Below are 57,671 nucleotides of genomic sequence, written 5' to 3' on the forward strand. Positions count from 1 at the left end.
GGCTACGCATCGTCGCCTTGGTGAGCCGTTACCTCACCAACTAGCTAATGCGCCGCGGGTCCATCTTGCAGCGGATTACTCCTTTAATTAAAATATCATGCGATATCTTAATATTATGCGGTATTAATCTTCCTTTCGGAAGGCTATCCCCCTCTGCAAGGCAGGTTACCCACGTGTTACTCACCCGTCCGCCGCTGGGAACCGAAGTTCCCCGCTCGACTTGCATGTGTTAGGCACGCCGCCAGCGTTCGTCCTGAGCCAGGATCAAACTCTCAATTTAAAAGTTTGAATTCTTAAGCTCATTCGCTTACTTTAATTAAATAAAAGAATTGCTGGTTTTTACCTTGTTATATATCTGTTTAATTTTCAAAGACCAATTTGTTTTGCCGTCGTCTGACAGCTTTTATATCTTATCATGTCACTTAATATTTGTCAACATAATAAAATTATTTTTTACGACGCTCTTTAGCGACGACATTTATAATTCTAGCAAATATTATTAGTTAGTTTTATTAATTATATACCATGAAAACTAAAATAATTATAAATATCTCTAGGTTTCTATTTAATTCTTCATATTTCGCATAATGACACACTAGGAATAGTTTATATGGCTCTAAACATAAAAATGCGGAAAGAACTTTATACACTGTTCTTCCCGCATACTTTTTTACTAATGAACTTTAATCCCCGAATGATATTCCTATACTTCTTGCAACTCTAACAATATCGCCATTTGGATCCACATTCTTTGTCTTACCAATTACATTTTCTAGTGCTTCGTGTGATATTTCATTACCCTTTAGACAAACCATATTTCCAAACTTTCCTTCATTAATTAAGTCTATAGCTGCAACACCGTATCTTGTTGATAATAATCTGTCAAAGGTGGAGGCATTACCACCTCTTTGCAAATGGCCTAGTACTGTGCTTCTGATTTCGTGATCTTTTACTACTCTTTCCAAATCAAAAGCCAGCTTATTTGCTATGCCTCCCAATCTAATTGGGTCTGGACTGTCTTCTACAATTTTGCTTATAACAACCTCTCCGTCTTTAGATTTTGCTCCTTCTGCTACCACGATAATGCTGAATACCTTACCTTGTTTCTTTCTATCATTTATCTTATCTACTATTTTATTTAAATCATATGGAATTTCTGGTATTAAAATTACATCTGCTGAACCAGATATTCCTGACTCTAATGCAATCCATCCTGCATTTCTTCCCATAACTTCTAGTATCATAATTCTATGATGTGATTCTGCTGTGGTATGTAGTCTATCTAGTGCCTCTGTTGCTACTCCAACAGCAGTATTAAACCCAAAGGTAACATCTGTAGAAGCTAAATCATTATCTATTGTTTTAGGTACTCCGATAACCTTTACTCCTTTTCTTGCAAAGTCCCTAGCACTAGTAAGTGTTCCATCTCCACCTATTACAACTAATACATCAACTCCAGCATTTTTTAAATTTTCCACGGCAACGTCTGAAACGTCTTTTTTTACCATTTTTCCATCTTCTTCAATAGAGTAGTCAAAAAGGTTATCTTTATTTGAACTATATAATATAGTTCCTCCTCTATGCAATATGCCTGATACAGTATCAAGATTTAAAGGTATATAGTCATTATTATAAAGGCCTCTATATCCAAATTTATATCCTATAACTTCATATCCATATTTTAAAATAGCTGTTCTAGTTGCTGCTCTTAGTACTGCATTTAATCCAGGGCAATCTCCGCCTCCTGTTAACAATGCAATTTTCTTTATTTTATCTGCCATTTACCAATACCTCCAAAACTTTTTAAATTTATTATACAATTTTAAATTCTAAATTTAAACATAATCCTACATAATTTGCATTTGTTCTAAATTTGAGTATCATTATCTAAATATGTCAAATAATTAATCTAAATAATTGTATTAGTATAACATAAATGTATACTATAATAGGTAATGATAAGACTGAACTAATCTATTCTGAACATATTCTTTTAAATTTATAAAAATATGAATATAAGCAGCAATTAATTTAATTTTAGTATTCACATTGATAACTAAAAAATACATAAAAAAACTCAGGAATAAATCCTGAGCAATAAATCATTATTATTAGATTATTATTTAGTTACCACAATTACTTTAAGAGCGGCTAGAACTAAAAGAACTATTCCGAGTAGTATTCTATAAATCGCAAAAACTCTCATAGGTTTTTTATTTAAGAAATTAATAAACTTTTCTACTACTAATAGCGCAACTAAAAAAGCAACTATGAAACCTAGGATTAGAGCTATGATTTCAATTGATGTCATTGTAGGCCTGTCCTTAATAAGATCTAAGCCACTTGCTGCTATCATTGTTGGTATAGCAAGAAAAAATGAAAATTCAGCTGCTACTGGAGTTGATAGGCCACTAATCCAGCCACCCATTATTGTGGAAGCAGAACGTGACATTCCTGGCCATAAAGAGAGACATTGGAATAAACCTATTTTTAAAGATTGCATTGGTCTAACATCATCTATGTCTCTTGTTTTATTATTTTTCCTATATTTGTTTTCAATAAAGAATAATAATAATCCTCCGACTATCATAGCTATTGCTACAGTTAAAGTATTAAATAGATATTTGTCTATCTTTTTCTTAAATACTAAACCGATAACAGCAGCAGGTATAAAAGCAATAGCAATATTAAACCAAAGTTTAAATCCTGATTTGTTTACGTTAAATAGGTTTCCAGGTTTTAAAGATTCAGAAATCTTTCTCCAATATAGAACAACAATTGCTAAAATTGCTCCTAATTGAATTACTACTTCAAAAAAGTTGGCAAAATCTCCTGTAAAGTTTATAAAGTGGCCTATTATAATCATATGCCCTGTAGAAGATATTGGGAGAAATTCAGTAATACCTTCTACTATGGCAATAATAATAGTCTTAAATAAAAAAATTATATTAGACATTTCATCACTCTCACTTTCAATATGTATTATTGCACAAGTTTTATTATACTATATATTTGCTTGTATTAGAATGAGAAATTAAAAATTTAACATTTATATAATAAAGGAATTTAACAATACTTATTGCATTGCTAAATTCCTACAATTTACTGTTTGTCTAAGGCAATTTCATAGATTATCTCATCATTGCATTCTGCCATTGGCCCAGCATTAATTATTTCCTCAGGAACATCTTTAAATTTACTAAAGTTCTTCCTAAAGTTATAAGCTAATTCTCTAGCTTTAATATCATATTGATCCTTATCCTTCCAAGTGCTTCTTGGGTTTAAAATTTCCTTCGGTACATTTGGAATTTCATTTGGCACTAAAACTTTAAAAACTTGATTTAACTGATATTCTACACTTTTTAGAGTTCCATTTAAAGCTGCATTTACCATCGCTCTGGTATAAGATAATTTAATTCTTTCGCCTTTGCCATACCCACCGCCTGACCAGCCTGTGTTTATAAGATATACTTCTGCATTATATTTTTCAATTTTTTCGCCTAAAAGTTTGGCATAAACTGAAGGATTCATAAGCATAAAAGGCTCTCCAAAACATGCAGAAAAGGTTGCTTTTGGTTCTGTAATTCCTCTTTCAGTGCCTGCAAGCTTACTTGTATATCCTGATATAAAATGATACATAGCAGCTTCCTTTGAAAGTTTAGAGATTGGAGGAAGAACTCCAAAGGCATCAGCAGTTAAAAATATTATAGTATTAGGATGTCCTCCAAGTCCACTAGGTTCAATATTTTCAATATAATTGATAGGATAAGCTGCTCTAGTATTTTCTGTTAGTCTATCGCTATCATAATCTGGTGTTTTATCATCATTCAGTACAACATTTTCTAATATAGTACCAAACTTAATTGCTTGGTAAATTTCTTTTTCTTTTTCTTTTGATAACTTTATGGTCTTAGCATAGCAGCCGCCTTCAAAATTAAATACTCCATCATTGCACCAGCCATGCTCATCATCTCCAATTAACCTTCTATCTGGATCCGCTGATAAAGTTGTTTTACCAGTACCAGATAAACCAAAAAAGATTGCAGTATCTCCATCTTTTCCTATATTTGCTGAGCAGTGCATAGGAAATACACCCTTTAGCGGTAATAAATAATTCATTAAGGAGAACATTGATTTTTTAATTTCTCCAGAATATTGTGTTCCGCCTATTAAGATTATCTTCTTTTGAAAATTTATTATTATAAACGCCTCTGAATTAATTCCATCTGTTTTTCCATTTGCTTTAAAATCAGGAGCTGCAACAACTGTGAAATCTTCCTCAAAACCTTGTAATTCACCTTTATTGGGTCTAATAAAAAGCTGATTGGCAAATAGAGCTTGAGAAGCATATTCACTAATAACCCTTACAGATATTCTATAATTTTCATGAGCTCCGACAAAGCCTTCAAATATATATAAATTCTTATCAATTAAATGATTAATTACTTTAGTATATAAGCTGTCAAAAATTTCTTCTTCTATTGGGATATTTACCTCTCCCCAATTGATACTTTCATTTATACTTTGCTGCTTAACAATAAACCTATCCTTTGGAGATCTTCCAGTATATTTTCCAGTTTCAACAACAAAGGCCCCAGTTTCTGAAAGTACGCCTTCTTTGTTATCAAGTGCATGCTGAACTAAGTCTGAAACAGGTAAGTTTCTATAAATATTTTTTTTAGTTTCTAACCCTAAATAATCAAGAAACATTATAAGGTCCCCCCGTTTTATATTATTATGTATAATTACAATTTAATTATTGCATAGAAGCGATAGTTTTGCAAGAAATAATTTATGTTCAGGAGGTTTTGATTTGATTTGAAGATATTTCATTCAATTTTCAGAAAATGGCATCCATATGAGTTGTCACTTTTTATGAATAAGTAATAACTTATATGGATGCCACTCAAGATAAAATATTATAATATTACATTTCTTAAAATTTCCTTTTTTACTTTTTCTACATCTGGAACATATGCTTTAAGTATCTTTAAGTTCCCGATTATTTCATAGTCTCCAAGACTCGCTGGAATTAATATACTTTCTCCTAAATCAATGGTCTCTTTTCCACCTTTATATAGAATTTCACCATTACCTTCTACTACTAAATATATATAAAATCTTTCAGGATCACTAACTTCTTTAGTACTTGAGGTAATGTCATATAATTCTAGAGAAAAATTTTCACATAGGCAATAATAAATTATACTATAGCCATCATATTTAACCTCTAAACCCCTGTTTTTTTCTCCCAATAAATTTAAGTTTACAACATCCATAGCTTTATCTATATGAAGTTCTCTTCCTCTATTGTAATCATAAACTCTATAGGTAGTATCGCTATTTTGCTGTATTTCAGCTATAATAATTCCTTCTCCAATGGCATGTATGAGGCCACTTTTTACAAAATAAACTTCACCTTTTTTTACTGGAATTATATTCATGTATTCATCAAATTTTCCCGTTTCCATTGCTTTTCTAAATTGTTCTTTAGTACAGTTTTTTGTTCCAAGTACTAAAGTAGCACCTTTAGAAGCTTCAACTATATACCATGCTTCTGTCTTACCCATCTCTCCTTCAGCTTTCCTAGCATAATCATCACTTGGATGAACTTGAACAGAAAGCTTGTCTCTAGCATTAATAAGTTTCAAAAGTAATGGAAACCATGACTTAGAAATCCTGCTGCCAATAATTTCTTCACCTTTTGCCTCTATAAGTTCACTGAGCTTTATACCCTTAAATTCACCATTTGAAATAATACTAGTACCATGAGGGTGGCAGGCAACATCCCAGCTTTCTCCAATATCACCTTCCGGAAGGTTATTTCTGAAATTACTAAAGTCTCTTCCTCCCCAAATCTTGTTAAAATATATATTCTCAAATTTTAAAGGCCCCAATTTAATTCACCTCGTGTAATACTTTATACTTTATTGTACTATGGAATTTAATTTTTGGCAAAACTATGTAAAGAATTAAATTTATAATTATATAATTATGAATTGTTGAAGAAGAATATTTATGTTAATATAATGCTGTTGAAATTAATTATTCATTTTTATATTTATTCGAAGCAATTTATTCATATTTTCTCGGAGGTAATTTAAATGCTTAAACTTATAAAAGAATATGCTTTAATAATTCTTGGAAGTGCTATTTTATCTATAGCCGTATCTGCATTCTTGGTTCCTTCAAAAATAGGTATAGGCGGAGTTACGGGTATTGCAATGGTTATAAATCATTTCTTCGGCCTTAAAATTGGTATTCTCACCATCGTAATGAACATTCCTTTATTTATCTTTGGCTTTAGATTGGTAGGAAGCAAATTTGCGGTAAGAAGTGGTTTTGTAGTTATTCTTTCATCCTTACTTATTGACTATTTTAATTCTGCCTTTCAGTTCAAGCCTATTGATGATATGCTTCTATCAGCAATATTTTCAGGTGTCCTTTTAGGTGTTTCAGTATATTTAATTTTTATGTCCTTTTCTTCTACTGGAGGATTAGATATTTTAGCAAAAATTATCCAAAATAAGTTTAAAGGCCTTCAGCTTTCAAACATTTTGCTGGTTCAAGATATACTGGTTTACTGTTTAATAGCTTATGCTTATGGACCACGTTCTGTTATGTATGCACTGATAGCTAGTTTTATAAGAACTAAGACACTAGATGCTATTCAAGAGGGTATAGCTTCCTCTAGGCAATGTATTATAATATGTGAAAATTCCAAACAGATAATAAACGACATAAATACCAGACTTGTTAGAGGAGTTACTGTTTTAGATGCAGTAGGCGGTTATTCTAATGATAAAAAGAAATTTATTTATGTAGTAATCCAAAGAAACCAGCTAAACGCATTAAAAACAATAGTTAAAGCAATTGAACCTTCAGCCTTTATAGCAGTTTCTCCTGTAAATGATATACTAGGTAATTATAAACAATCCCTAACTATGCAATAAAAAAGGTGGAGTAAACTCCACCTTTTTTTATTTAATAAAATAATACTAAATCAGGTACCTTAAGGGTTTTGTTGGATCCATTTTTGTATTGATCTAATAAATCTTTAGTCTTTTTATAATTTTCCTTTATAGTATCAGCAGTGTACTTATCAGTTGTACTATTAATGCCTTCTACTGCTTTCCTTAAATTGTACTCACCCTTATCTAGATTTTGATCAACGGATATATAGTAACAGCCTGCGTTATTCAATGTTAGAATATCCTCTTGGTCTGACCCGTAAGCGTACCTTATCTCTTTAATTCCATCTGCAGGTTTTCCATTTAAAAGATAGATAGTTCCAAGGGTCCTATGATACTTGGCTACACTATCATTTATTGAAATGCACTGCTTTAATAAATTAATGGCATCATCTATTTTATTATTAGATATATCTATTTGGGCCATATTGTATTTTATCTCAGGTTCTTCTGGATTAATTAGCTGTGCATAGTCGAAATATTCCATTGCCTTAGTGGTATCTTTTGTAGTATACCAATAGAAATTCGCTACTGTTAACATAATATTATAATTGTAAGGTTCTTTAAATATTGCTGTTCTAAAGTATGGCTCAGCTTCTTCATTTTTACCTTCTGCCTTCAGTATTTCAGGCATTAAGAAGCCATAATTATCTGTATAGGCCTTATTTTTAATTATTGATTCCCTGCAGTATTTTTCAGCATTAACTAGGTCCTTTTTATTTAAGTAATACCAGCTTGCTGTATGAAGAACTCTGTAATCACCTTTATTATCATCAATTACATTTTTTATAAGTTCATCAGCTTTATCATTTTGTTTTAAACCTTGAAGTACAGATGCTTCTATAAGCTTTACTTCAATTTTTCCTACGTCTTCATTTTTCAAATCCTGCAGTATTTTATCAGCCTGATCTGCTGTTGAATCACTTAATGAGTATATTTTAGCCAGCCACATTTTATAAGCTAAATCATTTAGATTCTTCTCTGAAAGAGTGGTAACATTTTCAAGCAATGTATCCTTATTATATACGGATACCTGCGCTAAAATATCATATATTTTATATTCGTCCTTATCAATAATCCATGCAGCTCTTAGCTCTTTATATCCTTGATCCCATTGACCATCTAACATTAGCATTCTAGCATATTCAGCAGTATCTACAGATGATTTATAATCAAGGGGATAATTAGCTAATAGATTTTTGGCTTTATCCTTTTCATTATTAGCCTTGTATACTGTAAACATAGTTTTAATTAATCTTTTATCTTTTGGAAATTGTTTTAACGCCTCTTCACCTTGAGCTAAGGCTGTTTTATAGTCTTTATTCATAAATTCTGTAAAGACTATATAATTAAGTACTTCAGGATTCTTACTTCCAAGTTTTAGAGCATCCTCCATAGATTTTTTAGAGTTTTCTAAGTCACCCTTAATGGAATATATTTCTGAAATCTTGGCATCCCAAAGTCCTTCACCTTGATTCTTGTCTTTATTTTTAATGTTTTTGTATTCCTCTATTGCCTTATCGTATTCTTTATTGTAATAATATTCTTCTGCTTTATTTTCTGAAATAACATATCTCTGACTTACAGGAACTAAATCATTATAAGCTTGGTTAACTGAAAAAGCTAAGGCTGCTATTAAAAATATACCTGCTAGAGAAAATAATATATATGCTCTTTTATTTTCTTTAAACTTCACTTTAAAATTTACTAAGCTTCTTTTAATATTTTCTTTTGAAAGACTATTTCTTATATTTTTAGAAACCTTAATGATGTTTTCTTTAGTAAAAGCTTTTCTCACTTTATTTAATACTGTTTTAATATTCTCTTTAGTAACTACATTTCTTACTCTATTAAATGCTGCTTTTATCTTCTCTTTAGTAAATGCATTTCTTACTTTATTAAATGCTGTTTTTATCTTCTCTTTAGTAAATGCATTTCTTACTTTATTGAATGCTGTTTTTATCTTCTCTTTAGTAAATGCATTTCTTACTTTATTGAATGCTGTTTTTATCTTCTCCTTAGTAAATGCTTTTTTTACTTTATCTATTCTTATATTTATTTTTTCATTTGTGAAAATCTTTCTTATTTTCATTAAGCCTGCTTTTAACTTTTCTGAAATATTTGAAAGCTTGTCCTTATTGAATATATCTTTAATTTTTTTCAAATTCATTACTCCACCTCTTTTTTAAGATGATATATAGCTATTCTAACAAAATAATCTACAAAATACCACTATAACTGTTTAGAAAATAATTCTATTTCTATTTATTATATATAATATCTTATGTTAAAATAAAGAAGGTAAATATAAAACCTGTAAAATTCAAGGGGTGGAGGGTTTAATTTTGAAGATTAACTATAAAAAAATTATTTTTATTGTTTTGCCGCTAATCTCAATATTTTTACTATCCTTAATAATCGGTTACAATTATAAATACAAAAAAAATATCGTAAAGCAGGATACCACTATAAATCAAACGGATAATAAAATTGAGGAAACAGCTCCTGCAGTTTCAGTTCCTGCTATAAGCGAAGTGACTTTAAGTAGTGTAGGAGATTGCACCATTGGATCAGATAATAAATTTTCTTATGACGGCTCATTAATGCAGGTTTTTAGAAATAACAATAATGATTATTCTTATTTTTTTAAAAATGTGTCAGATATTTTTAAGAATGATGACATAACAACAGCTAATCTTGAGACAACCTTTACAAATGCAGATGTTAAGGCTGAAAAAGAATTTACCTTTAAAGCTCCACCTGACTACGCCAAAGTATTAACTAGTGCCTCAATTGAAGGCGTTAATATTGCAAATAATCATATTAGAGATTATTTAGCTAAAGGAGTTTCTGATACTAAACAATCACTTAAAGCTGAGGGAATTAATTATTTCGGTGAAGGAGAAAAGTGGATAACAGAAGTTAAAGGAATTAAATTTGGTTTTCTAGGCTATACAGGTTTTTACTATGATAATAATTTTTTAAAAAGCTTAAAGAAAGACATACAAGATTTAAAGAATGAAGGCTGTTTAGTTATAATTAATTTTCATTGGGGTGAAGAAGGCTCAAATAATCCAAATAATACTCAGAGGTACTTGGCTCATTATTCTATAGATAATGGTGCTGACCTAATAATTGGTCATCATCCTCATGTAATTCAAGGCTTGGAATTTTATAAGGATAAACCCATAGCATACAGCTTAGGAAATTTTTGCTTTGGCGGAAATAAAAACCCTAGTGATAAGGATACCTTCATATTACAAAGTAATTTTAAATTTGAAAACAACAAATTAATTTCCTATGGTATTCGAGTAATACCCTGCAGCATTTCTTCTGTAAGCTATAAAAATGATTATTGCCCTACTTTGCTTACAGGAAATAAAAAAGATGCTTTTTTAAAAAGAATAAATAGCTATTCCTTTAATTTAAATTTTAAACTTAGTGATAATTTTCATGATATTACTGTCAATAATTAATTTATAGTATATAATTAACTAGGTTACAAAAGTCTAAGGTGGTGTTCAAAATAAATATTAAAGCATTAATTACCATAATTACAGCAAAAGTAATAATTAAACTTTCAAAAGTACTATTCAAAGGCGGTACAAATTTCCCGGGAAAAGTTGCTTTAAAACTAGATAAAAATATTTTATCTAGTGTTTCTAAAAATTATGAGGTGATTCTAATAACAGGTACTAATGGGAAAACAACTACCACCAGCATGGTTTATAATATTTTAAGAGAAAGTAATAAGAAGGTAATTACAAATAATACCGGAGCAAATATGCTTCCCGGAATTGTAGCCTGTTTTGTTGAAAATTACAGCTTTAAAAAAGCAAATACGGTACAATATGCAGTGATTGAAGCCGATGAAGCAAACGTGCCCCTGGTAACTCAGTATGTTACCCCTAAAATAATTACAATTACTAATTTATTTCGAGATCAAATGGACAGATATGGAGAGGTTTATACTACTCTTAAGAAAATTCTTGATGGTATAGTTAAGGTTCCAGATACAACCTTAGTATTAAATGGAGATGAATCTTTACTTGGGGATTTAGACGTTCAAAATAAAAGTATTTATTACGGTTTTAAGTCATATAAAGACGATAATAAAGAAATAGATATTAATGCAGATGCAAAGTTTTGTAAAAAATGTAAGGCTCCTTATAGATATGACTTCATAACCTATAACCACTTAGGAAGCTTTTATTGCTCTAATTGCGGCTACAAACGTCCTGACCTTTCTTACTATGTAGATTCTGTAATTGAGCAAACTTCGAAAGGATCTTTGGTATTAATTAATGATGAAGAATACGAAATAAATCAACCAGGTACTTATAATATTTATAATGCTCTTTGTGCTTATTCTATTGCAAGGACCCTTGGAGTAGAAGTTTCTATTATTCAGAAGGCACTTAGGAACACTGTCTCAAGCTTTGGAAGACAAGAAGCTTTAACTATTAAGGATAAAGAAGTAAAAATAATTTTAGTTAAAAACCCTGCAGGGTTTGATGAAGCATTGAAAACCATTAGCCTTGATAAAAACAATGTTAGTGCAGCTTTTCTTCTTAATGATAATTATGCAGATGGCAGGGATGTATCCTGGATTTGGGATGTTAATTTCGAGGATTTAAGCAAACTTGAATTAAGTAAAATAATGATATCCGGCATCAGAATATATGATATGGCAATAAGATTAAAGGTAGCAGGTCTATCTAAAGAAAGCTTTGTCTTATGTGAGTCATATGACAAGTTGTTAGACGAATTAACAGTTTGTAATACTTCAACTATTTATGTTTTAGCAACCTATACAGCAATGATTAGCTTTAGAAAGTATCTTCACGGTAAGGGTTATATAAAGAATCTATGGTAAATATATGATTGAAGGTGATTTAATGGAATTAAATATATGTCATTTATACCCTGACCTCTTGAATGTTTATGGAGATTTGGGAAATATTTTGATTTTAAAATACAGAGCAGAGCAAAGAGGGATTAAGGTAAACATTAGTAATGTGTCAATTGGAGATCCCTTTGAATCAGAAAAGTATGATATCGTCTTTTTTGGTGGAGGTCAAGATTATGAACAGTCCATTGTATCAAAAGACTTGATTGAAGTTAAAAAGCATGAATTAACCAAATACATAGAGGATAATAAGGTGTTTTTATGTGTTTGCGGTGGGTATCAACTTCTTGGTAAGTATTATACTACCCCAGATGGTGAAAAGCTTGAAGGTCTAAATGTATTAGATATTTATACAGAAGGCGGCGAAAAACGCTTTATCGGAAATACAGTAATACAGAATGAAGATACTAATGAAATATATGTAGGTTTTGAAAATCATTCAGGTAGAACATATATCGGAAACCTTAAGCCACTTGGAAAGACAATAGTTGGATATGGAAATAATGGCGAAGATGGATATGAGGGCTGCATATATAAAAATACCTATTGTACCTATTTTCACGGCTCTATTCTTTCTAAAAATCCAGAACTTGCTGACAGGTTATTAAAAGCTGCTCTTACTAATAAATATTCCAATGTGGATTTGTCCACTTTAGATGACAGCTATGAACATGCTGCAAAAGAATTTATTCTAAATAGAGAAAAGAAAATGTAATTCATTACATTTTCTTTTCTAAAGATATAGACAAATTGAAATATTTTATTGATTCCTTAATCTGTGTAAGTTTATAGTACATATATCCCATTTCTATAAATCTTTTCTGAATATCCTGCTTACTTCCAAATTTTAAAAGGGCATCTAATGACAAGTTCATATACATTTCTGCAGAAATAGAGTTCCCCTGTCTTTGAAGAATTCTGGATTTTAAATAATATGCCTTTTCAATAAAATGAGCTTCATTTAAACTTATGGCATAATTTAATGCATCATCACAGATAGCCTGCGCAGCATCTAATATATTGTTATTAAAAAGTTCATCTACTGTTAGCAACATAAATCTAACAAGCTTTTTTTTATTATTTTTAGGATAAATAGATAGTGCATTATTAATATATTCAAGTGCCTTGTGTTTTGAATTTACTTCGAATAAGGTAGAAGCATAGTTATAAATGGCCATTGCTTTATTTTCGATGTTAGTTCCGTATAATTCATAGGATTTTTCCTCGAATTCCTTGAATTTTCCTTTATCCATACTTAAGGAAAGTATAGCTAACATTTGAAAAACCTCTGCCTTACTAATATCACCTTCCAAGTAATCAACCAATTCCTCAAGTCTAACTGCAACTTCATAGGATCTTTCATGGTTTCCAAGCATAATAAAACACGCTGCCTCATTATAGGTAGCCCTTGCTAATATATTTAACTTTTCCTTTTCTCTAGCTAGCATTTTTATATTATTATAATAAGCCGCAGCTTGAGAAAACTCTCTTGTAGTATATAAATACTTTGCCATATCCATATTATATATTAAATAATTTTCATCATCGTGGGATTTTTGGCAATAGTCATAATACTTTGAAGTTAAAGATTGAAGTTTTTGAAACTCACTTATATTAAGATAACTTATAAACATCATATGAATAAGCTCTATACATAAGTCAAAGTAATTATATTTCTCTGCAAAGCCCAAGTAATATATAATACTCTGTTCTAATATTTTAGAGTTTTTTTCAGTTGCTAGTGCAGCTATACCCTGAGAAATCTGATCCCTAATACCTTGATAAAGATAATCCTTGTCTAGATTCAGTTTCTTTGAAATAATATCTATTATCCAAGCTTCTGGTTCCATTTTGTCATTTTCTATACAGCTCATTTTTGAAACGGATATTTTATCCTCGCATAAATCTTTCAAAGTATAGCCTTTATATATTCTAGCTCGTTTAATTTTTTCTCCAGTAGATAGTATTTCCAACTTGTTTCACCCCAATTGTAGTTACTTTCTTTTAGTCCATACCTTTAAATACTCCTAAACTTTTAAAGGCTTCTACACCCTCTAATAAGTATTCTTCAGCCTTTTTTTCTTGTCCATATTCAATATAGAACTTTCCAATAATGAAGGCTATTTCACCACGTTCCTTAATAAATCCATTGTAGTTTACATATTCCAAAGCATCCTTAAGGGTATTTTCAGCATTAATTAATTTCCCTTCTAAAATATCCAGCCTAAATTTTAGAAGATACCATTCTATTTTTATTTTTCCATTTAGGCTTTCAATTTTGCTATATATTTCCTGCAATAATTGTTTAGCGTTATTAATATCCTTAAGGTAAATATAATTCTTACAAATATTAATCAAGGTTTCCACCAATCTTGCATCTTTGTTCCTCTCTCTTATTTCCTTTGACTTATTAAGATGCTCAAAGGAAGCCTTAAAATTATCAAATTCAGAAAAGAGTTTTCCTAAGTTATTTTCTATTTCTGATAAATAAGACACATCGTTTAGCCCTGCAAGTATCTTTTTTGCTTTATCGGAGTACTTAATTGCATTTTCCAAATCTCCAGAATTACTATATGCCTTTGATTTATTTAAAAGAGCTATTGCGTAATCTTTCTTAGCATCCATTTGTATGAATTTGTCCTGAGATAGCATTGCATATTTTGAAGCATCATCTCTAGCATCCAATTTATTATATGTAAAAGCTATGTAATAATAAATCTCTCCTAATATGAAATCATCTGCAATATTATTGTCCATAAAAATTTTCTCAGCTTGTCTAAAATGACCTAATGCAGAAGCATAGGATTTAACACCCAAACTGATTTTACCCAGTTTTAAAAAAGTGCTAATAATATTATCAAAAGAATTATATTTGATAAAAATTATATTTGCAGTTAGAAAGAATTTTTGTGCTGCAGAAATTTCACCCTTTTTCAAATTAACTAATCCGCTTAAATAAAGAATCCTGGCTTCCATAAATTCTAGATTATATTTTTTTGTAAATTGCAGTGTATCCTCTAAATAAGCTTCAGCTGAAGTGAAATCCTCATTAGAAATATATGCCTCAATCATATTCTCAAAATATTTACAAATTTTTTCTGCTTGGCTTTCCTCAGACTCCATTAAGTAGTCTATAGAAGTATTTAAGGTACTTGCTAAATACTCTAACAAATCCATACTTGGATTTGACTTTCCTGACTCTACAAGGCTTATTTGTCCAGGTGTAATTCTATCCCCGGCTAAATCCTTTAAAGTCATATTAAGTTCTTTTCTTCTTCTTCTTATTTTTTCACCAAGAGATAATATTTCCATAAGCACTCTTCCTTTAACTATTACAAATACAAAATTTTAATTATATTAAACAAATTTTAGAACTTTATTATAATTATAACATAATTTATGAATTAACGCCAAATTTTTTATTTAATTTTCTAAATAGTAAAAAAAAACTCAGGATAAAATTAAATCCTGAATTTTGTAAAAAAATAAATATTTATCTCATTTTTTTTACTAAATCGTCATAAATATCGCCAACCATACCAACCATCATGTCTCCAGATTTTCTTAATCTTCTTCTTGTATGCTTATTAAGCTGAGGAGATATGAGCATTCCAGCAGCCGTACCTATAATTGCTCCGGCAGTTATACCTCTAATAAATCCCATATTCATAACACTCCTTTCAGATTATTAGTATTAGAATATGCAATTTTATTTTTATTAAACATTTTTATTATCTTGTGTAATAATATTTTCTGAATTATCTCCTGCAATTTTGCTTAAGTAATCTTTTACTTTTTTATCTTTTACCATTATTGTTTTATTATTTAGCCATGTTTTGACTACTCCAGTTGAATTTAGTCCTGCAGCATATTTTGCTAGTTCATCAACAATTTCATTATTTAAATCACCAGTATGGCTATCAACTTTTACAAAAATTATATTGATGTCATTTCTTATTTTAATATTGTTTATTGTTTCATAATAATTTTTTGAGGATTCCTCTTTCCTTTCCCAGGTACCAACAGCATGATGATATATTCCTTCATAATCGTGAAAAATAACTATATCCTTTTCACGGTTACATGCAGCATATTCCACTGCGCGAACTGAGGCTTTTAGTTCTCCTGCTATTTGTCTTAAAGCCCTTTCGCTATCATCAATTGCTGAACCTGCTTCAACATACTCTATTACGTCTTTCTTTGAAATTATAAGCCCATAGGAATATCTGCCTGTAGCTTCATTATAACTTCCATCTACATAGGCATGTGCGCATTCTAATGGATAACTATCTAATCCTTTTTTTAATAATTTATTGTCATCCCTTAGATAATTTTCAGCTTTTTCGGTGCTTTCAAAGCTTTTATATTTAGCTCCCTTTACTCCATTTACGTAACCTAAACACTCATTCCAAGTATTTACGATTATATTCTCTACTTTTATATTATTAATAGAATCAAAACCTTCTTTTATTGCATAAACTTTTTTACTCATTATATACACCTAACCTCATAACACTATTAAATATTCAAATATTTTGAGCCACATTTTCCGGATTTTCTTCCTTTTTATTAACTACACATAGTTTTTTCACTGTTTCAACTAATTTCCCCACGTTTTGACTACCCACCATCTTAGAAATAAAGGTTACCCCTTCACTTACAATTTTTATTACATCATTTTTACCTGTCCAATTTGATAATATGACTTCCTCTGGAACTTCATTAATAATTTTATTCATTGCAAATAACACAATAGCTACATCGTCAATCTTCCCTATAAGAGGTATAAAATCAGGAATTATATCAATTGGAGATGCGATATAGGCAAGCAGCCCTCCCACCAGCATTTTTGTTTTAGTGTTTACTCTTTTATCTCTAAAAAGCCTCCAAAGCAGTGCCGCGATGTCCGGTATTATCATAGCATACTCTATTATATCTTTAAATTTATCTGGTACCTTATCCTCAATATTTACTCTTAACTTTGTATATCTATCTGAAATTTTTATCTTCTTATCTTCATCCTTATCTTTCTTAGCTTTAAAATTTGGCATTTCTTTATCAGGTTCATATTTAACATTATTGGCTTCAATTTCTAAATTGTTATCAATTACACTAATTGCTTTAAGCTCCAAATTTACATATGGAATTAATTTGACTATCATATTTAAATCAACAATTAGATTATCACCTTGTGCAAGGACACCATATTCTGCTAAATCCTTTAAAAAAGTTTTTAAGGCAAAGTTTTTTATAGATTTTAACACTCCAAGTTTATATATTTTAAATTTAAAAATTTTTATATATATAATGTTATCTTTAATATTACCAAAACCTACTGAAGCCTGGAAAGGAATTTCTACTCCTTTTTTATAACTTCCACTTATAGTAATTATTTCATCTAATTTTACTTCTTTTATGATTAAGCCTTCAACATTTACATATTCTTCTATAATATTTAATATATCCTCTGGAGTTACTTTTATTTTTACATTTGATAACTTCATATCTCTTCCCCCTGTTTACTTTAGATATATAACATAATTAAAGTATATAGTAAAAAACGATTTATGCAACAAACATTTTGTGGTTTACATAATTTGCTTTAGCAAATTTTATGATTTTCATTAGACATAACAAAGTAAATCACTATAATAAAATTATATGGCACAGCAAAATAAGGCCATAATAAAATCCCATAATGCTTATATTTCTGAAACTTTATTAACCATTTAATATAGTAAACACTAAAAGGAGGATATTATGAACAGCAAAAAGAAGAAGTACATTTATATCCCAATGATAACAGCTTTAATTTCTATAATATTGCTATTAATTTTTAATTTAGATAGTAAAACAGGTTCCACAAAACTTTATGTTGATTTTTTAAAGGATATCTCTAATAAAAGTGTATCAACTGTATATGTTACAAATTCACCAAAGATAACTGTTAAACTAACTAATGGACAGATATATCAAACAGATAATCCTAGAACAAATAATTTTAAAGAAGAACTTTTAAAACAAGGTGTTCAAGTATCAGAAACTTCAAATTACTCACCTAAGGATTTAATACCTGCAGTTTTATTTAGTCTTTCACTGGCAGCTATGGCTGGTATAACTTTGAAAACTTCTAGCTTTAGTACAAGAAAATTTAGAGGTGTTGATTCTCTAGACGCCAATGCTGTCTTAAACACTTCTTATAATTTTCATTCTGTTGCTGGTAATGAAGAAGCAAAAGAAAGTGTACGTGACATTGTAGATTTCTTAAAAAATCCTGAAAAGTACACTGCCTATGGTGCCAGAATGCCAAGAGGAGTAATTTTATATGGAGAACCAGGAACTGGTAAGACTTTACTTGCAAAGGCGGTTGCTGGTGAGGCAAATGTGCCATTCTATGCTATGTCTGGCTCAGATTTTGTCCAGGTATATGTAGGGGTAGGTGCCAGCAGAATTAGACAACTTTTTAAAAAAGCTAAAAGCCATGGCAAAGCAGTTATATTTATAGATGAAATAGATGCTATTGGCAAAAAAAGAGATGGCTCAAAAGGCGGAGGTTCAGATGAAAGAGATCAAACCTTAAATTCTCTATTAACAGAAATGTCAGGTTTTAATGAAAAGGATGGAATAGTTGTTATTGCAGCAACTAATAGATTGGATATGCTTGATTCAGCACTGCTAAGACCAGGAAGATTTGATAGACATGTTGAAATAACCCTTCCAGATATAGCAGCAAGAGAAAAAATACTTGCCTTACATTTAAAAAATAAGCCCTCAAAAAATATTGATATTCATGATTGGGCACAGAAAACTTCTTATTTTTCAGGAGCAAAACTTGAAAGTTTAGTAAACGAAGCTGCTATTCTTGCTGCTAAGGGAGATAGTAAATATATAGAAAATATTCATATGGATAAAGCATATTCAATTGTTTTGGCGGGTTATGAAAAAGTAGATAGAGATTATATAAAGGAAAAAGACAGAAAAATAACAGCTTATCACGAAGCTGGACATGCTTTGCTTACTTTAAAGGTTCTACCAAAAGATAAACTTTCTAAGGTCACTATAATACCAACAAGTAAGGGAGCAGGAGGTTATACCTTAAGTATACCAGAGGATAAACTTTATCAAAATAAGGACTATTTAAAAAGAAGAATAATGGTATTATTAGCTGGACGAGCTGCAGAGGAAATAGTATTTGGAAAAGATTATATTACCACTGGTGCTTACAATGACTTTCAGCAGACTACAAGAATGGTTTCCAGCATGGTAACTCAATATGGTATGGGTGAAACTATTGGTCTGTTAAATCTTGAAGAATTATCAAATTTAAATTACACGAATACAGAGGCAGTAGTAAATGAATGTAAATCTACAATTAATTCTCTATATGAAGAAGTTAAATCCATAATACTAGACAATAAAGAGCTTCTTGAAAAAATAACCGAAAGCTTATTAGAGAAAGAAACCTTGCTTTCAGAAGATATAACCGAGCTTTTAACTGCATAAAGCAGAATGTGTCCGAGGCTAAATTTTATTTTGCCTCGGACACATTTCTTTGTTTTATCATACTGAGCAGCAGGGTTACTATGACTCCACCTGTTAGCCCTCCTAAATGCGCATAATTATCTATATTTGGCAAAGTAAAGCCTATAAATAAATTTATAGCTATTACTGAAGCCACACTTCTTAAAAATTCTTTCCCTGAAACATTTCTTACCTTAATGGCAAAGATTAAGGCAGCACCTAAAAGTCCGAAAATTGCACCTGAGGCCCCAATTGAAACACTATCAGAAAAAAGATAGCTAAATATTGATCCTGTAATTCCGCTGACAAAGTAAATTATTGAATATTTGACTTTACCAAAAACTTTTTCTATTAAAGGTCCAATAGAATACAAGGAATACATATTTAAAGCTACATGAAGTAATCCTCCATGTAAAAACATAGAAGTAATAAATCTATAATATTCACCTTGTGAAATGAGTTCATTATATTTTGCTCCCATTTTAATTAGAACATTGATGTCACTATCAATTAAATTCTGTGAAAGGAATGCTGTAACAAGATATACCAAGACATTAATACCAATGAGTATATAAGTAATGTAAGGCATAGAAGATTTTCTTGGAACTTCTTTTTGAATACTATTAGTCACATTTAAAAGTTCCTGTACTACTTCTTCAGAGCTTAAACCACTCCCTGATATTTTTCTATTATAAAGATCAAGTACAAGTTCTGCCTTTTGATTATTATCAAACGTATATAAAGCTTCTTCCTTTGTGTCCTTGATTAATATTCTGATAAGTTCAATATTAGGGCAATTTAGCAAAGCTTTCAAAGCTGTAGTCATATTAGAATAATCTATTTCATTTACTGGATTTACAAAGACAATAACACGTTTTTCATTAATATCTAATGCTTTAACAAGGGCCCAATTCGTATTAAGTCCGTAGTCATTTAACTCTATTATTCCATATGAATAATACCTATTAAAGCCCTGAATTATATTATTTACAAAAGTATCTTCCATAATTTTCTCCTATATTTCTTTTTATTTCAAAAACTATTTGCTATAATTATACCATCAACATATTTATAGGTGATAAAATGAACAAAAAATATTTACACAAGCCTTTAATAATCATTTATAATTTAATAGCATTTTCAATTTTAATATTATCGATTTATAAATTCAATTCCAATAATATTACCCTATACTTAACAGATTACCTTTTCATTGCAATTTTAATTATTTCTTTTATACTTGTAAGCAAGTATTCAATAACACTGAAATCAACAACTTTGAATTTTAATGATTTTATCATTATTGTCTGTTACATGGTTTTTAATATTTACTTAACTGTAATTTTTATAACTATATGCTACTTAATACTATTTATTATTGATTTTAAAAGTAATCGCAAATTAAATTTATTAAATGAAAATATATATGTAATAAATAATTCTATGGTAATAATAGCAGTTTTTATTTCTAGCATTTTACTTAGCTTCTTTGACAAAATCTACTATCTAAAATATTACGAAACCACTACCGTAATTTTATTTAGTTTCATTCTTTTATCTGTAAATTATATTTTATATTGCTTAGAATTATCTTTTCAAAAAAGCAGTTTAGTTGTTATAACCTTGGAAAATGGTTTGTATTTAATATTATTAAATTTTTTATTAAGTACAGTTTTAGCTTCTGCAGCTGTATTCCTTTGTAATTTATATGATTATATTCCAATTGTTGTAATGACAGTTTTTATTATATTTATTAGTTATTCCCTTAATAAGATAGATAAACTTAAAATTAATAATGATAATCTTAGAAATATTAATAGCTGTACAAGTTTTTTAATTTCTAATGCAGATTTCAAGGTAAAGCTTCAGCATGTAATTAGAACAATTGATGCTATTATACCCTTTATATATTGTGGTATATATTTTACTAGAGAAACCTATAATAATTTATATCCAATGGCTTATAAATGTAATATCCTAGTTGAAACTGAGGATTTGAAATTTTTATCTTCAGCAGATAATATTATGTTTAATAATATAATTGGAGGTTCAATTGTTTATAAAGAAGGTGCCTTTTTTAGCAGTAGTATAAATATTGTAAATAATTATTCCAATGAAATTAAATATTTAATAGCAGTACCAATTAAAACTTCTGATGCAGTAGTTGGTTTTGTTTTAATATGTTTAGATAGATATTTAGAATTAGATGGAGAATTGGAACTTTTATCTTCTATTGTTTCAAACCTTGGTATTGTAAATTACTATATCAATGAATCCTTAAAAAATAATATAATTTCCTACAAAGACCACGACGGCATATTAAAATACATTAATTTTAATATAAAATCCAAAATTTTTTTCACCCTAGCTCTTATAGAAATTATAAATTATAAGGAAATAATTCAAAGCTATAATAGAGATTTTTATGATTCTTTTAAGATTGAAATTGAAAGAGTCATTTTAACAGTTTTGTCATCTAATGATATTATTCTAAGTTTTGAAAAAGAAGAAATTTATATTGTATTTAATCTATTAGATAGTAAGAATTCAGATTACAAACTTAATGAGCTGTCTGAGCTTTTGAAAAACTTTACTTTTAAGGACATACATATAAATATTAAAATCAAGTTTTCCACCTCAGAATACCCCATGGATGGAATAAGCGGAGATGAAATACTTGATATTGCATATAGGAAACTTCACTATTAAACAAGGAAATGTCTTAAATACATATAGCATGGAAAATAGCTACAATATTTAAAATATTGTAGCTAAATTTCATGTTATTATTTTATGTCACTTATTATAATAAATCAATATTTAAGATACAATAGATTCTATTACAACACTAGGATGATCAATCAAATTTACTTCATAGAATTGTATAGGTGATCTTGTGATACTGTCATATAGAACCCGAATCACTGGTCTATCAGGAAAGTTCTTGTTTTGACGAATAACATATCCCTCAATAGTATTTGAAAGCCTTACACAACAACCAAGTGGGTAAATTGCAAAAGTTTCTTTAAAAGTCTGTACGTAGGAAATGTCAAAGGCAGTTCCACTACCAGCAAGTATAAGTTCGTAAGCTTCATTTGGACTAAATTTCTTTCTGTACACTCTATCATTACTAACAGCATCATATACATCACAAATACAAACTATTTTCCCGTATTTTGATATTTCATTATTTTTCAGATTAAAAGGATATCCACTTCCGTCAATTCTCTCGTGATGTTGGATTACTGCCTTAATGACATTATCATTAATCCGTACATTTTTTCTTAATATTTCTCCACCATAAAGCGGATGTTTTTTAATTTCAACAAATTCCTCTTCTGTTAAAGGACCCTGTTTTCTTATTATCCTATCTGAAATCTGCAGTTTCCCAATATCGTGAAGAATAGCCCCTACTGCAAGATCCTTTAATTCATTTTCATTAAGTCCAGCTGAAATTCCTAAAAAAGAAGCCATAATACATGTATCTAAGGAATGAATAAATGTATAGTTATCATAGGTTTGTATATCATACAGGCTTTTATTTACATCACCCATGCTAATAATATAATCTACTAGCTCTTCTACCATGTTGAGGGATTCTTTGACATGCTGCTTATTACAGCTATGTATATTTTTTATTATTTTAGACATATTTTTCATAGTATGTTGTTTAAGTTCAGTTAGTTTCTCATCTTCAATCAAAACGTCATCTAGTCTTTCATCTTGAATATATATAAAATAAACTCCAAGTTCTTTTAATTTTAATATATATCTCCTATTAAGCTTAATCCCTTCTCTGAGTAGAATCTTCCCGTCATTTGTGAGTATATTTTTGCCTAATACCTCGTCTTCATTTACCTTATCTATAAATTCAAGCCTCATACTTCACCTCAAAGATATTTTAATTACTAAAGTATATTATACTATTTATTATTTCAAATTTCAGCATATTTTTCATAAATATCACAAAAACAAAAAAACAGAAGTCAAATCATAATAATTTCTCTCCTGTTTTCATATATTTCTAAGAATGCTTTATTTGTATTCTTCTTCTTTTCCTTCAATAGCTTTAAAGACACTTAACATTTGTGAATCTATTAGATTACAAGCCTTATTAATAATTTCCTGCATTACTAAATGATCTTCACTAAAATTAAATTTTAAAAGCCAGGTAGGATTATACTCATCATCTACTTGTTCAAAACTAAAACCTTCATTTATAAATTCTTCTTCACTAAATAAGTCATAAATTGCTGTATATTCCCATTCTTCTACATCTTTCGCAGTATCAAAAAACATATTCACCTTATCTTCTTGGTAAAAGAATTTAGTAACATATTGGGCACCATCAGAAACCTCATAACTTCCTAATTCCTTAACTAAAAAATTAGTATCTTTATCCCTTTCCATTAAAACCAACGATGAAAAATCCAAATTGCTCATCCTTTCGCATTAAAATATCTACCATATATAATAACACAATTTTATATATTTAATCTATGTAATTATATTTAACTCATATATCTTAATATTTTTTTAATTTTTCTTTACATATAAGTTATAATTAGTTATTATGTAATTAGTAATAATTGGTATTAAAGGGGTTTATTATGAAAAGACTCTTTACTTTATTTATAGTAATTATTATTGTATTAGGCTCAATAGTAATTAGATATAACTATAATATTAGTAGAAATAGGGATGTTACCTATACTGCTAAACAATATATTACAACAGGAGTATTCAACAAACGCAAATTGTATCAAATTAATGATACGAAGTTAAGTTTCTCAGATGGGAACATGGCAGTTGTGACTATCTCAGGCCTGAAAGATAAGAGCCCCCATGATTTTGTTAAGTATGAAATAATCTTAGAAAAAAGGTCTAATGGCGCTTGGAAGGTAACAAAAGTATATCCCTAAAACAGCTAAAATTAAAAGAAATATATAATATGTTTCATTAACAATAACTTTGAAACATATTTTTTTTATTAAATTTCTTGAAAATAAATTTATATTTAGTTTTTATAAATAATGATTTCCATTGCAAATAATTTGCATTTAGTTATAATATATATAGAAAGTTTTTGGCAATAATTCAGATATAATATATTTTACAAAGGAGTTTCTATGATATATATTAACAATTTATTTTTCTCATATAACCCTGCCCCACCATATTTAATTAATAATATTAATCTACATATTGGAACTGGAGAATATGTTTCTATAGTAGGTGAAAATGGTTCAGCTAAGAGCACCTTGCTAAAGCTTATTTTAGGTCTATTAAAGCCAACCGCTGGGGAAATAAAATTGAATACTAAAACCATAGGTTATGTACCTCAAAGAATGGAAAGTTATAATGCAGAATTTCCAATTACTGTACAAGAAATGTTGCGCTGTCATCTAAAGGTTTTAAAACTTAGCGACAAAAAATTAATAAATGAATCCTTAAAGAAGGTAAATATGCTTTCTTTTAAAAACTCATTAATAGGAAATTTGTCAGGAGGTCAGCAGCAGAAAATATTTATTGCACGGGCAATAATGACTTCACCTAAGTTGATTATTTTAGACGAGCCTTCTACTGGAATAGATATAAAAAGTCAAAAGGAAATATACAACATCCTTAAAGAATTAAATCGCGATTCAAATATAACAATTTTATCTGTTGAACATAATTTAAAGGCAGCCTTGGAAAATTCAACTCATATTTACAGAATGGAAAAAGGTGAAGGAACACTATTTAATGTTAAAGACTATGTAAACAACTTTGTTTTATAATTGGAGGGAAAAATGCTAGAATATACCTTTATGAAAAATGCTCTCTCTGCTGGGGCTTTAATCTCAATTCTTTGTCCTACTGTTGGAGTATTCTTAGTTCTAAGAAGATATTCAATGATGGGTGATACTTTATCACATTCATCCTTTGCAGGTATTGCTATTGGACTTATATTTGGTTTTAATCCACTTGTAAGTGCTTTTATCTTTACTTCAATATGTGGCATATTAATTGAAGTATTACGATCATACTATAAAAAATATGCTGAGCTTGTTATGTCTATAGTTTTAACTTTTAGTTTAGGTATTGCAATAATACTTATAAGTACTGGCAAAGCTGGTGCAAATGTAAATACATATTTGTTTGGTAGTATTCTTACAGTATCCTTAGAGGACTTGTTTACAATTACTGTTTTAAGTATATTTTCAATTGCATTATTTATTTTTCTATATTATAAGCTTTTGTATATAACCTTCGATGAAGAAGGGGCTTTTACTTCAGGAGTAAATGTAAAACTTATAAACTACCTTTTCACTTTAATAGTTGGTGCTACAATAGCAGTATCTATACGTATAATGGGCATATTAGTAATATCTTCAATGATTGTGCTGCCAGTTGCAACAGCACTGCAGCTTCGAAAAAGCTTTAAATTTACTCTATTATATTCAATATTATTTGGTTTCTTAGATATTATACTTGGTCTTGTTTCTTCCTATTATATAAATAGTGCTCCAGGAGGTACTATAGCCTTAACCTCAGTAATTATTCTAGTTATTGTGTTAATTATTAAAGGAATAAGATTTAAATAATAAATTAATTAAAAAGCAGCCCTTATAACTTATTTTGTATATAAGTTATGAGGGCTGCTTTTATTTATCATGATTTTTACAAGAATCACAGATTCCTTTAATTTTCAATTCATGTTCCATTAAAGTAAAACCTGTTTTACTTTTAATAATCTCTTCAATTTGAACCATTGGACATTCAATTTGAACTTCTTTATGACATAAACTGCATTCTAGTGTGTGCTTATGAATATCTTTTTTTAGCTTATAATTATATTTTCCTTCACCTAAATTTATCTTATCAACAATATGATTATTTTCTAAAATCTCCATATTTCTATAAACAGTTGATAAATCAATAATTATTCCGTTTTTTAAGCACAACTCATATATATAATCCACGCTGACAGCGTTCTCATTGTTTAATAAAATATTAAGTATAGCCAATCTTGACTTCGTTACCTTTATACCATGATCTTTTAGTGTACTTTCAAGTTTCATTTCGATACAACACCTTGCTTTCAAGAGTATAAAACTATTATAACACACTAAAATATAAGTTTCTTGGATTTCTAAAAGAAAATCATCTTAATACCAAATAAAATAAGAATAACTCCCCCAAGGTAATCAGCATACTTTCCAACAACATTTATTTTTTTTAAATATCGAGAGAGGAAAAATGCAACTAGTGACATAATCAAAGTTACAAACCCAATTACAATAGTATCACTTAACATTGCCAATATATTATTAATATTACTTAATGCTGTAAATCCTATAACCATTGCATCAATACTAACAGATATTCCAAGTACAAAATACATGCTTGGCTTTATGAGCGGGCATTCGCCCTTATTTTCAATTCCTTCCTTAATCATCATACCTCCAACTAAGGCTATTACAATTCCTCCGATAAGCTGTGGTACAGAAGCTATGTATTTATTAAATAAAAAACCTGTATAGGCACCAATTAATGAAAATAAAAATTGAAAAAAAGCAAAGGATGCAGCAAATAAAAATTTATGGTTACGCTTAACCTGATTATTTAAGCCTATGCATATAGCTACACCAAAGGCATCCAAAGATAACGCCAGTGCAATTGATAGTAGTATATAGAACTTCATTGATGTACCTCCTACATAAATGCTAAATTGGCAATATTATTATTTTACTTTAAATTATATAAATTGTCTAATAGTATTTATGACACTTAGGAAAAAATAAAAGAGTAGAATCTTATTTCCACTCTTTGTAAGCCTATATTTTAAATATTGCTTTTAATAAAAATATTGTGATTCCAGATAATATTGCTGATATTGGTATTGTAATAACCCAAGCCCAAACTATATTCTTTGCAACAGTCCATTTAACAGATGAGAGTCTTTTTGACGCTCCAACACCCATTATAGAAGTTGAAATTATATGTGTAGTACTTACAGGCGCCTTCATTAGTGAAGCTGTGAATATAACTGCAGCTGCACCAGTTTCAGCAGCAAAACCATTTACAGGAGCAAGTTTTGCCATATTCTGTCCCATTGTTTTAATAATTTTCCAGCCTCCAATAGATGTTCCAAGTGCCATTGCTAATGCACAAGCAATCTTTACCCAAGTAGGAATATTAAACTTAGTCATATAACCAGCACTTACAAGAGACATTGTGATAATACCCATAGATTTTTGAGCATCATTCATACCATGATTTAATGCCATAGCTGCAGCTGAAAAAATTTGAGCCTTAGAAAACACCTTTGTAACAGTTGCAGGTCTTACCTTTCTTAATATCCACTGCAAGGCAATCATAATTATATAACCAGCTATAAAACCTATAACAGGTGATAAAAATAGCCATAATACTACCTTGTCCCAAAGATCATACCAGTTTATAACGTTAAAGGACATCGAATTATATACTACTGCTGATCCTATTAATCCACCTATTAAGGCATGAGAGGAGCTGCTAGGTATTCCAAAATACCAGGTAATTAAATTCCAAATAATAGCTCCAATTAGTGCTGCAATAACAACCTCAGGAATAACCTTATCAGGATGTACAATACCTGAACCAATTGTTTTAGCAACCTCTGAACTTAAAAACGCACCTACAAAGTTTAATACTGCGGACATTAATATAGCCTGTCTAGGAGTTAACACCCTAGTTGATACAGAAGTAGCTATAGCGTTAGCAGTATCATGAAAACCATTAATAAAGTCAAAGCATAAAGCTAAAATAACTACTATAATGGTTACAATTAAAATACTACTAAGCATTCTTCATTACAACTCCTTCAACTGTATTGGCAACATCCTCACAAGCATCTAGAGTTTGTTCTATATAATCAAATATTTCTCTCCATTTTATAACATGTAAAGCTGGAATTTGCTCATTAAATAAAGCAGCAATTGCTTTTCTGAATACTCTGTCCCCTTCGTCTTCTATTCTATTTATTTCAATTATTTTTTCTGTTAACTTCTTGCTCTTTTTCATATTTCTTAATTCTTCCATTAAACTAATAAGTTCTCTGCATTGGTTTTCAATCATTTCTGCTAGAATTACTGCACTTTGTTCAATTGTACCAACGTTAAACATAATAAATCTATGTGCAGTTGCTTCAATAGCATCCATAATATCATCCATTTGTTTTGCAATAGCATAAATATCTTCTCTGTCAAATGGTGTTATAAAGGTATTATTAAGTTCCTGCAATATATCATGAACTTGCTTATCGCCTTTATGCTCCATTTCTTCAATGTTTTTAACTTTATTTTCTACGTCAGTATAATTCTTAATTAAATCAACTAACATAATTGAAGCCTCATGAATTGTCTTTGCTGAATCAATAAATAAATCGTAAAACTTGTCCTCTCTTGGAGTTAATCTTGACATTTAAAAGTCCTCCCCTTTTCCCTAAAAACATTTATTTTAATAATTTGTTAACATTTTAATGCCAAAATGATTATAACATAATTTTAAAGCAAATAAAACACAAGATAATATTGCTTAACACAAACTTAACAAAACACAAAATTAGACAAAAATCGCAGAATATTAGTTAGAGTTTATAATATTCTGATACAAATTTTCAATCTTTACGGTATCACTATTTGTACTCCATGATTAATAATTTGAAACTCAGCTTCTTTACCTCTAATAATTTCCCCATCTATATTAAAGGCTAAGTCTTCTTTGCTTATTATATGTACAGCTTTTCCATTTTTAAAATTTACCTCTTTAATAGTTTCATGGGTACCATTTATTACTTTAGGGAATAACCCCAAGATCTTTAATCTTCCAACTCTTTTTATTAAGCAAACATCAAAAAAACCATCCTTTAAATTTGCCTTAGGAGCAACATTAATTCCCCCGCCATAATATCTTCCATTAGCAACTGCTACTAAAAGTGAGTTTAATCTAAGACTTGTATTATCTATTTTAATGTTTAAGTCATAATTTTTATATTTAAGTACTGTAAGTAATAATCCTAAAATATAAGCTAACCTACCATTAATTAAGGGTAGTTTCTTAAACTTATTTGAATTATAAGCAACTTCCGCATCAAATCCCACTGAAGCGATATTTAAAAAATATCTATCATTAACTTTACCTAAATCAATTCTTTCTTCTTTGCCATTAATAGTTTTAATCAATATATCTTCCATAGATATTTTCTTATTATACTTGAAAATACTTTTTATAAAATCGTTTCCTGTTCCGCTGGGTATAACAGCTAAACTGCTATTTGTATTTACTATACCATTAAGCACTTCATTTAATGTTCCATCTCCACCTACAGAATATACTCTATAATCTTCTTCATTACTATATTTTTCTGCAATTTCAGCGGCGTGCCCAATATATTTTGTTATCTCAATGACGAATTCTTCATTTCTTGCTTTAAATACTTTTTCAATTATTGGAATAAGCTTTAGTGTCTTTCCCTTGCCTGCAATGGGATTTATAATAAAAAGATGTTTCATACAGCACCTCATTCGCAATCATTTGTATACCAAATATTTTATACTATGCTTTTAATGTAGTACATATAAATATTAATGAACATAGGCAAACCAATTGTAGGATACGTAAAATATGCCAGCAGTAATCACAGCTGGCATAAATGAATTAAATATTTACTTCTTTGTGCACTCATAATAAGTGGAGCATATCAAAGCACGCTAAAGTCTCTTAAGTAGGTTTTAAGCTGATTTAATTTTATTCCCCATAACTCTTTCAAAAGCCTTAAGAGCAGTTTCCAATTGTTCTTTTGTATGTGTTGGGGTATAACTTGTTCGAAGCAGTGCACGCCCCTTTTCAACCCCAGGTGAAACAACTGGATTAACATATACGCCTTCATTAAGAAGTTTAATTGTAGTTACGAAAGTTTCATAATCCTCACCGATTATTACTGGAATTATAGGGGTCTGAGTATCTCCGATAGAAAGTCCCAAAGCTTCAAAACCTTCTCTCATAAATTTAGCATTATCCCATAGTTTTTTGATCCTTTCTGGTTCATTTTCCAGGATATTCAAGGATTCCATTGCCGCAGCTGCATTAGATGGTGGAATAGAAGCACTAAAAATAAATGGTCTTGAGTTATGTTTTACATATTGAATAACATCTGATTTAGCAGCAATAAATCCACCTAAACTTGCTAGGGATTTACTAAAAGTACTCATAATAATATCAACTTCATCTTCCAGGCCAAAATATTCAGCTGTACCTCTGCCATGTTCACCAAGAACGCCAAAGCCATGTGCATCGTCAACCATAACTCTTGCTCCATATAGTTTTGCAAGTCTAACGATTTCGGGAAGGTTTGCTATGTCTCCTTCCATACTATATACACCATCAACAACAATTAATCTTCCATTATTATCAGGGATATTTTTAAGCAATCTTTCTAAATCGTCCATATCATTGTGCTTAAATTTAAGCATCTTAGCAAAACTTAATCTACAGCCATCAACTATACTTGCATGATTTTGTTTATCACTTAATATGTAATCATTTCTACCTGCAATTGCAGATAATACTCCTAAGTTCGTCTGGAAACCTGTGCTATATACTAAAGCCTCTTCTTTATTCACAAATTTCGCAAGCCTTTTTTCAAGTTCTATGTGTAAATTTAAGGTTCCATTTAAGAATCTAGAACCAGAACATCCTACACCAAATTTCTCAACGGCCTCAATAGCAGCCTTCTTTACTCTAGGATCAGAGGTTAGTCCCAAGTAATTGTTTGAGCCTATCATAATAACTCTTTTTCCACTCATTATTACTTCAGTATCCTGTCCAGAATCAAGAGCATGAAAATATGGATATATCCCAGCTTTCATTGCTTCCTTTGCATCTGTATAATTAAAGCATTTTTCGAAAATATCTAACATTATGTAATTTCTCTCCCTTCATTAAAACAAAAAAATTAATTATAATAAGTCCAGCTAAAAATTATATATCTATATATTAACATATAAATTTATAAATAAATATATTTTTCTAAGAATTTATAAATTTTTCCATTTATTACAATTGTACATTGCATACTTCCCTTCTAAATTGTATAATATAAAATAAACATGATACTCTAAAGAAATAGGAGTGAGATAAATGGATATTCATAATTCTAAAGTTGTCTTAATTACTGGCGCTTCATCAGGTATAGGACAAGCTATTGCATTAACACTTATGGACAAAGGTTATAAAGTCTATGGAACTTCTCGTAATGCATCTGATGAATCAAATGTAAAAGCTAAAGAAGGCACAGGTTTTTTAAAAATGATTTCTTTAGATGTATGTTCTGAGGACTCAATAAAAAAAGCAGTTGATTACATTCTTAAGCGAGAAATAACCATTGATATTTTAATAAATAATGCAGGTAATGGTATTGCAGGCTCAGTTGAGGATACAACCACCGAAGAAGCATATTACCAGTTTGATACAAATTTCTTTGGAGTTCATCGAATGTGCAGAGCTGTGCTTCCTATAATGAGAGAACAGCAAAATGGCTTAATTATTAATATAAGCTCAGTTGCAGGACTTATTTCAATTCCATATCAATCTATGTACAGTGCAAGCAAATATGCCATAGAAGCCCTTACTGAAGCCTTAAGAATTGAGGTTAAGCCTTTTGGAATAAAAGTGTCCATGATAGAACCAGGAGACACTAAAACTGGTTTTACAGCAAAGAGGCTCTATGCAAAAGCCTCAACTAACTCAGTATATTCAGAAAAATTTATGAAGGCCATTAAGACTATGGAACATGATGAGCAAAGTGGTCCTTCTCCAAAGTTATTGGTAGACGCAGCATTAAAAATAATAAATTCTAAAAATCCTCCTGTTAGAATTGTAGGCGGTTTTTCCTATAAAGTTCTTTATTTATTAAAAAGACTACTTCCAGCAAGGCTTGTTGAGTTTGTTGTGAGTAAAATATATTAATATTGTAATTGTAACAATATTTATATTAAATTTTATTTATTAATTTAAGGTTAGGAAAGTCTTAAAATTATATTAAAAAAATTAATAAACCTTAACAAAATGAAAGTTTAATGAAAATATATAAAATATGTGGAATGAGCTTATGCTCATTCCACATATTTTATATAATGCAGCTATTTTTTACATGAATTTATATATTATTTATCTTTGTTCCTTAATTAGACCTTTTCTATAAGCTTCTAAAAGCATTTCTAAGTCTTTTATTTGAAGTCTTAATTCTTCACCTATATCTGTGTCGCCAACTCTTTTTCTTTCTACTTCTTGTTCTAGAACTACAGTTGTTGAAAGTATATCCTTTTCTTCTTCTATAGCCTTATTAGTAGACTCAAAGGGTTCATGTGATACTAATAGAAGTCCATAGGAATTATAGATTAAGGTATAGCCTGCGATACCTGTCTGGCCTTGATAAGCTTTTGAAAAACCTCCATCTATTACAAGCAGCTTTCCATTAGCTTTAATTGGACTTTCTCCATTTTTACTTTTTACTGGTACATGACCATTAATAATATGTGAATAATACTGATTAAGCCCGAATTCTTCGAAAATCAAATTGCATACTTTCTCATCATCCCTATACCTGTAATAAGAATTCTTAACTTCCTCATGTGAAGCCTTATCGTCAATAAAATATCTTTCAAAGGTTGTCATCTTATTCTTACCAAATAGAGGGGAATCAGGACCCGTCCAGAGATACCATATTATATCCATTCCATATAATTTTTCTTCAGGGTTATTCTTATAAAAGTATCCTTCCCTTGCAAGTATCTCGAATCTATCTAAAAGAGTTTTACCACTATACTGCTTGCCACTTGCCCCAATACTTACTTTTTTTAAAGTACCATCTTTATTTAGCGGTATAGAACCATGATATAATAAGTTAGAATTATATTTTAAATACATACTTCCCTTTGCAAAAAGAAAGCTAATATGCTTTTGCAGTTTTTCACTATTTAGAAATGATGACCTTAGTTTCCATATTAACTCCTTTTCCTCAGGGGTTAATTTATAAGGGTCTTTGGTATCTATAGTTGGGAAATTCGTATCATTTAACTTATATATCTTCCCATTAATATCTATAGTTCCTTCACCAAAGTTGATTTTATTTAATAGTAGTCTATCCTGCATTCCAAAGTAAGGTCTTCTATTTATGATTTCTCCTTCAAGCTTAAATTGTATTATAGCAATAGCCTTATGCATCTGTGCAATAAGCTTTAAATCCTTTTCACTATATACTTTACTGCTTTCAATTTTAGGCATAAAATTTTTACACTCATCGTTTTTATAAAATTCTATAGCAAAGGTAGCCAGAGGTAATAGATTAATCCCATAGCCATCTTCAATTGTATCTAAATTTGCATACCTTGCACATATCCTTAAAACTGTGGCTATGCAAGTATCACTTCCTGCAGCCGCACCCATCCATAATATATCATGATTGCCCCATTGGATATCTACTGAGTGATAATCCATAAGGGTATCCATTATTATATCCGCTCCTGGGCCTCTGTCAAATATATCTCCCACTATATGAAGCCTGTCAACTACAAGTCTTTGTATAAGCTTAGATAATGCAACTATAAATTCATCTGCTCTGCCGATTCTAATTATAGTTTTAATTATTTCATTGTAATATTCTTCTTTATCTATTATATCAGGCAGTTCGTGAAGAAGTTCTTCAATAATATATGAAAAATCCTTAGGCAGTGCCTTTCTCACTTTAGATCTAGTGTACTTTGAAGATACATGTCTGCATATTTCAATTAATCTATATAAGGTAATTTTATACCAATCATCTATATTTTTCTCATCCTTTAACATTAATTCAAGCTTTTGCTCCGGATAATAAATAAGAGTTGCTAGGCTTTTTATATCACTTTGTCTTAAGGAATTTCCAAATATATCATTAATCTTTCTCTTTATTACTCCAGAAGCATTTTTTAGCACATGTATAAATGGCTCATATTCACCATGTATATCAGTTAAGAAGTGTTCTGTACCTTTAGGTAAATTTAAAATAGCTTGCAAATTAATGATTTCTGTACAAGCTTCAGCAATTGTTGGATACTGTTTAGATAATAGCTTTAAATATTTAATATCAGTCTCAAGGCCCTCAGTTAAGCTTTCGTCTGTATAAACCATAGCCATAAAATCCCCCTAATATTTGTATATATTTCACAATATAATATGTATATAGTCACAATTAATATACTTTCATAAATATATAATATATCACATTAATAATTTTAACAACATATTTATATATGCAAAATTCACTTTATTTCGCTAAAGAATACGTAATATTTATTTGATGATTATTTTTTTATAGGTATTATTTAATTTTCTTTATAAAAAATTGTCTTATATACCATACTAAAAATAAATCTATGAAATAATGTTAGTTTTAAAAATTTCTTTAAATGTTATAATAATAAGTGAATTTCCTAGTTTAGAGGTGTAGTATGAAGATTATTTTAACTGAAGAAGTTAGTTATATTTTAGATACCTTAAATAAAAATAACAGAGAAGCTTTCATTGTAGGTGGCTGCGTACGGGACAGTCTGTTAAAAAGAGAGCTTAAAGATTGGGATATTACTACTAGTGCCTTGCCAGATGAAATAATAGAACTTTTTCCAGAGACAATTCCAACTGGAATAAAACACGGTACAGTAACAGTAGTCATAAATAAACATAATTATGAGGTTACAACTTATAGAATAGACGGTGAGTATTCAGATAATAGGCATCCTGATAAAGTAACTTTTACACCCTCTTTAAAAGAAGACTTAAGCAGAAGAGATTTTACTATAAATTCTATGGCATATAATAAAATTAATAATTTAGTTGATTTATTTAATGGATCAATAGATTTAAGTAGAAATCTTATACGCTGCGTTGGAGATCCAGATAAGCGATTTAAAGAAGATGCACTTAGAATGCTTAGGGCAGTTAGATTTGCCTGTGAGCTTAAGTTTAACATCCATAAGCCCACTTTCATAGCTATTATTAATAATGCCTATCTATTAAATTCAGTCAGTAAAGAGAGAATAAGAGTCGAATTTTGCAAAATATTGCTAAGTGATTTTCCAAGCAGGGGCTTAAGGATGCTTGAAAAAACTGATTTGTTAGCTTACATTATTCCTGAATTAAAAGAAAGTGTGGGCTTTGATCAAAAAAATCCCCATCATGATAAGAATGTTTTTGATCATATTTTATCTGTAGTAGACAACTCTCCTCAAGAGCTTGAAGTGCGTTTAAGTGCGCTACTGCACGATATAGGTAAACCTAGGACCTTTTCTACTGACAAAAAAGGTATTGGTCATTTCTATGGACATAATATTGTTGGCGCCAAAATGGCTGAGCAAATATTAAAAAGACTTAGATTTGATAATATTACTATTAAAAAGGTTTCAATTTTAATAACAGAACATATGTCTATTTATGCCAATATGAAAAATCGCAGTCTAAAAAAATTTATAAATAGAGTTGGCGCTGAGAATCTAGATAGTCTTTTTAAACTTCAAATGGCAGATAGAGAAGGACATAAAGCTGATGCCGATTATAGTCCAATACTTAAACGAAAAGAAGCAATAGACGAAATACTTAATAATGGAGAAGCATATAATATTGGAATGCTTAAAATAAATGGTGATGATCTTATAAAGCTTGGATTTAAACCTGGTAAGGAAATAGGCATTGTTTTAGAAGAACTTTTGAATAAAGTAATGGAAAGACCTGAAATGAATAATAGAGCTAAACTAATTGAACTAGCAAAAAATAAAAAAGCTTAAGCAGATTCTGCTTAAGCTTAGATTCTATTTTCTTATTTTCTTAAGTGTCATAACTACTGGAACTGTTATTATAACTGCCACAATAGCTTCTGGAATACCATTAGTTAAGGCAATTCCATATATAACTTTTGATACAGTTGCTGTTGTTACCTTCAAAACCTTAGCAGCATGATCTGCATAGAGAAGATTGACCATAACTAATACTCCAACAGTATTAGTTAATGTACCAATTAAAGCAGCAGCTCCAACTTTAATAATTTCTTTTTTACTAAACATATACTTATATGTATAGTAAGCAACAATTCCTATTAAGATTCTAGGCAGCACTGAAACCAATGGATTTTGAAAAGCAAAGAATAGAGCACTTGAAGGTGCTACATAGTTTTGAATAAGACTAAACACACCAAAAAGTAAACCTATCATTGCACCAACTATTGGACCTTCTAGTACCGCACCAATAATTACAGGTATATGAAGTATTGTGGCTTTAGCCATAGGCAGTGGTATAAATCCATAGCCAGTTGCTCCAAGCACAATTGAAATAGCTGACAGCATTCCAATCATGGTAAGCTGTCTAGTACCAAATTTCCTGTTGGTACTTGCTGTTGACACATTATTATTCATTTTTACCCCTCCGTTCTTACTCCCCTTAAGGATATAAGTCGAATTTTAATAATATTTTTAGTTCAGTTTCTTTCGAATACCGACTATCTGTATTGTAACACTTTTATTCACTAATTTCTACAAGTTCTCAAACAAAATTAGTCCATAGAACTTCATTGACTTTACAATTTATTACTATTATCATTACATTAAAAGCCTTCTTATTTTATAAGCACAATAAGTAAAGCGAAGGGCTAAATATTTTATAATTGTGTAATTCAGAATTAGGAATTGGAAAGGAAAAGGGGGATATTATGTTTTATAAGTTATCAAAAGATCATCATACTTTCACTCTTTCAAAGGATAATGCTCCTTATTTAAGAGTTAACTCAGGAGATACAATTGAAATCGTAACACTAGATTGCTTCTCCGGCCAGTTAAAAACTTCCTCTGATACATTAGAAGAAATGGATTGGACAAGAATGAATCCTGCAACAGGACCTATATTTATTAATAATGCTAAACCCGGTGATACCTTAAAAGTTACAATTAATAGTATAGATGTCTCAGGTCAAGGAGTTATGTCTGCAGGTAAAAGTTTAGGGCCTCTCGGTGATTATCTCGATGAAATAACCACAAAAATAATTCCCATATCAGATAATACAGCTTTATTTGATGAGGTTTTACATTTTCCTGTGAATCCAATGATAGGAGTTATTGGTGTTGCACCTGCTGGGGACAGCATTAATACAGGAACCCCTGGAGCTTTTGGCGGAAATATGGATAATGCCATGATAACAGCTGGAGCTTTTCTTTACTTACCAGTATTTGTAGAGGGTGCACTTTTTTCACTGGGTGATCTGCATGCAGCAATGGGTGATGGTGAAATTGGTGAAACCGGAATTGAAATTGGGGGTACAGTTTCAGTTAAACTTGAAATTATTAAAGATTTAAACCTTAATAATCCAGTAGTTATAAATGATGAATTTTTTACGACTATTGCATCGGCAGTAACTTTAGATGAAGCTGTAAATACATCAGCTATTGATATGCTCATTCTATTATCAGAAAGATTAAATTTAAATAAAAATACAATTGCAATGCTTATGAGTGCTGTTGGGAGTTCAGAAGTTTGTCAGGTTGTAGATCCTTTAAAAACTGCTAGATTTGTAATGCCAATAAAAATGTTAAATAAATATGCTTTTAAATTTTAAAGAATATGAAAATTAATGGCATCCACATAAGTAATAACTTATGCGGATGCCATTTTAATATTATTTAATATTTGAGGACTTAAGAATTCCAAGCTTCGCGAGAGCTTCTATGGAATTTTCTTCTTTGCTAATTATAAGTCTTTCTTTAATACAGTTATCGCCTTTTGATAAATTGAATATATAAGGAGCTACTTCTTTTAAAACTATTCTGCCTGAATAATTTACTAAGTTCATTATGGCTTCATCAGCAGTTAATTCTATTTTTCCCTTAAGTTTTTCAAATATAGCATGCCCCTTTTCAATATGGTTATCTTTTAATAATCCTTTTGCAATAGAGGATTTTAAAGCTAAAATTGTAATTAAAGATAATTTATTATCATATGAATTTTCATTTTCTTCAATTGAATTAAATATAAATCTAACTGATTTTGATAATAAATTTGCATACATAGTTATATCATCCTTACCCATAGTAAAAGCTAGTAATACCATGGCTGTAGTTTCAAGCCTATTATGCATATTATCTTTATCTTCGTCACAAAAGCTTCCATCGGCAAATTGATTTTTAGCTAGGGTCCTTAAAATTGTTGGTCTTGGATATTTATAATCCAATATTGCATTATCACCTTTTTCCTTAATTTCGTCAGTTGATGGCATTCCAGTTTGCTTATAAATAAAAGTTGGAACATCAAGGAAATTACCTCTAGAAATATTTTTGCTTATTTCTTCTGATATCTTTAAAGGTACAATATGAGTTAATGGCATCCCTAGTACTGGCTCTTCAATAATTTCAAGCATCATAAATGAAGTTTCAGGGCTAATAATTCCAAATTCCTTGGAAATTTCGATCACCTTGTTTTTCATTAATTCCAAAGTGTCTCCTCTTTCAGTTTTCATTCTTTCCTCAATGGAATCAATTCTTTTTCTACTCCATATCTTTTGTATAAGATCCACATTCTCATTTAAGTCAAGTGTATCTAAATCTATGGTTTTAACATAATCTTTATTATCCACTTTCCCTTTTATAGTTATTTTACCTTCTATTTCACCTGCTACCTTTGCAAAAATTGATAGTGGTTCTCTGTCATAAAAATAATCTATAGATCTTGGGTATGTTCTTTCCACTTTCATACTTCCCCAATTAATTTCCTGAACATCTACTTGAGGATTTTCAATTCTGCTGAACTGTTTTAAAATCATATCTTCAATTCTTTCGCCTTCGTAAATAAATTCTGCTTTGCCATAACCAAGCTGAGCTAGCTTATTAATAACATAGCTGTTTGCTACAGTATCAATTCCGAAGGTAAATATTCTATTATCACCAATATTTTCTTTAACATAATGCAGAACTTGTTCTTCATTTTCTATAATATCATCTGTAAAAAGCAATATAGTACTATAGCCTGCAGCACTTTCCTCAGCTAAGGCATATTTTAAAGCCTCAAATATTGAAGCACCTTTCCTATCTTGTAAATTATTTATCCAAACAGTGGCTTTCCTTAAATTTTCTTCATTAAAAGGCACTTTCCCAAGTTCAGAAAAATAGTGAAGTTTACTTTCAAAGGCCACTATATTGAAGCTATCTCCTTCTGACAAATTTCTAATGCAAAGCTGAAGTGCATTCTTAGCTTCATCTAGCTTTGGTCCTTTCATGGAATGGGATATGTCTACCAAAAAGATGTAATCATTTGGCTTTTCTTCCTCAGCACTTTGAAGCCTTGGAAAAACTCTTAAGTATAATATTCCTTTATCATCTTCATCCATATACTTATATATCATTCCAGATGCTTCTTCTAGTTTTTCTTCAGTAAGTAGTAAAACTAGATCCTCATCAAGTCTAACATTTTTTTCTGCAAAGGTAACCTTGGCAAGATTATTGTCCTCTTCCCACTCAACATTTATATTATGGGAAGGTGATTCAATTTTGGTTTTTGATAGCGGTTCAATAAGTATATTTAAACTTGTTTTATATATGTCACCATAAATTTCATCTTGAATACTTTCAGAATTATTTACATGAGTTGGGTATAATACAGAAGGAATAGTAAGCATAAGACTCTCATCTTCGTAAACTAACATATCCATGTATGAAAATTTTATCTTTACTGACTCTCCTGGAAGTATCTGTCCAATTGTAAATTGATAGACATTAGGATAAGGCTCTTCCAATATTAAAGTATTCACATTGCTTTCATCTGATTCTTCATAAATTCTCTTTGCCTCTTCCTTTTCTTCAACTATAGCTTTTATCGTTCTTCCTCCAAGTGCAGCTTCAAAGCCAGTTATTACTGCAGTATCAGGTATTGGAAAGGTATATAATCCGTCAATATTATCTCTGCCTTTATTTTCATAAACTTGTTTTATGGAAACTTCAACATATTCCCCACATATATTACCGCTTATTCCAACCTCTTTTAAGGAAATATCCCCCAGCATAGACTTATTGCTTTTCAAACCATAACCAACCATAAATTCCCTCCTCGTTTATTTCAAAAATAAAACAATATATCCATAATTAAAACATAACATATTTATATTTTCCATTTTAAAATATTTTATGTTTTATTATATATCTTTTTTAAATAATCTATAGGTCCTATACTTTATACCGCCTGTTTTCTCAATATCTGCTCTCATCTCTTTATTAGTCTCACCGATAGTAGAGCCTTCAGCGTAAGTATACCCCCCATTAACTCCATTAATAAAGTACTTATAAAACATAGTTCCGCTTACACCCTTTTTCCTAAATTCCGGAATAACAAAAAGCACAAAGAGTCTAAAACCTTTTATTTTTTTCTTATAGTATAAAAATTTCAAAAACCCAAAAGGAAAAATCCTTCCATTCATTTTCTTAAGCACTTCATTATAATTAGGAAGAGCTATTGCAAAGGCTATAGGTCTTCCTTCACTCCTTGCAATTAAAACCAGTTTTTCATCAGCTAAGGGAATTAGATTTGCACCTTCTGCTTGAAGTTCCTCCATAGTAGGTGGAGTTAAATCCTCCCACTCCACAGGCATTGCAATATCCAATATGCTTTTAATATCCTTCATTTCATTATCTATATTTTTGAGGTTAATTGTATCTATTTGAAAGTTGTATCTCTTCATTGCATAATCAGATACCTTTTCATATCTGTCCATCTTTGCACAATCCACATCAAAGTAATAAGCAAATAAATCTATATGTTTAATTAGTCCATATTCTTCAAAAAATTTAATATAGTATTCGTGGTTATAAGAATTCATCAGCATAGGAGGTCCATTAAAACCATCCACCAAAAGCCCTTTATAATCATCTCCATTAGTTGGTGAAATTGGTCCCTTCATTAACTTTTTACCCCTAGCTTTTAACCATTCTGAAGCCTTCTCAAAAAGCGCAAAGGCTACTTCTTTGTCTTCAATACTCTCAAATAAACTAAAATAGCCATCTTCCGCGTTTTTTTGTTCATTTAGACTTTCATTAATTCCAACTAGAATTCTTCCAACAGCTTTACTTTCTTTATAAGCTATATAGAAGCTATGTTCACCACTCATAAAGAGTGGATTGTCCTTTCCTAGTAGAGTTTTCAATAAATCACCCTTTAAAGGCGGAACCCAATCTTTGTCAGTTTTATAAATGTCCCAAGCTAGTGAAATAAACTTCTTTAAGCCTCGTTTATCCTTAACCTCTTTTACATAAATCATTTAAACTCATTCCTATCTTTCTAGTGAGACAATGGAGTATTTAAACCTAAATCTGCATCATAGTCTTCACTTACTTCATAATTAAAAGTACGCTGATTTAAAATAATTTCTTTTAATAATTCTTTTTTATCATCATAAGTTTTACAGTAGCTGTTTAATAGCATTTCCATATTTGTTAAATAATTCTCTTTATTATTTAAAATATCTTCTAAGGCTTCTACTATTTCCTTTTTATTTTCAACAACCCTGCCTAATTCATACTTCTCTATCATTGTTAAGGTACCAAGATCATTTGAGGTAGCAGTTCTAAAAGTTATCTCTGGAGTTCTATTTACTAAACTTTCTATAAAAATACCTGCTGATGGCCTTCCTATTATACAATCTGCAGCAGATAGCAGTTCATCAAAGTTATTAATAAATTTTAATGGTACTAACTTGATATTTTCATTATTGTAGGAATAATTAACAAGTTCTTGATAGGTAACTTCATCTTTACCGCATATTACTACTAAATTCATTGGTTTACTTGAAGATTTGATTATAACTTTAAGTATTTCTATAAGAAATTTCCCACCTATACTTCCACTTGCTAAGACAACAATCTCCTTGCCATTATTAAGCCCAAATTCCTCTTTAATTTTAATAATTTCTTCTTGATTTTTTATTCTAAAATGCTTCTTTTCTGCTAATGGACCTATCACCTCATATTTTGCATTATTCAATTGCGCTAAATCTCTATTGGGATTTCTAAATATTGAATTTTTATATCCAAAAACAACAAAATCCTTATAATATTTTAAGACATATTTTATTTTATCCATAATTGTAGCAGAAGGGGTAAGTTCATAGGAGTAATAGGTATTATTAAAGTCATAGCTTCTTATGGCATCGCCAGTTTCATTAAAATAACATAGGTGGGTGGCATAGGGATTTACTAAATCTATAAAAATAGAAACTTCAGTAATAAATATATAGAAAGGTATATTCTTCTCCTTGGCATAGGTGCCTATAGCTCTATTAAAACCATCAGCAGTACAAATGACTATATCAGGATTTATTTCTTCAAGCTTTTTATAATAAGGCTCAGTGCTAGTTATCTCCATAAAAGGAAGAATAAAAATTCTAACAAAGAAATTTAATAAAAAGTCCACGGTTCTAATAAAATTATTCTTAATACAATAATTCCAAAACTTAACAACAAAGTTTAAACTATTATCATTTATCATTTCACTTCCACAACGTATAATTATTTCAACATCTTCACCCTTTAGCATATCCTCTAAAATGCTGGCCATTCTAAAATGTCCCATCCCCATTTTCTCATATACAATTAATACTTTTTTTGACATAGTATAACCTACCTTCCAAAGCTGGCATTATAATAATAAATATGATTACATACTTTAATTATACTACAGAGAAAATTAAAACGGAATACTAAGAGTATTTAATAAAATCACCATTTAAATAATAAGCCTGAGAAAAATCTCAAGCTTAAATTTGTCCATCTAATATTAATGCAGCTACAGTTAATGCTGCTTTTTCAATTTTAGATGCTATTCCCTCTATCTTAAATAATAATATGTTCTCGGAGTCAGCCTCAATAATTTCATTTCCCTTTATTACTGCTAATATCTTTCCTTTATTATTATTACCTTCCCTAATGAATTCACCTTGAAGATTAGCTACAATATGTCCATTTCTACCTAACCCTTCTTTAATAAGTTTGTCTTCATAGTTCACCAAAACATGGTTAGTCATACCTATAACCTCGCTAGGATTATATTCATTTAGCATGGCAATAGACCTTTTATCACTTGAAGCTCCATCCCAAATATACACCATAATAATATCCCCCTCATCCATAAGATTTAAACTACTTACTAAATCTTATGTTATGAAAACGAGAATATTACCCCTGTTCTTTTCTTAAATAAAGGTTGTCCAACATATATATGTTTAAAACAGTTATATTAAAAATTTATATTAAAAAATTAACAATAAAAATAATAATAATAAATATTATTCATTTTTAATTGTTAATCTTCACTTAAGGTGAAAGTTAAAACCCTTCATTTTTTAGCTTTTCATTTAATTCTCCAATACTTTCATGAACTCTTCCAATATCTAGGGTTTCGGCTTCAATAGTACCTCCTAAACTTTTAATTAAATCCTTAGCTCTCATTATTATGCTTGCATCAGCATTTACAATTAATCTATAATTATTATCATTAAATTCAGAAAATCCTGCATTTACATTGATAAGAGGACTCACTGATGTTAAAGGGTGCTTCCTCATTTCACTAGGATCTATAATAAGATTAGAGAGGCCATATCCATTATTCTTATTAGCAAGATTTCTTCTAATGTTATTATTATTATCGTTAATTTCTATATAAGCGTCTGTAAATCCTGCAGCTATTAATTTAGTTAATGCCTTGTTTGCTGTTTCTATTTTTATAAAATTACCGATTGCCTTCATAATAAACCTCCTATTCCTCAATCTGAGCGTGAAAATTATTAATGTTCACACTCCTTCTATTCCAATTACTTGATTATATTTTTCTCAATAATCCAATTAATATACAAAACTTGTTAAGTCACATATTAGTAATAATTCGAATTTTATAATTAAAACAAAAGAGTGTAACATTTAAGTTACACTCTTTAAGTTTGATAAGTTTTAACTTTTAATTCTTATACATTTTGAATAACTGATACTGCATTACCAACAGGATCTGGATATTCACATGGAACAATACCTGCAGCTATAATTGCGGATAAAAGCAAAATTCCCAAAGTCAGTTTCTTAAAATAATGTTTCTTCATTTCGTAAACCCCCTTTTGTTATTTTACTTATTATACCATATAATGTATTTATTGAAAATCGTTTTTTGTAAAATTAAGAGATTTATTCAAAAATATGCTTAAATCAATTAGTTTATTCTTAAATTCTGGACTTTTTTCATTTCTGCTGTCATGAATTAAGGAATTTAAGCATATTTTGGTATAAACATTAGCCAAGTATTGATTATTAGCTTTGCTTTTAAGAATATATAATACTTTTGTGTAAAGTAAATTTAAAGCATTATCGTCATGAAGGCTTGTATATATTTCCTCTAAAAGGTTAAACCCGCTAATAATATATTCAAGGTCTGAATATATTATTGCCATATCTAAGCCTTCGTTTAGCAGCTTAATGGCTTCAATTGAAAGTTTATTTTTTATAAAGACCTTTGACTTATCTATTAAGGTTCTGCAGAGCTTGGAGGCATCTCTTGTCTCTCTTAAATGCTGTGCTCTATTAAAACATTCAATAGAGTTTTCCAAATCATTAATTTCCAAGTAATCAGAACCTAAGTTATTATATATTAATGCCAAAGTAGCATCTTTTATTTGAGTTTCCTTAACTAAGATTTCTAAATATGTATCGATTGATTTGTTAAATTTTCCTTCTCTTGCATAATAAACTGCCCTTAATACTTCAGCTTGAATGATATCATATAGATCATTACTGCTGTCACATAGGGAAATATAATTATTAATATAAGCATGGGCTTCTTCTAGTTTGTCTAATCTTCCATAAATAATTGCTAGATTAAAAAGAGTATGTTTTTTAATAGTTAGATTATTACACTCAGTAGATAGATTATAGGATCTTATAAAATAAGCTAGGCTTTCAGTGAAATCAAGAGTATTTAACTTGCATTTTCCAAGCTTATTGAAAACTAAAGCCTTATTATCTTTATCTTTATTATCTTTAAAAATTTCAAGTGCATTGTAGTATTCAACAAAGGCTTCATTATAAATTGTCTTATCAAATAAAATATCTGCTTTCTTCATGTACAGGTTTGGTAAAATATCTACTACTATTTTGTATTTATTGCACAATTCAATAAGTTGTTCAATTTCATCCATTGATAATTCTAAGTTTATCTTTTCCCTGCAATATGAAGTTGCTTCTTCAGCAGCGGTTGTTAATAGATATTTTACATCAATATCTAGATCTATATCTAGTTCTTTGGCTTGATTTTGAAAAACGTTCAAAACTTTTGCAGCAGTTTTTTTGTTAAGTTTTCGCTTTTCATGTTCCACCATACTAATGAAATTTCTAGAAACTCCGATTTCCTCTAACTTTTCCTGTTTTAGTCCAAGTAACTTTCTTATGTTCTTTACTTTTTCTCCAGGATTTAAAAATTCCACAATTTCCACCTCTTCCCCTATTAATTCTTATAAAAACAATTTATTATGTATAAATATCAACCTTAATTAACATTATAATACAAAAATGTGGAAAATCAACTATTATTATGAATTTTCTTGTAAATCATTTGTTACATATATATGAATATTAATCATTATTCTACTGCAGGCATTGAATTACAATTGTTTTAGTTTAATATCAGATATATTTTTTTGTTACCTGCATTAAAAAATATATTTATAGTTAATTTTTAAGTAAAAAACTGTGTGATTTTATGGTAAAATCAACACAGTTTTTTTAAAAGTAAGAGGTTATACTTTAATTTACTTTTTTAACATTTCTCCAATAGCAGCAATATTACCAAAGGATGAAATAGCCTCATTTGGAATAATAAGCTTATTAGCTGGATTTTTAGCCATTTCTACAAGTGCTTCTACCTGTTTTAATGCAATTACAGTTTCATTTGTACCTGACTCAATTATTGCTTCATTCACTTGGGTTATGGCAGTTGCTTGTGCTTTAGCAATTGTTTCAATAGCTCTCGCTTTACCTTCTGCTTCTAATAGCTGTGATTCCTTAAGTCCTTCTGCACGTCTTATTGAAGCTTCTTTCTCAGCTTCAGCAGCTAGTATTTTAGCTTGTTTTTCTCCTTCTGCCCTAGCAATATCCCCTTGTTTTTGGCCTTCTGCCTGGAGTATTGTTGCTCTCTTATCTCTTTCTGCACGCATTTGTTTTTCCATTGCCTGCTGAATTTCTGCTGGAGGAATTATATTTTTAATTTCTACAGATAAAATCTTTATACCATATGCGTCTGTTATTTCGTCAACTACCATTAAGAGCTCTGAATTTATTTTATCTCTACCTGATAGAACTTCATCTAGTGTCATATTACCAACTATGTTTCTCATATTGGTAATTGTTGAATAAACTATACCAGATTTAAAGCTTTCAATGTTATATACTGCATCTCTTGCATTCATAGCCTTATAAAATATAACATTGTCAATGGATATCTTTACATTATCTTTGGTTATAACACTTTGCGGCTCAATATCTAATATTTGCTGCTTAGTAGAAACCTTTTTCCTAACAAAATCAACAAAGGGTATAACAAAATGCCACCCTGGTTCTAATACCCTGTGAAATTGACCAATTCTTTCAACAACATATACACTTCCTGTGTTTACGATTTTTATTGAAGCAGTTACAAGTAAAAGTAAAATAATAAATATGACTAAAACAAATAATGATCCAGCACCCATATTATTCAATCTCCTTTTCTAAATTTTGTTTTTTTACTATTAATTTATTTCCTTCAATGGTAGTAATAACTACACTGTCACCTCTTTTTATAGGTTCACCATAATTTTTAACAGTCCAATATATTCCATCAATTTTAACCTTAGCTGTTTCAATAAAGTCCTCATCTACAATAATCACTCTATTAATATAGCCTTCTTCCATGGTGGTAGTCTTTGTAACTGACCTGCCTAAATATTTCCGCACAGCTGGATAGCCTATTCCCATAGAAATTGCACTTATTGCTATGAAAACTATAAGCTGCACAGTAAAGCTATAATTAAAAATCAGGGCTATAATTGCAGCTATACCGCCAATTGTAAACCAAAGAAATAAAAAGGCACTTGTGACAATATCTATCAGTAATGCTGATATAGATATAATTATCCATAATATCAATAGCTCCACCTTATCCCTCCTTTTTTACATTGCTTTAAATTATTAATGTTGCTTATCTTTAATTATATAACAAACATTGGAAAATTCATAATCTTTTTTATCAATAATCTTCTTATTATTTTATTACTTATATTGTGATGGTATAATAATGTTGAATTTGAAAAATATATAAAAATAAAACTTGAATAGGAGCTGAGAAGATGAATTTTATAAAAGTTGCTGCAGCCTGCCCTGTAACTAATGTGGCTGATATAGATTTTAATTTAAGTAATATTAAAGAATGTATAAGTAAATCTCTAGAGGCAAATTCAAAACTTGTAGTTTTTCCGGAACTTTGTATTACCTCCTATACCTGCTCAGACTTATTTCTGAATCAAAGTCTTTATATTAAATCTTTAAAGGCAATTGAGGATCTATGTGGGTTTTCCAAAAATAAGGATATATTAATTGTAGTAGGAGCACCTTATATATTAAATTCCAGCATGTATAACTGTGCCTATGTTATATTTAACGGTAAGCTCTTAGGAATAGTTCCTAAAAGTTATATTCCAAATTATACTGAGTTCTATGAGAAAAGATGGTTTTCTTCAGGATTAAATGTTTTAAATAAATTAGTAAACATCTCCTTTCAAGCAAATGTTCCCTTTGGAATAGACTTGATATTTACTGCCGGAGAGTATAAGTTTGCCTTTGAAATATGTGAGGATTTATGGGTTACTATACCTCCTAGCTCCTACCTTGCATTAAAGGGTGCTAATATTATTGGTAATCTTTCAGCCTCAAATGAGATTGTTAGCAAGGCAGATTATCGAAGAAATCTTGTGGAATCTCAAAGTGCACGTTGTATGTGCTCATATATTTATGCTTCTTCAGGAGTATTTGAATCCTCCACTGACTTAGTTTTCAGCGGACACCTTTTAATTTCAGAAAACGGCCTTATGTTAGAGGAAAATAATCGCTTTCAAAGAGAAAATGAAATTGTTACCTCAATTGTGGATATTGATAAATTAAGTAATGAAAGACTTAGAAATATAAGTTTTAGTGATAGGAGCTTAATTAATACGAATGAAATAAGAGAAATTCCTTTTGAATTTCAAAGTACGGAGATTGTAATTTTTAATAGGTTAATCCCAAAACATCCTTTTGTACCATCTAATGAAAAACTACGAGATTATCGCTGCAGAGAGATATTTAATATTCAAGCCTCAGCTCTCTGTAAAAGACTTTCTCATACTGGTCTTAACAAAGTTGTTATCGGAATTTCAGGTGGACTTGACTCTACATTAGCCTTACTTGTAGCAGTTGAAGCTTTTGAAGTTTTAAAGCTTCCTTTAAAGAATATTATATCAGTAACTATGCCTGGATTTGGCACTACAGATAGAACCTATAGTAATGCAGTAAATCTTTGCAAAAAACTAGGTACAGATTTTAGAGAAGTAAATATTGTGCCTGCCTGCCTTCAGCATTTTAAAGATATTGGTCATGATGCTAATGTACATGATGTTACTTATGAAAATGTTCAAGCGAGAGAAAGAACACAAATTCTAATGGATCTTTCAAATAAAGAGGGAGGTATATTAGTTGGTACTGGTGATTTATCGGAGCTTGCACTTGGCTGGGCTACTTACAACGGGGATCACATGTCCATGTATTCGGTGAATTGCTCTATTCCTAAAACCCTTGTTAGATATTTAGTTAAGTATGTTGCATTGAAGGAAGTTCATGGCCAAATATCTAATATATTACTAGATATATTAGATACTCCGGTAAGCCCAGAACTGCTTCCAAAGGATAAAAATGGTGAAATATCTCAAAAAACTGAAGATTTAGTAGGTCCTTATGAACTTCATGACTTTTTCCTATACTATTTTATAAGGCAAGGTGCCTCCAAAGATAAAATTTTATTTTTAGCTAAAATTGCCTTTAAAGATTGCTACAACGAAGAGGTTATAGAAAAATGGCTGGATAAATTCATTAAAAGATTTTTCACTCAGCAGTTTAAACGCTCAGCGCTTCCTGATGGACCAAAGGTTGGAACTGTAAGTCTTTCTCCTCGAGGAGACTTACGAATGCCTTCAGATGCTAGCTTCAATTCATTTATATAATTTAATAAATCATCATGTAAAGCAATATTATTAAATTATTCCTAAAAAATTAGACACTGAATATACTGAGAAAACTGAACTTAAGAAGATTATTTACTAATCTTCCTCAATGTTCTAACTAGTTTCCCACATTTCAGTGTCTAGCTTTTTATCTCTATTTATAAATATCTACAACTAGGCCGCTTATTTCATCTATAGTTGAAGCTATCTTTAAATTATCTTTTTCATCTAAAAGCAGCATTTCAGTTAATTCCTTTAGTTTATTATCAATTATGTCTACAGTCATAAAATATTGTGTCTGCCAAAAACTAATATCCTTATTAATTTCATACATATAAGAAAGTACAGATTTAAGATATTCCTTTATCATTTTCTTATAGGCATGTACATCAGAATAACATTTTGTTACAGCTAGTCTATTCCCCTTTTTCTTTATATCCTCAAGTATACGTTTTAATTGTTCTTCATTTTTTCTATCTCGTGCAAAATTAAAGCTCTGCGAAAAATCCTTTTTAATTCCTATACCCTTTTTATCTTCAGAGGTAATTGGGGTATTTCTATTTATTCTAGATATCTCCAAGTAACTCATCTCCAATATTAGCTTTTGTTTGGTTATTGTATATCTACATAAGAAACCTTAACGTCTCTTGAAATTTACTTTGCTAAATTAAATTCTTTAATACAAAGACTTATAGCTTCTTCAGTATTTAAGAAATCTATTCCAAGCTTTTTTAATTTTTTATTAGTTATTCTAATATCTCTTTGCTGCTTATTATATCTTGCATCGTCTTTTACTATTATTTCATTTAATCTATGACTAATGCCAAGCTTCTTTACTATAACTTCAGCAATGTCAAAGGTTGAAAGATCATTTTCACTGCCTGTATGATAAGTTCCATAAGGGATTTCCATAATTTTTTCTATATTTTTCAATAAATCATAAACATAAGTCATACCCCTATATTCATGGGAAGGTACAAGTATCTTATTACCACTTATAGAAGCTGCAACTACATTCCATAAAATATTTGGATTAACCTTACGAAAACGTTCTGGTACACCAAAAATCCAGGTAAGTCTTAAAATCCATTTATCTTCTAATATCTTTTCAATTTCTTTTTCAGCAGTTAGCTTATGCTGCCCATAAGTTGTATTAGGTATAGGCTCTGTTTTTTCACTGTAAGGACCTGCTTCTATATTGCCGTTAAAAATTTGTTCTGTACTTAAATTTATCATTTTAGTTTTAACTAAATTACAGGCTTTAGCAATATTTATGGATCCTGTAACGTTAATATCATAGGAAGCAGCCTTATCTTCTTCACATTTAGCTGTGTCTGCAATGGCAGCTGTATGAAGAACATATTGAGGCCTTAAAGACTTAAATATTTCTGATACCTTTTTTTCGTCTCGAATATCCAAATCACTTTTTTTCAAGGCTGTAATATCATACTTGCTCTTATAATATTCACAGAACCTGGATGCTAAAAATCCAGAAGCTCCAGTTACTAATATTTTATCCATAATAAATCTCCAAAACCAGAATATATTTATTAAATTATAACATTAAAGAAATTAATGACAAGCTTAATTTTTATTTTTTAAATTCATATTATCTAAGTCTTTTCTTAGTTTTTGTTCTATAATATAAATTTTATTAGACGTATTTAATTTCATATCATTACTATTCTCAATCTTATGATAGGAAAAAATATAAACTAAATTAAAGCATAGTCCATATAATACAACGAAAATTAAAACTATTATTAATACCTTAATAAATTTATTGTTAACCTTAAGTTTACTTTCTCTAAGCTCTAGATCTTCAACAATGTCATAGTCTCCTCTCATTTTTATACCCCCATTATATTTTAAAATACGGATAAAGTTTCTTTATAATATATGTAGAACATGTCCACCATATACTTAATTATTGACACCATCTTTAGCATTTAATCACATAACGGGTTATTAATTCACATATTTTGTTTTTATTTTTATTTATTAAAAAAGAAGCCCATTAGGCTTCTTATATACTTTTCCAGTCTATATACTTATTTAATTTTTCAACAAATAAAACTAAATATTTTTCTTCTAGTTCGCTAAATCTGTTTAGTTCTGGACTATCCAAATCTAAAACACCATAAATAACTTCATCTTTAATTATTGGAATTACAAGTTCAGAATTAGAGGCTGAGTCACAGGCTATATGCCCTGGAAAATCATGAACATTATTTATTCTTTGTACCTTTCTTTCTAAAGCTGCAGTTCCGCAAACTCCCTTACCTAGATTAATTCTATTACAAGCAGGAAGGCCTTGAAATGGTCCAAGTATTAATTCCTCATCTCTCATAATATAAAAACCAGCCCAATTTAATCTATCTATTACAGCCTTAATAATTGCCCCGGCGTTGCATAAGTTAGCTAGGCTGTCCGTTTCTGAACTTAACTGACCTTCTAATAGTATAAGCATATATTTATATTTTTGTTCAGTACTCATTTTATTTAAACCATCTAATTTAAACATAATTACCTCCAATACAAAATAATTTTATTTTAGTTCATTTTAACACTTTATTTTAGCTGATTTCAATAACATTCAAATTGCTTTTGAACTTTCCTTAATCATTTGAAAAATTATTTATAACAAAATATATTATATTTAACTAGTTTAAAATAATTTTAATAAAGTAAATAGCTTTACTAATAAGGGAGCTATTATAACTGTAAAAAGTCCAGCTATTCCCACAGCCAGACTGCTCATTGCGCCTTCTGTTTCTCCTATTTCCACTGCTTTTGTAGTTCCTAATGCATGTGAGGCAGTTCCAATTGCTACTCCTATTGAAACCTTGTCTTTTATTTTAAACATCTTACAAATAAATGGCCCAACTATTGCACCAAAAATGCCTGTAATTATAATTGCTGCAACTGTAACTGATGGTATGCCATTAAGTTGACTGGAGATTGCAACACCTATTGGAGTTGTAACTGATTTAGGTACAAGAGAACTCTTTAATGCAATGCTTACATTAAAAAGTTTTGCTAGTAATATAATGCTTAGCATTCCGCAAGTTGAGCCAATGGTTATACCTGCTATTATAGGCAAGGCATTTGATTTAAGCACGTTAATTTTCTTATAAAGCGGCACTGCAAGTACTACTGTTGCAGGTGCTAAAAAGAAGGAAATATATTGTCCACCTTTATTGTAGTCTTCAAATTTTATATTCGCTGTTAGAAGTAACAATATTATTAAAGCTTGACTTACAAATAAAGGATTCAGGACTGCTAATTTTGTCTTCTTATTTAAATAAATTCCAATTTCATAGGCTATTAGTGAAATCGTAATACCAAATAGTGGAGTACTAATTATTTCCTTCATGACTGCAGCCTCCCTTTAAAATTTGTACTGTAAATCCTGTTACTACTAAAACGACTATTGTAGAAATAAAAATAATTACCAAAATTGAAAACAAGCTTCCTCTTAGAATATCAAAGCTTGTTAAAATTTGTACACCTGCAGGTACAAAAAAGAAAGCTAAATGATCTAGTAGAAAATCACTTACCTTGTCAATATGCCTTAATTTAATTATTCCTGTAGAAAGGAAAATTAAGAGTAATACCATACCTATAACATTTCCTGGAATAGGGATCTCAATAATTTTATTAATCATCTCTCCTAATAAACATATAACTAGTATTATTGCAGATTGTCTCAAGAGCTTCATAAATTCATCCTCGCTTTATTTCGTAATACTAATCATCATACCACTAAAATAAAGAAAAACCTTAATTGTAAGAAAATCAATAAAATATAGAAAATAAAATAGCTCCTACTTTTAAGTAGAAGCTATATTTGCTATGCAGCAACGACTCTAGATACTATTATTGCTATGCCAATTAAAAGACCTGCTATGACAATTGCTACAGCAACATTATTTTTTTCAAGTTCTTTGTTAAAGTCAAGAGGTATCATTTTATCGAAAATAATATATCCTATAGCCATTATTACTATTCCTAAAAGTCCAAATAATGCACTTAAGCCTAAATTATTAAGCACTCCCATATAAATCCCCCCTATATTTTTTTTAGTATTTATATTTAATATTATTTCATAAACCCTCCATTTATTCAAGCAAATAATAATTTAAATAATACTGGGCTGCTGCAGCTTAAAAAGAACTTACAGATAGAGCCTTATTCCTTAGAAGAAAATTTTATTTAGTTTAAATATACTATCTGGGGTATAATCATAAGAATTTATATATCGATAATATTATTGAATTATATAATAAAATAAATTATAATATTAGAGTAACACTATATATGGTATATTTAAACAATTTTACTACTACATATAGGTAATTTATATAACGGGGGTTGTACTATGGACAGCACATCAAAGGATAAAAAATCAATTCATTTAAATTCAATACTTAAAAGAATGTATACCAAAGAATTAGAAAACGATAGTACTAAAACAGTATATGATCTATTTAATTGGAAAAATGTTGATGTATTTTTGAAGGATTATAAAACTTCAAAGGTGATTTTAGATATGAAAGATCTAGAATTCCCTGAAAACTACTCACAAAATGCATGTAATATAATAGCATCAAAATATTTTAGAAGAGCTGGAGTACCTAATAGCTTAGGCTATGAAAACAGCATGAAAATGGTGGCTGACAGACTTGTTAGCTTTTGGGCTGAAGCACTTGTAGATGAAGGTATAATTGAAACTGAAGATGAAAAAAGTATTTTCTATGACGAAATGGTCTTTGGGCTTTTAAATCAGATGTATGCCCCAAATTCTCCACAATGGTTTAATACAGGTCTTTCACTAGCATATGGAATTAAGGGTAATAAGCAGGGAAACTATTTCTATGATGAGTCTTTAAATAAGGTTGTTGAATGTGAAGATACATATTCTCGTACACAGGCTTCAGCATGTTTTATTGTATCTATTGAAGATAAACTTCTAGGTGCACATTCTATTTCTGAACAATTTGTTACAGAAACAAAGCTTTTTAAAGGTGGGTCCGGAACAGGAACAAACTTTTCAACATTAAGGGCAAAAGGTGAAAAACTTTCTGGTGGCGGGGTTTCTTCAGGACTCATGAGCTTTCTAAAAGGTCTTGATCGAAATGCTGGTGCAATAAAATCTGGCGGTACAACTAGAAGAGCAGCAAAAATGGTTTGTCTTGATGTAGATCATCCTGAAATAATGGATTTTATTACCTGGAAGGCAAAGGAAGAAGACAAAGTTAGGGCCTTAGGTAAAATGGGCTACGATATGGATATTGACGGAGAAGCTTACGAAACTGTTTCTGGTCAAAACAGTAATAATTCAATAAGATTTTCTGATGAATTTATGAAAAAGGTTATGGAATTAAGCTTAAATCCTGATGAAGAAATTGAACTAAAAGGCAGGATGGATTCTAAAGTTAACAGAAACATAAAAGTTAAAGAGCTTTGGGATAAATTTAATTATTCTGCATGGCATTGCGCAGACCCAGCTCCACAATTTGATGAAACATTTAACGCTTGGCATACTTGTCCTGCTGGTGAAGATGGAATTTATAGCGCAAAACATAATAGAATAAATTCCACTAATCCTTGTGGTGAATATGCTTTCTTAGATGATACCTCCTGTAACTTAGCCTCCATAAATATATTTAAGTTCTATGAGCATGAAACAAAAAGTTTTGATGTTCAAGGCTACATACATTTTGTAGGGTTAATTCAGCTTGCACTTGAAGCTTCCATTCATTGGGGACAATTTCCTACAGAAGACATTGCAAGAAAAACTTACATGTTTAGAACTACTGGTTTAGGACTCTCTAACTTAGCAGCACTATTTATGGTACTAGGATTTCCATATGATTCTGAAGAAAGTAGGGCAATAGCTTCATCATTAATAGGAATTATGACAGGTCATTCCTATTATGTATCGTCAATAATGGCAGAAAAGGCAGGTCCTTTTAGAAAATATGATATTAATAAGGAGCATATGCTGAGGGTTATCAGGAATCATGCAAGAGTAGCCGGTGCTGAAGCATCTGACTATGAAGGTTTAAATTATAATCCAGTAAAGGTTAATCATGAAATATTAGCTAATTTGAATTTAACTTCTTTTAGTGATTCTTTAAAAAATGTATGGAAAAATGCTTTGGAAAACGGAAATAAATATGGTTATAGAAATGCACAGGTTTCAGTAATAGCCCCTACTGGTACAATTTCATTTGCAATGGACTGTACAGCTACCTCCATTGAGCCTTTCTTTAGCCACATAGTATACAAAAAACTTGTAGGCGGCGGATATATGACAGTAGTAAATCCATGCCTTGAAATGTCCTTAGAAAACTTAAACTACTCAAGCGAAGAGATTGAGGAAATTTTAGATTATGTTCTCAGAAAAGAAACCGTACTTGAAAACGACTTTGAATATGAGAGAATTTTAGATGGTAAAATCGAAGGAGCTCCCCATCTAAAAGAGGAGCACTTAGCTATATTTGATACAGCAAATAAATGTGGCAGCGGAGATAGATATATTAAGCCTATGGGACATGTAGCTATGGTTGCAGCTATAACTCCACTTATTTCTGGAGCTGTTTCAAAGACAGTGAATCTTCCAAAAAATGCTACAGTGGATGACTTTAAAGATGTAGTTCTTACTTCCTGGGAGTTAGGAATAAAAGGTATTACACTTTATAGAGACTCCTCCAAAGCCGCTCAGCCACTTAATACGAACCTTCTTTCAGAAAGTGAAGAAGTAAATTTAGAAAATCTGACTTATGCACAACTTCTTCAAAAGGCTAAAGAGTTTCAATCTGAAAGGCATTATTCAAAACGTGATAAGCCTACTGGGATAAGATACGGAACGACTCATCCAGCTCAAATTGAAGATGTTAAAGTGTATACAACCGTCAATAGACGCGAGGATGGAGAAATTTCTGAGATATATATTACCACAGATAGAGAAGGTACAATAATAACTGGACTCTTAAATTCACTTTCTAAATCTATTTCAGTTATGCTTCAATATCATGTTCCTCCAAAAGATATTGCTAGAATGCTTAGAGGGCAAAAATATGAGCCATATGGTTTTGTACAAAAGCACCCTTATATTAAGCATGTAAGCTCAATTTCTGATCTTATAAGTAAGATAATAGACATTGAACTTGGGGATTATACTAGATGTCAAGTTAAGCCAGAAGCTTATACTAAAAATACTGCTGAAAACTCTCCATATCATCAACATGCTTCTATAGGCAGCATTAGTGAAGAAGTAGCTGCTGCTCAGCCTGAACTTCCTCACAAAAATGGTGAGGAAGGTGTAAAATTATATGGAGCTACATGCCCTACCTGCTCAAGTACAAGGATGGTCATGAATGGAACATGTAAGGTATGTTTAGATTGCGGCTCCACAACTGGATGCAGTTAAAGTTAATGCCTGATAAATTTTTCACTATGTGTCATAGGACGTTTCTTGTGCCACATTAATAAAAGGATTAAATTAAAGACATATGTCTTTAATTTAATCCTTTTTATTTTTTACTCTATTAGGCTTTGCTTTAGGCTTAATTTTAATATCCTTTTTATTTCCTTTTTTGTAGTAAGTGTTTATTGAAGCATTATCTGCTGCTTTTCTCTTGCTCCAACCGCTTAAATCAATAAACCAAAGGAAAAGAATAATAAAAATTCCGGAAGGGCCATAAACCCAAAGTGGATTTTTTTGATCAACACCTAAGAAACTCGGTGCAACTAGAAAAACAATTGCTATTGCTATTACTATCCACCTATTTACCTTTACTTTATCTAAAATGAAGTATTTTAGTCCATTGTAAATAATTAGAATAGCTATGGCAAATACAAGCATTTCCAAAATTAATTTAGACCAACTTGGCATAATTTCTTTACCTCCATT

General features: G+C 30.0%; 52 protein-coding genes and 1 rRNA gene. 14 read left to right on the forward strand and 39 right to left on the reverse strand.

Annotation, left to right across the window (positions count from 1 at the left end; all coding sequences use genetic code 11):
- The 5 genes from ACJDUH_RS09840 to ACJDUH_RS09860 form a co-directional block, all read right to left on the reverse strand.
- Positions 1 to 280 (reverse strand): 16S ribosomal RNA (locus tag ACJDUH_RS09840); the annotation flags it as partial.
- A 403-nt stretch (positions 281 to 683) separates the two neighbouring features.
- On the reverse strand, positions 684 to 1,781 hold the full coding sequence (locus tag ACJDUH_RS09845) for a 6-phosphofructokinase (RefSeq protein WP_406765041.1): 1,098 nt from the start codon (positions 1,779 to 1,781) through the stop codon (positions 684 to 686).
- A gap of 338 nt (positions 1,782 to 2,119) precedes the next feature.
- The gene (locus tag ACJDUH_RS09850) at positions 2,120 to 2,956 is read right to left on the reverse strand and encodes an undecaprenyl-diphosphate phosphatase (RefSeq protein ID WP_406765042.1); all 837 of its coding nucleotides are present in this window, start codon (positions 2,954 to 2,956) and stop codon (positions 2,120 to 2,122) included.
- Between the two features lie 146 nt (positions 2,957 to 3,102).
- Entirely contained in the window at positions 3,103 to 4,710 is a 1,608-nt protein-coding gene (gene pckA, locus ACJDUH_RS09855) for a phosphoenolpyruvate carboxykinase (ATP) (protein ID WP_406765043.1), read from the reverse strand.
- Between the two features lie 209 nt (positions 4,711 to 4,919).
- On the reverse strand, positions 4,920 to 5,897 hold the full coding sequence (locus ACJDUH_RS09860; RefSeq protein WP_406765044.1) for a type I phosphomannose isomerase catalytic subunit: 978 nt from the start codon (positions 5,895 to 5,897) through the stop codon (positions 4,920 to 4,922).
- Between the two features lie 207 nt (positions 5,898 to 6,104).
- Here ACJDUH_RS09860 and ACJDUH_RS09865 point away from each other — a divergent pair, with 207 nt between their 5' ends.
- On the forward strand, positions 6,105 to 6,953 hold the full coding sequence (locus tag ACJDUH_RS09865; protein WP_406765045.1) for a YitT family protein: 849 nt from the start codon (positions 6,105 to 6,107) through the stop codon (positions 6,951 to 6,953).
- Positions 6,954 to 6,984: 31 nt separating this feature from the next.
- Here the strand turns inward: ACJDUH_RS09865 and ACJDUH_RS09870 are convergent, their stop codons facing one another.
- Positions 6,985 to 9,135: a tetratricopeptide repeat protein gene (locus ACJDUH_RS09870; protein ID WP_406765046.1), complete on the reverse strand. Its 2,151-nt coding sequence runs from the start codon at positions 9,133 to 9,135 to the stop codon at positions 6,985 to 6,987.
- A gap of 181 nt (positions 9,136 to 9,316) precedes the next feature.
- On the opposite strand from ACJDUH_RS09870, the gene ACJDUH_RS09875 reads away from it, so the two are divergent.
- Genes ACJDUH_RS09875 through ACJDUH_RS09885 form a run of 3 tightly spaced genes read left to right on the forward strand, consistent with a single transcriptional unit; the run spans position 9,317 to position 12,595 of the window.
- Positions 9,317 to 10,447 (forward strand): CapA family protein, encoded by a 1,131-nt coding sequence (locus tag ACJDUH_RS09875; protein WP_406765047.1) that lies wholly within the window; start codon positions 9,317 to 9,319, stop codon positions 10,445 to 10,447.
- A gap of 41 nt (positions 10,448 to 10,488) precedes the next feature.
- A complete protein-coding gene (locus tag ACJDUH_RS09880) occupies positions 10,489 to 11,847 on the forward strand; it encodes a MurT ligase domain-containing protein (protein ID WP_406765048.1) in 1,359 nt (452 codons plus the stop codon).
- 22 nt (positions 11,848 to 11,869) lie between these two features.
- Positions 11,870 to 12,595 carry a type 1 glutamine amidotransferase gene (locus ACJDUH_RS09885; protein ID WP_406765049.1) on the forward strand — a complete coding sequence of 242 codons (726 nt, stop codon included), beginning with the start codon at positions 11,870 to 11,872 and terminating at the stop codon, positions 12,593 to 12,595.
- Positions 12,596 to 12,599: 4 nt separating this feature from the next.
- On the opposite strand, the gene ACJDUH_RS09890 is transcribed toward ACJDUH_RS09885, so the two are convergent.
- From ACJDUH_RS09890 to ACJDUH_RS09910, 5 genes are all read right to left on the reverse strand, one after another.
- Positions 12,600 to 13,853, reverse strand: coding sequence for a helix-turn-helix domain-containing protein (locus tag ACJDUH_RS09890; protein WP_406765050.1), 1,254 nt, complete (start codon positions 13,851 to 13,853; stop codon positions 12,600 to 12,602).
- A 31-nt stretch (positions 13,854 to 13,884) separates the two neighbouring features.
- Complete coding sequence (locus ACJDUH_RS09895) at positions 13,885 to 15,192, reverse strand: helix-turn-helix domain-containing protein (protein ID WP_406765051.1); 1,308 nt, start codon at positions 15,190 to 15,192, stop codon at positions 13,885 to 13,887.
- 181 nt (positions 15,193 to 15,373) lie between these two features.
- Complete coding sequence (locus tag ACJDUH_RS09900; protein ID WP_406765052.1) at positions 15,374 to 15,544, reverse strand: YtxH domain-containing protein; 171 nt, start codon at positions 15,542 to 15,544, stop codon at positions 15,374 to 15,376.
- A gap of 54 nt (positions 15,545 to 15,598) precedes the next feature.
- The gene (locus tag ACJDUH_RS09905) at positions 15,599 to 16,372 is read right to left on the reverse strand and encodes a ribonuclease H1 domain-containing protein (RefSeq protein ID WP_406765053.1); all 774 of its coding nucleotides are present in this window, start codon (positions 16,370 to 16,372) and stop codon (positions 15,599 to 15,601) included.
- 34 nt (positions 16,373 to 16,406) lie between these two features.
- Positions 16,407 to 17,384, reverse strand: coding sequence for a YkvA family protein (locus ACJDUH_RS09910; protein ID WP_406765054.1), 978 nt, complete (start codon positions 17,382 to 17,384; stop codon positions 16,407 to 16,409).
- A gap of 256 nt (positions 17,385 to 17,640) precedes the next feature.
- Here ACJDUH_RS09910 and ACJDUH_RS09915 point away from each other — a divergent pair, with 256 nt between their 5' ends.
- A complete protein-coding gene (locus ACJDUH_RS09915) occupies positions 17,641 to 19,383 on the forward strand; it encodes an ATP-dependent metallopeptidase FtsH/Yme1/Tma family protein (RefSeq protein WP_406765055.1) in 1,743 nt (580 codons plus the stop codon).
- Positions 19,384 to 19,408: 25 nt separating this feature from the next.
- On the opposite strand, the gene ACJDUH_RS09920 is transcribed toward ACJDUH_RS09915, so the two are convergent.
- Positions 19,409 to 20,407, reverse strand: coding sequence for a rhomboid family intramembrane serine protease (locus ACJDUH_RS09920; RefSeq protein WP_406765056.1), 999 nt, complete (start codon positions 20,405 to 20,407; stop codon positions 19,409 to 19,411).
- Positions 20,408 to 20,844: 437 nt separating this feature from the next.
- Between ACJDUH_RS09920 and ACJDUH_RS09925 the strand changes: the two genes are divergently transcribed.
- Positions 20,845 to 22,110, forward strand: a complete 1,266-nt coding sequence (locus ACJDUH_RS09925) for a hypothetical protein (RefSeq protein WP_406765057.1) — start codon at positions 20,845 to 20,847, stop codon at positions 22,108 to 22,110.
- 111 nt (positions 22,111 to 22,221) lie between these two features.
- Here ACJDUH_RS09925 and ACJDUH_RS09930 read toward each other — a convergent pair whose 3' ends face one another.
- Together ACJDUH_RS09930 and ACJDUH_RS09935 are read right to left on the reverse strand one after the other, a co-directional pair.
- On the reverse strand, positions 22,222 to 23,283 hold the full coding sequence (locus tag ACJDUH_RS09930) for an HD-GYP domain-containing protein (RefSeq protein ID WP_406765058.1): 1,062 nt from the start codon (positions 23,281 to 23,283) through the stop codon (positions 22,222 to 22,224).
- A gap of 153 nt (positions 23,284 to 23,436) precedes the next feature.
- Positions 23,437 to 23,835, reverse strand: coding sequence for a DUF6762 family protein (locus tag ACJDUH_RS09935; RefSeq protein ID WP_406765059.1), 399 nt, complete (start codon positions 23,833 to 23,835; stop codon positions 23,437 to 23,439).
- 176 nt (positions 23,836 to 24,011) lie between these two features.
- Between ACJDUH_RS09935 and ACJDUH_RS09940 the strand changes: the two genes are divergently transcribed.
- From ACJDUH_RS09940 to ACJDUH_RS09950, 3 genes are all read left to right on the forward strand, one after another.
- A complete protein-coding gene (locus tag ACJDUH_RS09940) occupies positions 24,012 to 24,323 on the forward strand; it encodes a hypothetical protein (protein WP_406765060.1) in 312 nt (103 codons plus the stop codon).
- A 207-nt stretch (positions 24,324 to 24,530) separates the two neighbouring features.
- Positions 24,531 to 25,181, forward strand: a complete 651-nt coding sequence (locus ACJDUH_RS09945; protein WP_406765061.1) for a metal ABC transporter ATP-binding protein — start codon at positions 24,531 to 24,533, stop codon at positions 25,179 to 25,181.
- A 12-nt stretch (positions 25,182 to 25,193) separates the two neighbouring features.
- The gene (locus ACJDUH_RS09950) at positions 25,194 to 25,988 is read left to right on the forward strand and encodes a metal ABC transporter permease (RefSeq protein WP_406765062.1); all 795 of its coding nucleotides are present in this window, start codon (positions 25,194 to 25,196) and stop codon (positions 25,986 to 25,988) included.
- A gap of 60 nt (positions 25,989 to 26,048) precedes the next feature.
- Here ACJDUH_RS09950 and ACJDUH_RS09955 read toward each other — a convergent pair whose 3' ends face one another.
- The 6 genes from ACJDUH_RS09955 to ACJDUH_RS09980 all read right to left on the reverse strand — a co-directional run bounded on the left by ACJDUH_RS09955 (position 26,049) and on the right by ACJDUH_RS09980 (position 31,346).
- Positions 26,049 to 26,465 (reverse strand): Fur family transcriptional regulator, encoded by a 417-nt coding sequence (locus ACJDUH_RS09955; protein WP_406765063.1) that lies wholly within the window; start codon positions 26,463 to 26,465, stop codon positions 26,049 to 26,051.
- A gap of 71 nt (positions 26,466 to 26,536) precedes the next feature.
- A complete protein-coding gene (locus ACJDUH_RS09960; RefSeq protein WP_406765064.1) occupies positions 26,537 to 27,088 on the reverse strand; it encodes a manganese efflux pump in 552 nt (183 codons plus the stop codon).
- Between the two features lie 133 nt (positions 27,089 to 27,221).
- On the reverse strand, positions 27,222 to 28,232 hold the full coding sequence (locus tag ACJDUH_RS09965) for an inorganic phosphate transporter (RefSeq protein WP_406765065.1): 1,011 nt from the start codon (positions 28,230 to 28,232) through the stop codon (positions 27,222 to 27,224).
- The gene (locus ACJDUH_RS09970) at positions 28,225 to 28,848 is read right to left on the reverse strand and encodes a DUF47 domain-containing protein (protein WP_406765066.1); all 624 of its coding nucleotides are present in this window, start codon (positions 28,846 to 28,848) and stop codon (positions 28,225 to 28,227) included. Before ACJDUH_RS09970 ends, ACJDUH_RS09965 begins: the two co-directional genes overlap by 8 nt.
- Before the next feature lie 203 nt (positions 28,849 to 29,051).
- Complete coding sequence (locus ACJDUH_RS09975; RefSeq protein ID WP_406765067.1) at positions 29,052 to 29,939, reverse strand: diacylglycerol/lipid kinase family protein; 888 nt, start codon at positions 29,937 to 29,939, stop codon at positions 29,052 to 29,054.
- A 219-nt stretch (positions 29,940 to 30,158) separates the two neighbouring features.
- On the reverse strand, positions 30,159 to 31,346 hold the full coding sequence (locus tag ACJDUH_RS09980) for an aminotransferase class I/II-fold pyridoxal phosphate-dependent enzyme (RefSeq protein WP_406765068.1): 1,188 nt from the start codon (positions 31,344 to 31,346) through the stop codon (positions 30,159 to 30,161).
- Positions 31,347 to 31,566: 220 nt separating this feature from the next.
- On the opposite strand from ACJDUH_RS09980, the gene ACJDUH_RS09985 reads away from it, so the two are divergent.
- Positions 31,567 to 32,394: an SDR family oxidoreductase gene (locus tag ACJDUH_RS09985; protein WP_406765069.1), complete on the forward strand. Its 828-nt coding sequence runs from the start codon at positions 31,567 to 31,569 to the stop codon at positions 32,392 to 32,394.
- A 201-nt stretch (positions 32,395 to 32,595) separates the two neighbouring features.
- Here the strand turns inward: ACJDUH_RS09985 and ACJDUH_RS09990 are convergent, their stop codons facing one another.
- Positions 32,596 to 34,593: a fructose-1,6-bisphosphatase gene (locus tag ACJDUH_RS09990; RefSeq protein WP_406765781.1), complete on the reverse strand. Its 1,998-nt coding sequence runs from the start codon at positions 34,591 to 34,593 to the stop codon at positions 32,596 to 32,598.
- A 320-nt stretch (positions 34,594 to 34,913) separates the two neighbouring features.
- Here ACJDUH_RS09990 and ACJDUH_RS09995 point away from each other — a divergent pair, with 320 nt between their 5' ends.
- On the forward strand, positions 34,914 to 36,242 hold the full coding sequence (locus ACJDUH_RS09995) for a CCA tRNA nucleotidyltransferase (protein WP_406765070.1): 1,329 nt from the start codon (positions 34,914 to 34,916) through the stop codon (positions 36,240 to 36,242).
- A 24-nt stretch (positions 36,243 to 36,266) separates the two neighbouring features.
- On the opposite strand, the gene ACJDUH_RS10000 is transcribed toward ACJDUH_RS09995, so the two are convergent.
- Complete coding sequence (locus ACJDUH_RS10000; protein ID WP_406765071.1) at positions 36,267 to 36,866, reverse strand: ECF transporter S component; 600 nt, start codon at positions 36,864 to 36,866, stop codon at positions 36,267 to 36,269.
- A gap of 293 nt (positions 36,867 to 37,159) precedes the next feature.
- Between ACJDUH_RS10000 and ACJDUH_RS10005 the strand changes: the two genes are divergently transcribed.
- Positions 37,160 to 38,059 carry an acetamidase/formamidase family protein gene (locus ACJDUH_RS10005; protein ID WP_406765072.1) on the forward strand — a complete coding sequence of 300 codons (900 nt, stop codon included), beginning with the start codon at positions 37,160 to 37,162 and terminating at the stop codon, positions 38,057 to 38,059.
- Positions 38,060 to 38,119: 60 nt separating this feature from the next.
- Here ACJDUH_RS10005 and ACJDUH_RS10010 read toward each other — a convergent pair whose 3' ends face one another.
- From ACJDUH_RS10010 to ACJDUH_RS10050, 9 genes are all read right to left on the reverse strand, one after another.
- Complete coding sequence (locus ACJDUH_RS10010) at positions 38,120 to 40,528, reverse strand: VIT and vWA domain-containing protein (RefSeq protein ID WP_406765073.1); 2,409 nt, start codon at positions 40,526 to 40,528, stop codon at positions 38,120 to 38,122.
- 96 nt (positions 40,529 to 40,624) lie between these two features.
- Positions 40,625 to 41,743, reverse strand: a complete 1,119-nt coding sequence (locus ACJDUH_RS10015; RefSeq protein WP_406765074.1) for a hypothetical protein — start codon at positions 41,741 to 41,743, stop codon at positions 40,625 to 40,627.
- 20 nt (positions 41,744 to 41,763) lie between these two features.
- Positions 41,764 to 43,092 (reverse strand): glycosyltransferase, encoded by a 1,329-nt coding sequence (locus tag ACJDUH_RS10020; protein WP_406765075.1) that lies wholly within the window; start codon positions 43,090 to 43,092, stop codon positions 41,764 to 41,766.
- A gap of 145 nt (positions 43,093 to 43,237) precedes the next feature.
- Positions 43,238 to 43,588, reverse strand: coding sequence for a hypothetical protein (locus ACJDUH_RS10025; protein WP_406765076.1), 351 nt, complete (start codon positions 43,586 to 43,588; stop codon positions 43,238 to 43,240).
- A 217-nt stretch (positions 43,589 to 43,805) separates the two neighbouring features.
- Positions 43,806 to 44,225, reverse strand: coding sequence for a hypothetical protein (locus ACJDUH_RS10030; protein ID WP_406765077.1), 420 nt, complete (start codon positions 44,223 to 44,225; stop codon positions 43,806 to 43,808).
- A 215-nt stretch (positions 44,226 to 44,440) separates the two neighbouring features.
- Complete coding sequence (locus ACJDUH_RS10035) at positions 44,441 to 44,572, reverse strand: hypothetical protein (protein ID WP_406765078.1); 132 nt, start codon at positions 44,570 to 44,572, stop codon at positions 44,441 to 44,443.
- A gap of 48 nt (positions 44,573 to 44,620) precedes the next feature.
- Positions 44,621 to 45,946, reverse strand: coding sequence for a helix-turn-helix domain-containing protein (locus ACJDUH_RS10040; RefSeq protein ID WP_406765079.1), 1,326 nt, complete (start codon positions 45,944 to 45,946; stop codon positions 44,621 to 44,623).
- A gap of 324 nt (positions 45,947 to 46,270) precedes the next feature.
- Positions 46,271 to 47,209 carry an SPFH domain-containing protein gene (locus ACJDUH_RS10045; protein ID WP_406765080.1) on the reverse strand — a complete coding sequence of 313 codons (939 nt, stop codon included), beginning with the start codon at positions 47,207 to 47,209 and terminating at the stop codon, positions 46,271 to 46,273.
- A gap of 1 nt (position 47,210) precedes the next feature.
- The gene (locus ACJDUH_RS10050; RefSeq protein ID WP_406765081.1) at positions 47,211 to 47,654 is read right to left on the reverse strand and encodes an NfeD family protein; all 444 of its coding nucleotides are present in this window, start codon (positions 47,652 to 47,654) and stop codon (positions 47,211 to 47,213) included.
- A 191-nt stretch (positions 47,655 to 47,845) separates the two neighbouring features.
- On the opposite strand from ACJDUH_RS10050, the gene ACJDUH_RS10055 reads away from it, so the two are divergent.
- Positions 47,846 to 49,750 (forward strand): NAD(+) synthase, encoded by a 1,905-nt coding sequence (locus ACJDUH_RS10055; protein WP_406765082.1) that lies wholly within the window; start codon positions 47,846 to 47,848, stop codon positions 49,748 to 49,750.
- Between the two features lie 154 nt (positions 49,751 to 49,904).
- Here the strand turns inward: ACJDUH_RS10055 and ACJDUH_RS10060 are convergent, their stop codons facing one another.
- The 7 genes from ACJDUH_RS10060 to ACJDUH_RS10090 all read right to left on the reverse strand — a co-directional run bounded on the left by ACJDUH_RS10060 (position 49,905) and on the right by ACJDUH_RS10090 (position 53,810).
- On the reverse strand, positions 49,905 to 50,330 hold the full coding sequence (locus ACJDUH_RS10060) for a YaaR family protein (RefSeq protein ID WP_406765083.1): 426 nt from the start codon (positions 50,328 to 50,330) through the stop codon (positions 49,905 to 49,907).
- Between the two features lie 74 nt (positions 50,331 to 50,404).
- Positions 50,405 to 51,271, reverse strand: coding sequence for an SDR family oxidoreductase (locus ACJDUH_RS10065; protein WP_406765084.1), 867 nt, complete (start codon positions 51,269 to 51,271; stop codon positions 50,405 to 50,407).
- A gap of 63 nt (positions 51,272 to 51,334) precedes the next feature.
- Complete coding sequence (locus tag ACJDUH_RS10070) at positions 51,335 to 51,598, reverse strand: hypothetical protein (RefSeq protein ID WP_406765085.1); 264 nt, start codon at positions 51,596 to 51,598, stop codon at positions 51,335 to 51,337.
- Positions 51,599 to 51,776: 178 nt separating this feature from the next.
- The gene (locus ACJDUH_RS10075; RefSeq protein WP_406765086.1) at positions 51,777 to 52,274 is read right to left on the reverse strand and encodes a GAF domain-containing protein; all 498 of its coding nucleotides are present in this window, start codon (positions 52,272 to 52,274) and stop codon (positions 51,777 to 51,779) included.
- 144 nt (positions 52,275 to 52,418) lie between these two features.
- The gene (locus tag ACJDUH_RS10080; RefSeq protein ID WP_406765087.1) at positions 52,419 to 53,126 is read right to left on the reverse strand and encodes an LrgB family protein; all 708 of its coding nucleotides are present in this window, start codon (positions 53,124 to 53,126) and stop codon (positions 52,419 to 52,421) included.
- Positions 53,110 to 53,472, reverse strand: coding sequence for a CidA/LrgA family protein (locus tag ACJDUH_RS10085; RefSeq protein WP_406765088.1), 363 nt, complete (start codon positions 53,470 to 53,472; stop codon positions 53,110 to 53,112). Before ACJDUH_RS10085 ends, ACJDUH_RS10080 begins: the two co-directional genes overlap by 17 nt.
- Positions 53,473 to 53,603: 131 nt before the next feature.
- Positions 53,604 to 53,810, reverse strand: a complete 207-nt coding sequence (locus ACJDUH_RS10090; protein ID WP_406765089.1) for a DUF350 domain-containing protein — start codon at positions 53,808 to 53,810, stop codon at positions 53,604 to 53,606.
- A gap of 321 nt (positions 53,811 to 54,131) precedes the next feature.
- On the opposite strand from ACJDUH_RS10090, the gene ACJDUH_RS10095 reads away from it, so the two are divergent.
- The gene (locus ACJDUH_RS10095; RefSeq protein WP_406765090.1) at positions 54,132 to 57,188 is read left to right on the forward strand and encodes a vitamin B12-dependent ribonucleotide reductase; all 3,057 of its coding nucleotides are present in this window, start codon (positions 54,132 to 54,134) and stop codon (positions 57,186 to 57,188) included.
- 93 nt (positions 57,189 to 57,281) lie between these two features.
- On the opposite strand, the gene ACJDUH_RS10100 is transcribed toward ACJDUH_RS10095, so the two are convergent.
- On the reverse strand, positions 57,282 to 57,653 hold the full coding sequence (locus ACJDUH_RS10100; protein ID WP_406765091.1) for a hypothetical protein: 372 nt from the start codon (positions 57,651 to 57,653) through the stop codon (positions 57,282 to 57,284).
- Positions 57,654 to 57,671: the final 18 nt, after the last annotated feature.

This window comes from Candidatus Clostridium radicumherbarum, assembly GCF_045310525.1.
In the GTDB taxonomy this organism is placed as follows: Bacteria; Bacillota; Clostridia; order Clostridiales; family Clostridiaceae; genus Clostridium_AT; species Clostridium_AT radicumherbarum.

Coding starts and splice junctions, on each gene's coding strand:
- ACJDUH_RS09990 (WP_406765781.1), bottom strand. CDS start 34,593: ATGGTTTATACAGACGAAAGCTTAACTGAGGGCCTTGAGACTGATATT.
- ACJDUH_RS10090 (WP_406765089.1), bottom strand. CDS start 53,810: ATGGGAGTGCTTAATAATTTAGGCTTAAGTGCATTATTTGGACTTTTA.
- ACJDUH_RS09945 (WP_406765061.1), top strand. CDS start 24,531: ATGATATATATTAACAATTTATTTTTCTCATATAACCCTGCCCCACCA.
- ACJDUH_RS10100 (WP_406765091.1), bottom strand. CDS start 57,653: ATGCCAAGTTGGTCTAAATTAATTTTGGAAATGCTTGTATTTGCCATA.
- ACJDUH_RS09920 (WP_406765056.1), bottom strand. CDS start 20,407: ATGGAAGATACTTTTGTAAATAATATAATTCAGGGCTTTAATAGGTAT.
- pckA (WP_406765043.1), bottom strand. CDS start 4,710: ATGTTTCTTGATTATTTAGGGTTAGAAACTAAAAAAAATATTTATAGA.
- ACJDUH_RS09950 (WP_406765062.1), top strand. CDS start 25,194: ATGCTAGAATATACCTTTATGAAAAATGCTCTCTCTGCTGGGGCTTTA.
- ACJDUH_RS09980 (WP_406765068.1), bottom strand. CDS start 31,346: ATGTTAGATATTTTCGAAAAATGCTTTAATTATACAGATGCAAAGGAA.
- ACJDUH_RS09985 (WP_406765069.1), top strand. CDS start 31,567: ATGGATATTCATAATTCTAAAGTTGTCTTAATTACTGGCGCTTCATCA.
- ACJDUH_RS10065 (WP_406765084.1), bottom strand. CDS start 51,271: ATGGATAAAATATTAGTAACTGGAGCTTCTGGATTTTTAGCATCCAGG.
- ACJDUH_RS09970 (WP_406765066.1), bottom strand. CDS start 28,848: ATGTCAAGATTAACTCCAAGAGAGGACAAGTTTTACGATTTATTTATT.
- ACJDUH_RS10010 (WP_406765073.1), bottom strand. CDS start 40,528: ATGGTTGGTTATGGTTTGAAAAGCAATAAGTCTATGCTGGGGGATATT.
- ACJDUH_RS09960 (WP_406765064.1), bottom strand. CDS start 27,088: ATGAAGTTCTATATACTACTATCAATTGCACTGGCGTTATCTTTGGAT.
- ACJDUH_RS10005 (WP_406765072.1), top strand. CDS start 37,160: ATGTTTTATAAGTTATCAAAAGATCATCATACTTTCACTCTTTCAAAG.
- ACJDUH_RS09895 (WP_406765051.1), bottom strand. CDS start 15,192: ATGGAAATATTATCTCTTGGTGAAAAAATAAGAAGAAGAAGAAAAGAA.
- ACJDUH_RS09915 (WP_406765055.1), top strand. CDS start 17,641: ATGAACAGCAAAAAGAAGAAGTACATTTATATCCCAATGATAACAGCT.
- ACJDUH_RS09900 (WP_406765052.1), bottom strand. CDS start 15,544: ATGGGATTTATTAGAGGTATAACTGCCGGAGCAATTATAGGTACGGCT.
- ACJDUH_RS09965 (WP_406765065.1), bottom strand. CDS start 28,232: ATGCTTAGTAGTATTTTAATTGTAACCATTATAGTAGTTATTTTAGCT.
- ACJDUH_RS09975 (WP_406765067.1), bottom strand. CDS start 29,939: ATGAAACATCTTTTTATTATAAATCCCATTGCAGGCAAGGGAAAGACA.
- ACJDUH_RS09940 (WP_406765060.1), top strand. CDS start 24,012: ATGAAAAGACTCTTTACTTTATTTATAGTAATTATTATTGTATTAGGC.
- ACJDUH_RS10045 (WP_406765080.1), bottom strand. CDS start 47,209: ATGGGTGCTGGATCATTATTTGTTTTAGTCATATTTATTATTTTACTT.
- ACJDUH_RS09930 (WP_406765058.1), bottom strand. CDS start 23,283: ATGAGGCTTGAATTTATAGATAAGGTAAATGAAGACGAGGTATTAGGC.
- ACJDUH_RS09905 (WP_406765053.1), bottom strand. CDS start 16,372: ATGAGTAAAAAAGTTTATGCAATAAAAGAAGGTTTTGATTCTATTAAT.
- ACJDUH_RS10020 (WP_406765075.1), bottom strand. CDS start 43,092: ATGTCAAAAAAAGTATTAATTGTATATGAGAAAATGGGGATGGGACAT.
- ACJDUH_RS10035 (WP_406765078.1), bottom strand. CDS start 44,572: ATGAAGAAACATTATTTTAAGAAACTGACTTTGGGAATTTTGCTTTTA.
- ACJDUH_RS10070 (WP_406765085.1), bottom strand. CDS start 51,598: ATGAGAGGAGACTATGACATTGTTGAAGATCTAGAGCTTAGAGAAAGT.
- ACJDUH_RS10080 (WP_406765087.1), bottom strand. CDS start 53,126: ATGAAGGAAATAATTAGTACTCCACTATTTGGTATTACGATTTCACTA.
- ACJDUH_RS10000 (WP_406765071.1), bottom strand. CDS start 36,866: ATGAATAATAATGTGTCAACAGCAAGTACCAACAGGAAATTTGGTACT.
- ACJDUH_RS10030 (WP_406765077.1), bottom strand. CDS start 44,225: ATGAAGGCAATCGGTAATTTTATAAAAATAGAAACAGCAAACAAGGCA.
- ACJDUH_RS09845 (WP_406765041.1), bottom strand. CDS start 1,781: ATGGCAGATAAAATAAAGAAAATTGCATTGTTAACAGGAGGCGGAGAT.
- ACJDUH_RS09865 (WP_406765045.1), top strand. CDS start 6,105: ATGCTTAAACTTATAAAAGAATATGCTTTAATAATTCTTGGAAGTGCT.
- ACJDUH_RS09910 (WP_406765054.1), bottom strand. CDS start 17,384: ATGAAGTTATCAAATGTAAAAATAAAAGTAACTCCAGAGGATATATTA.
- ACJDUH_RS10025 (WP_406765076.1), bottom strand. CDS start 43,588: ATGGTGTATATTTGGGATGGAGCTTCAAGTGATAAAAGGTCTATTGCC.
- ACJDUH_RS10075 (WP_406765086.1), bottom strand. CDS start 52,274: ATGTTTAAATTAGATGGTTTAAATAAAATGAGTACTGAACAAAAATAT.
- ACJDUH_RS10085 (WP_406765088.1), bottom strand. CDS start 53,472: ATGAAGCTCTTGAGACAATCTGCAATAATACTAGTTATATGTTTATTA.
- ACJDUH_RS09885 (WP_406765049.1), top strand. CDS start 11,870: ATGGAATTAAATATATGTCATTTATACCCTGACCTCTTGAATGTTTAT.
- ACJDUH_RS10095 (WP_406765090.1), top strand. CDS start 54,132: ATGGACAGCACATCAAAGGATAAAAAATCAATTCATTTAAATTCAATA.
- ACJDUH_RS10055 (WP_406765082.1), top strand. CDS start 47,846: ATGAATTTTATAAAAGTTGCTGCAGCCTGCCCTGTAACTAATGTGGCT.
- ACJDUH_RS10015 (WP_406765074.1), bottom strand. CDS start 41,743: ATGATTTATGTAAAAGAGGTTAAGGATAAACGAGGCTTAAAGAAGTTT.
- ACJDUH_RS09955 (WP_406765063.1), bottom strand. CDS start 26,465: ATGAAACTTGAAAGTACACTAAAAGATCATGGTATAAAGGTAACGAAG.
- ACJDUH_RS09995 (WP_406765070.1), top strand. CDS start 34,914: ATGAAGATTATTTTAACTGAAGAAGTTAGTTATATTTTAGATACCTTA.
- ACJDUH_RS09850 (WP_406765042.1), bottom strand. CDS start 2,956: ATGTCTAATATAATTTTTTTATTTAAGACTATTATTATTGCCATAGTA.
- ACJDUH_RS09925 (WP_406765057.1), top strand. CDS start 20,845: ATGGTAATAATAGCAGTTTTTATTTCTAGCATTTTACTTAGCTTCTTT.